This window comes from Kiloniellales bacterium, from assembly GCA_030064845.1.
Taxonomy (GTDB): domain Bacteria; phylum Pseudomonadota; class Alphaproteobacteria; order Kiloniellales; family JAKSDN01; genus JASJEC01.
Window position 1 is genome coordinate 1 of the sequence record JASJEC010000037.1, and the last position, 43,688, is coordinate 43,688.

The following is a 43,688-nucleotide window of genomic DNA, read 5'->3' on the forward strand; positions in this document are numbered from 1 at the left end:
ATTTGCGCCGGGGCGGCGTCGCGGAAGGACTTGTGGGGCCCAACCCCACGGCGCCTCCCGCTCCTGGCCCCGGCGCAAATGCGCTCCCGCCAGGAGCACGCCGTGAGTGTCAACAGGCCCTAGAGCACAACCTTATTCGCTTCTTGCAAGCACAGGCGGCAACACGTCCTTCGCTATCCGCTTGGCCAGGGTGTAGATGCGGCGCATCTGGTCTACGAAAGCCATCTCCAGCCGTACGAGCTCGAGGTAATCGGTGTCTTCCGAATCCAGTCGCGCGGCCTTTCGATCCAACAGGCGCTCGGCCTGATCTCGAATACTGTCCTTCATCAGGAGCACCGATTCGGCCGCCCGTTGGTCCTTGTCCCGGACCGCCCGGACCGCATGCTCCAGGGATTCGAGCGCGGCTGCGTGCAGCGCCGTCAACATCGCACGTGTTTCGTCACTCTGCGCGGACATAACGCGGGCGGCCTTTCGGGCCAGATCGACGACGTCGGTCTCGATCACGTCCGCCAGGCTCTCCAGATTGTCGGTCGCCGTTATCAGTCCCCGGTACTCGAGGCTTTCCTCGTCCGTGAGGGTGCCTTTCTGAACCCTGCCGAGGTACTTCAGGATCTCCTCTTCGAGGACATCGATCTCGTCGTCGCGACGGGCGATGTTTTCGAGCCGTTTCATGTCACGATCCTGAAGAGCCGGGACGACGTCACGCATCATCCCGAGTGCGATCTCGCCAAGACGGCCGAATTCCAGCCGCACCTGCTGGAGCGCCACGGCGGGGACCGAAAGCGCCGCCTCATTCAAGAACTCGGGCTCGATGATGACGCCCTCCTTGGGTGCGCGCTCGCGAACCAGCCACTCGGCGGCGCGGGCGAACAGGCCCGCGAAGCCGATGAACAGCGCCGTATTGATGACATTGAAGAGCGTGTTGGCGTTGGCGATCTGGCGCGGCACCTCGGACGCCGCCCGCGCCGAACCGGTCAGCTCGGGGCTCGACGGCGATGCCCAAACGGCGATCTCCACCAGCAGCCAGATCAAGGGCAGCCATATGAGCACGCCGATGACGTTGAAGAGAACATGAACGACCGACGCCCGCACCGCTTCGGTCGATTTGCTGCTGAGCAATCCCATAAGACCGGTGGTCACCGCCGTGCCGATATTGGCGCCGAGCGCCAGGGCGATGCCCGCTGGCAAGGCTAACAGCCCCTCGCTCGCCATGGCGATGGCGATGCCGACCGTGGCGGCGGAGGACTGCACAATGGCGGTGAACACGGCTCCGGCGACGATGCCGGCGACCGGCCGCTCCAGGCCTTCCAGGATCTCCAAGAAGGGCGCAAAGCTGCGCAGCGGCGTCATCGCGTCGCCCATCAGGCCCATGCCGTAGAACACCAGGCCGATGCCCATGACCATCATGCCGTAGTACTTCACCTTGTCGCGCTTGGCGCTGAACACCATGAAGAAGCCCAGGGCGACCGGACCCAGCGAGTAGGCGGACAGATCGAAGGCCAGCAGCTGGGCCGTGACGGTGCTGCCGATATTGGCGCCCATGATCACACCGACGGATTGGGTGAGGGTCATCAGGCCGCCGCTGATGAAGCCGACCACCAGCAAGGTGGTCACGGTCGACGAGTTGAGAACACCGGTGACGAAAGCCCCGGTTACGGCCCCCGCGAAACGGTTGGTGGTGAGCTTCGCCAGCACCACTCTCATGGTGTCGCCGGCGGCCTTGGTCATTCCCTCCGACAGCATCTGCAGACCGGACAGGAACAGGGCCAATCCGCCGAACAGGCCGAGGCTCAATTGCAGCCAATCCGGCGATTCTGTTGCGACGATGGCGTCCGCGGCGAAGGCAGTGATGGCGACCAACAGCAGGCCCGCAACGAGACCGCTGCGCACCAGATGGAGGAGGATGGGCCGGGATATCTCTCGTCTTAGGGATGGCATTCTCAAACCTCCTCCTTGGTGGATGGCATGTAAAAATTCTTCGGAGACTGAAGCGCCCATGGCTGCCGCAATTCCGCGCTACAGGCGCTTCGCTCGATGGTCTGCTGGACGGATCGGGAAGGCGGTAATCTGGCTTGCATGCAGACTATGGTAACGATTTCAGTAACATGCCCTATTGTCTCGCGAAATCCGCCCACCGGCCGGTTTGCTCGCCAGTGTCTCCGTCCTTCAGTTATTGGTTCCATGGTCGCCTCGTGACCGTCAGGGTTCGCCTTGCGGGCTGCCCGTGGAGGCACGGATCTCGCCGAAGAGTCGCGACAGCACCGCGTTACCGGGATTGAACTTCAGTCCGCGCTTAAGTGTCTGCTCCGCTCCCGCGGCGTCGCCCTGGGCGGCGCGCAGGCGGGCGACCATGAACCAGGCATCGACCATCTGGGGGTCCATCCGCGCGGCCTCGGCGAAGGCCCGCTCGGCCTGCTCGAAGCGGCGGGCTGTCAAGGCGGTGCCGGCCATGACCATCTGCCCCTCGGGGAAGTCCGCCTTGGCCAGGAGGGAGTCCTGGTACTCACGCATCGCGCCCTGCAGCGCCAGGGCAGCCGACGGCGGCAAGGGGGCGTCTGCCAGGTCCAGCGCGTAGCGCGCGGCCTCGATACGCACCGACCTCATCGGGTCCAGCCACAGCGGCGCGATCCGCTTCAGGCGGAGCGCCGGCGGCGCCGCCATCTGCAGCGGCAGCGCCGCGGCCCGGACCAGGGGGTCGTCGTCCGCCAGCAGGGCCTCGGTCCGTTGCGCGATCTCCGGCGAGGCATGGGGGGCGAGGGTCTCGAGCGCGCTCGCTCGGACGATGCCGGACTGGCTGTCCTCCGCGGCGATCTCGATCAGCGCGGCGATCGTCTTGAGTTGCATGCCCGGCTGCTGGGCCGCCGCAAAGGCGGTGGCGAAGTGTGAACCCCTGCGCGCGCTATCGGGAAACCGCGCGGCCACCTCGGCGGCGGCCCAGGCGGCCGTCTGATCGCCATGGCAGTCGGTGCAGGCGTTGGGCGTCCCCAGGGCCGCGGAGAGATCCGGGCGCGGGATGCGGAAACTGTGATCGCGCCGGCCGTCGATCCCCATGTAGACCCGCTCGATCATGTGGCAGCTCGTGCACTGCGCGCCCGGGGTGCCCGGCTCGTGAAAGTGATGCTCTGAAACATCGTAGGTCCTAGGCTTCAGCGAGGGGAAGTCCGGATTGCCGGCCGGGCCGTGGCAGCGCGTGCAGACTTCGTTGCCCGCGGCGCGGAGCGTGGCAGCATGGGGCTCGTGGCAATCGGAACAGCGCACGCCGCCGGCGTACATCCGGGACTGCAGGAACGAGCCGTAGACGTAGACCTCGTCGCGGATCTGGCCGTCGGCGTGGTAGAGGCCGTCGCGCAGCAGCGCCAGGCGGTAGGCGTCGTGGAACGGCGTGCCTGGCGGCGGGCTGGACGACCCCAGGGGCTCGCGCCGGGCATGACACCCGGCGCAGAGCTGGATCTCCGCTTCCGCGTCATCGAAGGACGTGGTCATACCGCGCCCGTCTACGCCCTGCCATGCCGCCGGCGCGAAGGCCGCGGGCGCGCGGGCCCAGGCCACGTGGGCCGCGCCCGGTCCGTGGCAGGCCTCGCAGCCGACCCCGATCTCCGCCTGAGTGCTGGCATAAGTGCGAGTTTCTGGCGCGTAGCGCTTCTCGTAGCCGGTGGCATGGCATTCGGCGCAGCGCCCGTTCCAGTTCTTGTAGGGGCCGCTCCAGTGCAGGCCGTCCTCGTGGCTCAGCGCGAGCTCCGGATAGAGGTGGTACCAACGCTTGCCGACATCGTCCCAGGCGACGTCGAAGGCCTGCAGGCGGCCGGGCTCCGTCTCGACCAGCACCTGTTGCAGGGGCGCGATTCCGGCGGTCCCCACGACCTCGAAGCGCCGCGCGCGGCCGTCCCCGTCGTCGGTTTCCACCACGAAGGAACCCGCGTCACGGGTGAAGCGGGTTGCCGCGCCTCCGTGTTGAAAGAGCGCGTCGTCGAAATCGCCCAGGACCGTCTCGTCGTCCGGCGTCTGCCAAGCCAAGGCGTGATGCGAGGCGCGCCACTGGGCTGCGGCGTCCTGGTGGCACGTGACGCAGGCTTCAGAGGTGACAAAGCGCGGCGGTGCAGCCTCTGCCAGCAGTTCCGCCGCCGTAAACCACGGCAACCACAACAGAACGCCGGCCGCGAGCAGTGCGTGGAGCCTTGTCAAGCTTCCGCCCGCCTTGATCTCGCGCAATTTGCGCTATCCCTTCCAGCGTCTCGTATCGAGAACATGACGGTCCAGTCTCCTCGATCGTTCTCGAGGGTGCCAGTGAACTGAGCAACATATTCAGGGGGAGAAGATGATGACTCGGATTTCAACCCTGGCCAATAAACTCGCGTGCATTGCCTGGTCCGTGCTTAGGAACGGCCAGACCTTCGATGCGAAACAGCTTGCGGCAACGGCGGTCTAAACCGCCCCAGCCTCAACCCAGTTCGCGATCGAGATGACAGCATGTAACGGACCTAGAAACGCACCCGAAGTCTGATGACCCAAATGGTTCCAAGCGAACCGGTCCGCTAATGAGACCAATGGCGCATGCGTATTCCCATCATGGCCACGGCCCGCGAGCCGATCAAACAGGCCGGATATATATCTGCGACTTCCGATATCCTGCAGAAATCTCTCTTGCGAAGCGCAGCCGGTCCATACATCTGGGTCATACTCGTGCGGCCTGATCGCTGCGCACGTCCGGATACGGGGCGGAGCGGCCCTCTCGAGCCCAGAGGTCCGGAACTGGGAGCAAGGCGGACATAGCGGCGCCGAGGCGGCCACGGCAAGGTGTAGCCAGAATGCGACATAGCGTTAGAATTGGCAGCCGATGGGAACTCACATTTGCCAACATTGCAGCTGTAGCATCCGCTCTGTTGATGCGCACGTTGAGTCGGGTGAATATCATTCGGCTTCGTCAATGGGAAAAGCGATGCTCGAGTTAAATCCAGAACCCGGAAGACCTCTCCTCGTCGCCAAAGCATCGGGCCTGGTCCGGGCGGATGACTATCAAGTGTTCATGCCCGAATTCGACAAGCTGACCGCGGAGAATCGCCGGAGAGGTTTACTATTTGATTGGACGGAACTGGAGGGATGGGACGAGGAGGCGGAGTCCGTTCGCTTTTGCGCACGCCTCGCACAGAGCGCCAAACTTGAATGCGTGGCCGTACTCGCCGACATAGCCATGAACTCCGAGGTCCGTCGGCTTCAGGAGGTCATGAATCTCCCCGTCCGCCGTTTCCCGCCTTCGGATCGACAGTCTGCCCTAGCATGGCTGGAATCCAACAGCCTATGACTGAATAGCCCGCATTTCTCACGCTCTCCATGGCCTGCGTCGTGCCCAGGCGGGCGCTCGGCTAGGAGAAGGCCGAAAAGCGTAGCCATCGCTGCGGTTAAGGCCTTCGACGCGGCCGACGCCCGACTTCTACAATCAGCCCTGGGCACGACCCTTTGGGCGTCCCTGTCCGGCCAACAGGGTGCGTCAAGCCGCTTGCCCGATGAGACGGTATCGCGCCGCGCGGCTTTCCTTCCCTGTTGGCCGGACAGGGCCGCGCAGACCGTGGAGAGTGTGAGAAATGCGGGCTAGTTCCGCTTTGCTCATGTCAGGGCTTGTCAAACGCTTTCACACAGCCAACACCCTAATGAGACCTGAGCATAAACCTGAGTGTTTAGTCTTCAGTGTGCTTTCAGTGTCGTCGAAGGCAGCTCTTTGAAGGCGGCTCTGTACTGCTGCGCGAACCTCCCGAGGTTTTCGAAGCCATACTTCAACGCGATTTCAGTCACGGTACAACCCATGGGATCGGCACCGATAAGTTCCCTATGAATCTGTTCAAGGCGAAGCTGGCGAAGATAGGTGATGGGACCGATACCATGACGCTTGTGGAAGGCGCGGGTGAGTGACCGCACCGGGATACCGGTAGCATTTGCGATATCGGAAAGTGAGAGGGGGGCGCCGAGATTGGCTGCGATGAAGTCTTCGGCATGCCGGATCTTGGCGGGGGAGGGCCCATCATCGATTCTCAGAAACGCATCGTTCGACTGCTCGTCTATGGCAACCACCAATAGTGCCAGGAGCATCGCCTCGTATTCCTTTGCTGCAAGCGGTGACCGCATTGCCCCGGAGCCGCGCGACACCTCGCTCCAGAGGAAGCCGAGATAGCGCCACAAGCTCCGACCCGCCGGGGTATGAAACGAGAGGCGATCGGGGAATCGAACTTCTGGCCCCTCGCATTCCCCATTGAGCTTGGCCACGAAACTCTCCAGGAGTTCCGGAAAGAAATTGATGCCGAACAGGCTTCCACGGCGACGTTGCTGGAACTTGAAGCTCCCATCGGCGTGGAGGATATGGGCTTCGCCGGTCCCAAAGGCTTGCAAGCCTCCGCCGGTTGCCACCTCACAGCGTGCGTTCAATGGTACCGTGAAGCCAAGATAACCGGCGGGACGATCGATGCTCGCCCGCATGTTCGCCGTGTCGATTTTGAGGATAGCCGATCGCGGCAGCCGTCGAACTTCCGCACCCGCGTAGAACGTCGCTCCTTCGTGTGCCGAGATGCGCGCACCCGGCGCGGCCTGTTCCACGAAGGCCTGGAACTCGCCCGGGTCTTCTGTCTCGAACATTCCCGATATACGCCCTCCCAGGAAAGATAATGGCTGGTTTGGCCAGCATCGCACAATAGTGGCCTGCATCGGATAGTAGCCGATCCGGAGACTTGGCAGCCTAGTAGGCCAATGGAACTGGGGAGTTGGCCTCGTGCGAGAATCTCGTTCTTCAACGATTGCTGCCTTTGCTCTCGGTCTTGTCGCAGTGACAGCTGCGCTATGCGGAGCCCTCGATCGTTCGAGCGCTTGGGCGCAGGCGATCCAGCACGACTCGGAGCATTACGTCCTCCTGCACCAGTACGCCGACCAGTGGGCCGCGGAGGACAAGGAGATCGACAAGAGGCTCGCGGAGATTCGCGGGCGGAACGGCGGCAAGCCCCCGAACATCGTCTACATCCTGATCGACGACATGGCCTTCGGCGAGTACGGCATGCCGGTCCTCGATAAGGTCCGCGGCGGCCGCACGCCGAACATAGGCGAGATCGCCAAGGAGGGCCTCACCTTTACCCGCATGTACTCTGAGCCGATCTGCACGCCGACCCGTGCGGCTTTCATGACCGGCCGTTTGGCACTTCGTAGCGGAATGCACATCACCAAGGTCACGCCGCCGGAAGGCGTGGGCCTGCCGGGTGACGAGGTCACCATCGCCGAGCTGTTGAGCAACGCCGGATACCAGACCAGGCACATTGGTAAGTGGCACCTGGGGGACATCAAGGCGAGCTACCCAATCAACCAAGGCTTCGATTACGCCTCCTTCCCCATGCACAACCAAGTTGCATTCAGTTTCCTGACCCATGATGCCGAACTCGAAGGACTCACCGTGGCGTTCACGGAGAAGGCCATCGACCCGGACTACGGCCTCGATAAGACTTTCCGGCTCTACAACTATGTTCTCAGCGTCGAGGGCAAGAGGGGCGGAAAGCTGCGTGAGTGGGGTATCAAGCCTGGCGAGGAACTGACCGGCGACTACTACCGCAAAGTCAACGAGCGTTATCAGAAACAAGCGCTGCAGGCGCTGCGCGACATGGCCCAGGGGGAGCAGCCCTTCTATCTGAACTACTGGCCGCAGATCCCAATCGCCGTCCTACGTGAGCGGGATGAGTTCCTGACGCCCAACGGTGGCCGCATGGTTGATTCCATGCACATCCTCGATGGCTACATCGGCGAAATCATGGCCGAGATCAAGAAGTTGGGCATTGCCAAAAATACGCTGGTCGTCGTCATGGGCGACAACGGGTCGTTCAAGCAGGTGATGCCGGAAGGCGGATACACCGACTGGCTCTTCCGGGGTGTCAAAGGCCAGACACTCGAAGGGGGCGTTCGGGTCGGCGCCTTTGCCTGGTGGCCGGGAGTGATCGAGGATGGCTCGATCGTCGGCGACATGATCCACGTGACGGATCTCTATACCACTTTCGCCCGCCTCGCTCGTGCAACCGATGGTATTCCGCGTGACCGGATCATCGACGGCGTCGATCAGCTTCCTCTGCTCTTGAAGGGCGATACCCATGGGCGACGCGACTATGTCCATCTTTACGAGATGGATCAGCTCACGGCGACCGTCAAACAACAGATGAAAATCCATTGGCCTCCGCCAAGCGTCAATCCGGCTTTGGCCCAGGTGTTCAACCTCTACTGGGACCCACGCGAAGAGCATCCGCTGAAATCAGCAGGCGTTTGGACCGGAACTCCTTTCGTCCGCATGCGCGTGCAGCATTTGAGGATGAAAGACAAATGGCCCGACCGACCGGCTGACAGGGGAATGCCATACGAAGACGTGGAGAACTTGCGGCCCGAAACGAAGGAAATGGTCGAGACGTGGCTCAAGATTTACGGCGACGCAAAAGATGTCGTTCTCGGGGTCGAATCCGCCGGGAACTAGTTCCCTGACGCCCGTCGCGCCCCAATGAGGCAGGATACGCCTTACGGATGGTGTCCGGTAATCAATTCAGGAAGAGGAGGAACAAACATGCCACTAGATCCGCTTCGAATCAGCGTTATCGCCAAGGTTTGTATCTTCGTTTCAGCCTTGCTAGTCCCCAGTGTTGCCATGGCCCAAGCGGACTTTCCATCGGGCAGCGCGTTTCGCGCCGGAGTAGGGACCTACGGCACCTTCGATGCGAACGCGCAGGAATCCCACTCGATCGCGAATCTGCAGGAAGGCGACGTCTATCGGGTCTGCCTCGTGGGCGGCTCCGGCAAGCTGATCGTCGACGGCTCGGAGGTCGCCATGGACCGCGGCGATTGCCACGACGCGTTCGGCACGAAGTTCGATTTTCAAGCCGATACCGAATCGAACGGCTTTTACACGCATCCCATCCGTGGCCGGTGATTGGCCACATTTTCTCGGTGGGATTCGCTTCGCCGCGCCGAAGCGAATCCCACCCGGCATCGAGGGCGCGGCCACGAGCCGGGTTGCTTGATACACGTCAAGGACACGCTTCCCTTCGATTAGTATTCAAGGCCTGGGGTGCGAACGAGAAAAGCGGCGACCCGAAGGCTCCCAACCATCTGAGTCGCAAGATATGGTTCTGAAGGGAGGCAAGTATCGATGAAGAGTCACATCAGATGGCGTGGTGACTGCCGTGTCGGGGCGAGATCCGCTTCGTGATTGCGCCGATCATTCCGTAACTGTTCTAGCCGAATGAGACGAGCGCGAACAATGGCACCCCGGCTCTCGGCTTTCTTGCTCGCGGTCTTGCTGCTGGCGGTTGGGCCAGCCCATGGCGACCCCCCGGAGGATGCGGATGATGGCGGGGCCGCCGCGTCAAACCCGACGGCTTCCGTGAACTTCCAGGACCTCAAGCTCCGGTACTTCAATCTCACAGAGGGTAACGAAGAGACTGTTGTGGAAGCCGAGGGCTCCTATGTGTTCCTGCCCGAGTTCAAGCTTACCCACACGCTTACCGGGACGCGCACCAACCGGTCGGGCGACAACGAGATCGGCCTCCGGGAACTCAGCCTCAAGCCCATCTACCTGCATCCGATCATGCCGTTCGGCATCAAGGCGAAGTTCGCGCTCGGAGTCGAATGGCTCAAGGATCTGGGCAAGTCCAGGGAGGGAACCGGAACGGGGAGGGACCAGATTTCAGCGCTGACGGGCATTGGCTGGTTGCCCACCGAGAACGACTTCATCATCACGCTGGTCCAGTACTTTCACTCCTACACCGAAGACGACGGCTTCGACGAAGTCAGAAGTACCGGGCCAAGGCTGATCTATGTTCGCAAGCTTCCCGTCATCAAGGGATGGGCCAAGGCCGACCTGAAGACCAGCATCGACCACGATGACGACAACGACTTTTCCCAGACGCTCGAATTGCAGCTCGGCACGATGGTTGCCGAGCAGATCGGGCTGTATGGCGAGGTTTTCGTGGGCGACAGTGCATTGGATACCGACGCATACGATCTGGGTGGCGGAATCGGAGTCCGATTCCTGTACTAGCGAGGGCGAGGTTGTACCGATAATCGCTTTTCAACCGATGTTCTTGAGGGCAGCTGGAGGGTCTGAAAGGGAAAGGCAGAGCGGAAAAGGTCGCCGTCGCCAGCTTGTCACGAATTTCGCTTTGGCGAATGGTTGTAACCACTTAGGGGAGGGGAACTTCAATGACGGAGCGATCGAGAGGTCTTCGTTCGATATTGGCCGCCATCGCACCGGCGCTGGTGGTCGTGGCCTGGGCCAGCACCGCTTCAACCACGGCTGAAGCCTTCGAGGCCGATGGCCCGCATTTGCAGTTCAAGTCGAACAACGCGGAGGCCTGGGACCGGCAAGATCAGGAGATCGATGCCAAGCTCGCCGCGTTGGAGCAACGCGCGGGCAAGAAGCCCAACATCGTCTACATCCTGACCGACGACATCGGCTGGGGCGAGCTCGGCTGGCAAGGTGGCGGCAAGCATCGCGGCACGCCGACGCCGGCGCTCGACAAGATGGCCTCCGAGGGGATGCGCTTCTGGTCGGCCTATGCCGAGCCATCCTGCACGCCGACCCGCATCGCCATCATGACCGGCCGGCACCCCGTTAGGACCGGCTTGCTGTCGGTGCTCTGGCCGGGGATGGAAGACGGCCTTTCGCCCGACGAGGTGACGATCGCCGAACTTCTCTCCGATGCCGGATACAGCACGGCCATGTGGGGCAAGTGGCATCTCGGCGATCTGCCCGAGCACGCACCGGAGAACCAGGGCTTCGACTACGCCTACTACGGCCTCTTCAACGGTGCGCCCGACTGGTGGCAAGCTTCATTCGAGGACGAGAGCGGGGCTTACCCCTTCGCCGATTTCCCCGGCTACGAGGAGTATTTCGCGCGCACCGGCATTGACCTCTCGGTCGCGGGCTATGTCGGCGAGAAGGGCAAGGGCCGCAAGCCCATCGCGGGCGTTGCGGGTATCCTGGGCCCCGAGCGCCAAGAGGCCTTCGAGAACGAGTCGGTCAGCCAAATCAACGCCTGGATCAAGGATCGGGCGAAGTCCGACAAGCCCTTCTTCGTTTATTGGGCCTCCTACGCATTGCAGATCTCGGCGTCCAAGGAGTTCCTGAAGGCGCCAGGCGTCGATCGGGCCAACCGCCAAGCCTCCTTCATGGTTCTGCACAACAAGCATGTTCAGTCCTTGCTCGATACCCTGAAACAAGAGGGGATCGCCGAGAATACGCTGGTGGTCTGGATCAGCGACAATGGACCGATGTACGCCTTTTGGCCGACAGCGGGCTATTCGCTACTCAGAGGGTCCAAGGGTGATGTCCTGGAGGGCGGCGTGCGTGTGCCGGCTATGGCTTGGTGGCCGGGGATGATCGAACCCGGACAGGATCCGATAGACATGATGCACGTGACCGACCTCTTCACCACGGCGGCTAGGCTGGGCGGCGTGCTGGACAAGATACCGAGCGACCGGATTACCGACGGTGTCGACCAGACCTCGCTCTTTCTGAACGGCGAGGGGCACTCCCGGCGCAACTTCATCTCGTATTACAGCGGCGGGGTCCTCGGCGCGCTGCGCTATCAGGACTTCAAGGTTCACATCAAGGCGGCGCAGGGCGGCCTACCGGGCATGGATTTCTACAATATCAAGCGGGATCCGGGCGAGAAATTCGGGGCGCTCTACGGCGGCCTCTTCGCCGTGGCACCGATCCAGATGACGCTCAGGCAACACATGGGACGGATCGCCAAGTTCCCGCACCGGCCGCCCGAGGTCGCCAAGGACTCCCGGCTGACACCGCACGACTGAGGGCATCTGGTCTGCTATCGTAACCGCAAAGCGTTGCAGGGAGCGTAGAGTAACGATGTTGAGACTCCACGGAATGAGACGGCTTTTGGTCCTGATTCCGCCACTGCTGGCGATGACGCTCAGTGGATGCGAGGAGCAGCGAGAGGCGGCAGAGGTGATCCGGCCCGTCCGCGCCATGAAGGTGCAGGACGTCGAAGCTTTCGTGAAGCGCTACTTCCCGGGGCGCGCGGCGGCGACGCAGGAGATCAATGCCTCGTTCCGAGTCTCGGGTCAGCTGATCGAGCGGCCCATCGACGTCGGGATGGAGGTCGCAAAGGGCGATCTCATCGCCCAGCTCGACACCTCGACCTTCGAGGCCGAGGTCGATCGACGGAAGGCGGAGGTGTCCCAGGCCTTGGCGGTGCGCGAGCGCACCCAGTTGGAGCTGGACCGCCAGTCAGAGCTCTTGGCCAAGGGCTGGGTCACCAAGGCCCGCGTGGACACCGTGCGGGCAACGGCCCTGGCCGCTCGGGCTTCCGTGAACGCGGCGCAGGCGGCCCTTAAGCGCGCCGAACTCGATCTGTCCTACACGACCTTGCTTGCGCCCTTCGACGGCGTGGTCACCGAGAGATTCGTCGAGAACTTCCAGGAAGTGCTGGCCAAGCAGCCTATCGCGCGGATCGTCGACGCATCCCAGATCGAGTTCTGGGTCTCGATCCCCGAATCGCTGATCTCCTTGGCACCCTATGCCCGGGACATCACGGTCGAGTTCGACGCATTTCCCGGCCGGCCCCTGCCGGCCCAGATCAAGGAGATCAAGAGCGAGGCCTCGGAGACGACGCGATCCTTCGATGTCAACCTGATCATGGACCAGCCTGAGGACTTCAAGGTGCTGCCCGGCATGGCCGGGCGGTCGATCGCGAACCGTTTCGAGCTGCCGCCGGAAGATCGGCTCGAGGGCCACGAAGTGCCTCTCTCGGCGATCCACAATCCGGGTGGGGAGAAGGACTACCTCTGGGTGGTCGACGAGGCCGAGATGAGGGTGGTTGCACGTGAGGTTCAGAAGACCGAGACCACCAATCGCGGCGTGCGCGTCCAGGGGGTGCAGCCCGGCGAATGGATCGTGATCGCCGGTGTCGAGTACCTGAGAGAGGGACAGAAGGTGCGCTTCTTCCCATGATCGAACCTTGAGGGCTGGCACAATGTCTCTCCCGGAAATCGCGATCCAGAAGCGCGCCGTCACCTACTTCCTGGCCGTCCTTCTGCTCTGCGGCGGAGTCGGCAGCTTTTTCTCGCTGGGGTGGCTCGAGGACCCGACCTTCACGGTCAAGACCGCGGCCATCGTTACCTCTTATCCGGGCGCCAGCCCGGAGGAGGTCGAGCTGGAGGTCACGGACCGGCTCGAGGTCGCCCTGCAGGAACTGCCCCAGCTCGACGAGCTCTACTCGATCTCCCGGGCCGGTCTCTCGATCATCCGGGTCGACATCAAGTCCGAGTACTTCGCCGATCGCCTGCCGCAGGTCTGGGACGAGATGCGCCGCAAGATCAACGACACGCGTCCCTTTCTGCCGCCCGGCGCGGGGGAGCCACAGATCGCCGACGACTGGGGCTTCGTCTATGGCTTCCTCCTGGCGGTGACGGGCAGCGGCTTCACCTACGCCGAGCAGGAGGAGTTCGCGAAGTTCCTCAAGAAGGAGCTGAGCGTTGTCAAGGACGTAGCGCGTGTCGAGCTCTGGGGTGTGCGCGACCGGGTGGTCTATGTCGACATCTCCCAGCAGCAGCTCTCACAGCTCGGCCTGACGCCGGCAGATGCGGCGCTGACCCTTGGCCAGCAGAACATGGTGGTTGACGCCGGCAGCGTTGATTCCACCGAGCAAAGGTTTCGCGTCTCGCCTACCGGCAGCTTCCGGTCGGCCGAGGAGATCGGCGAGCTGACGATCGCCGCCAATCTGGCGACCACGACCGTTCGCTTGGTTGGAGAAGGGGTGTCCGGCACCACGGCGCCGGAGCGTCCGGAAGGCGGGGCCCAGCGGTTTCAACAACTGATCAAGGTGAAGGACCTCGCCACGATCAATCCCGGCTATCTGGAGCCGCCCAGGACGATCATGCGTCACAACGGCAAGCCGGCGATCGCGATCGCCATGGCCGGGGTCGAGGGCTCGAACATCGTCGATGTCGGCGCCGCGGTCGACAAGCGCCTGGACGAACTGATCCAGGACCTGCCGGTCGGTATCGAGGTGCACCAGATCTCCTGGCAGTCCGATGTGGTCAACAGCTCGATCAAGGGCTTCATGTTCAACCTGCTGCAGGCGGTGATCATCGTGCTGGTCGTGCTGACCATACCCATGGGCTGGCGCATGGGCGTGATCATCGGCTCGGGCCTGATCCTGACCATCGCGGGGACGCTGGTGTTCATGGCGGTGTTCGGCATCGACCTGCACCGCATGTCCCTGGGGGCCCTCGTGATCGCCCTCGGCATGATGGTGGACAACTGCATCGTCATCGCCGACGGCTTCGCGGTCCGCATCGGAAAGGGCATGGACCGGACGAAGGCCGCCATCGAGGCGGCGAACCTGCCGGCCTTTTCGCTGCTCGGCGCCACGGTGATCGCGGTCATGGCCTTCTACCCGATCTTCGCTTCGCTCGACGACGCCGGCGAGTATTGCGCCGATCTCTTCACCGTCGTGGGCATCGCCCTGCTGTTCAGCTGGCTGGTCGCGATGGTCTTCACCCCGGTCCAGTGCCTCGACCTGATCCCGGCCTCTTCGCCCGATCAGCAGGCTGCCGGCGGCGGCCGCTTCTACGGCGCCTTCCGGCGCTTCCTGGGCTTCTCCATCCGGAACCGCTTCCCCTTCTTCGGGCTGATGGTCGGTCTGCTGGTCTTGGCTCTCTTCGCCTTCCAGGGCCTGCCGCAGCAGTTCTTTCCGGACTCGGCACGGCCCCAGTTCCTGGTCGACTATTGGGCGCCCGAGGGGACGCGGACGCAGACTGTCAGCGAGGACCTTAAAGCCATCGAAGCCAGGATTCTGGAGGACGAGCGGGTCGAGAGCGTCAGCGTCTTCATTGGCCAGGGACCGCCGCGCTTCTACCTGCCGGTCGAGTCAGAGTTCCCCTACGAGACCTATGCAAACCTGATCATCAACACCAAGAGCGGCGGCGACGTGCCCGACGTGGTCGCGGACCTCGAGCCCTGGATGAACGATAACGTGGCCCAGGCTCTGACCCGCGTCCGGCTCTATGGCTTGGGACCCAGCGACACCTGGAAATTCGAAGCGCGGTTCAGCGGCCCGGCGGAAGCCGACCCGGCCGTCCTGCGGGAACTCGGCGACAAAGGCAAGTCGATCCTCGAGGGCACACCGCTCGCCAAGGAGATCCGCACCGACATGCGCAACCGGGTGCGGCGGGTCGAGATCGTCTACAACGACGCCCGGGCGCGCTGGGCCGATATCAGCAGGGTGGCGATCGCCGATTCCACCAAGCGGGCCTACGACGGCCTCGACGTCGGTCTCTACCGCGAGGGCGACAGCCTTATCCCCATCAAGCTGCGTCTGGTCGAGAACGAACGGAGCAACATCGGCGCTCTGGACGTCCTCCAGGTGTCCTCGGCGCTCTCGACGGGTACCGTCGCGCTCGCCCAGGTGGCCGACGACGTCGCCTTCCGGTGGGAAGACCCGATCATCATCCGCTATCAGCGGCGGCGCGCGAACACCGTCCAGGCCTCGCCCAACGGCGTCACCTTTCCGACCCTCTATGCGGAGGTCGCCAAGGCCTTCGAGGAGATCGAGCTGCCGCCGGGCTACGAGCTGTTCTGGGACGGTGAGCTCAAGTCCACGGCGGATGCCCAGAAATCCCTGATCCCCGGCATCATCCCGGTGGTCGTCATCATCCTCTTCATCGTCGTCTATCTGTACAATGCCTATCGCCCACCCCTGGTGATCTTGATGGCGATCCCCTTCATCTTCATCGGGATCGCGCCGGCGCTGCTCGCGACCCAGGTACCCTTCGGCTTCGTCGCGTTGCTCGGCGCCATGAGCCTGGCCGGCATGATGATCAAGAACGCCATCGTCCTGCTCGACGAGGTCAACCGCGAACGCGCCGCGGGCAGCATCCCCTACGATGCCGTCGTCAACGCCGCCGTCTCCAGGCTGCGCCCGGTCGTCCTGGCCGCGGCGACCACCGTGCTCGGCGTGATCCCCTTGCTCCAGGACGTCTTTTGGGTCGGCATGTCGATCACGATCATGGCCGGCCTGACCGCGGGCACCGTCATCACGATGGTCCTTGTGCCGGTGCTGTACTCCATATTCTATCGTGTCGAGGTCCCGTCGAAGTCTGCCTAGGAGAGTCCCATGTTTCGCATCGCCCTGACATTGGTTCTTGTCTTGATCGGCGGGGCGGCGGCGGAGCGCGCCCGGGCGGCCGAGCCAGGGCGCGACGCCTGCTATTTCTTCCAGTTGGCGGCGATCGACAGCCTGGGCCGGCTGATTCACGAGCATACGCGCCAGGGCGACGGCGGCCGCCGCGTCATTCAGGCAAGCTCGGCCATGCAGCTCCTCGGGACCGCCAAGTGCGACGTCGAGCCGGCGCTCGAGGGCATGAACTGCCTGATCGAGAAGATACTGCCCTACGAGGGCGACTATACCCTCCCGCAGGCGCAGGACTGCCTGGACGCGGTCCGGAAAGCCAACTAGGACAAGGCCGCCGGCCAGGGTGAGCCGGCCGGCCGCTTGAGGCTTGTCCCTTGCGGCCTCATGCCGCCTGGATTACAAACCGCCGGAAATTGGCGAGGCCCCTTCCGGGGCCCGTCGTCAGGGGAGAGGGCGGGTCCACTCTCCGCGACGGCAGGCCCGGGCGGAGTTCGTAGTCGAGGATACGGTAACGCGGCGGCGCCGGTGAAGCACAGCACCTCCGAAAACCAGCCCTTGCACGGCGAGTCGCTCGGCGGGCCGGCGGTATCCCGCTCGGCCCGGCGCCTGATCGTCTGGAAGACCGCGGGCCAGCGTCCGTACTACGCGAGCCTGCGCTACCGCTGTCTGCTGCAGATCCCCTATCTGAGAGACCTCGGCTGGGAGTCGCTGGTTCTGTTCCGGAACGAGAGCGTGAGGGACTGGTCGAAGGTGGCGGCCCTGATCCTGGTCAAGAGCTGCCGCGACAACGACGTGGCGCTCGCCCGCGAAGCGGCCGGCGCGGGCGTCGCGGTGATCTACGATCTGACCGACAACTTCTTCGCGGAGCGCGACAGCGGGCCGAAGATCGAGCGCCAGCGCCGCAACATCCAGGAGCTCTCCCAGATCTGCCTTGCGTTCACGGTCGCGAGTCCGGCGATGATCGATCTGATCCGGCCGCATCTCAGGCCGGACATCCCGATCCACGTCGTTCCCGACCCGATCGAAACCGAAACCGATACCCGCGCCGCCTACGACATCGAAGATTGGCGCCGCGACATCCAGGGCCTGCGTGTCAGCCCCCCGTGGCAGACCTTCAAACGGATCGCCCACGGCTGGTGGGAGATCCTCTGCGGCAACTTCCGGGGAGTCTGGCACCGCGTCCCGCCCGTGCCGCCGCCGCGGCGCGTGCCGGACCGAAAGCGGATCGTCTGGTTCGGCCAGGCGGGGCGCCAGTCGGAGGCGGGCCTCTCCGCGCTGGCGGACATCCTGCCCGAGCTGGAAAAGGTCAATCGGGAGACGGCCATCGAGCTGCTCGTCGTCAGCAACAGTCGCAAGAGGTTCCGCGAAGAGATCGTCCCGGCCGGCTTCCCGACCTCTTACCGCGCGTGGCACCCGTTCGGCATCTTCGCCTGCATCCAGAGCGCCGACGCTGTCGTCGTTCCGAATCGCGCCAACAGTTTCAGTCTGGCGAAGTCGTCGAACCGCTCGACCCTCGCGCTCTCCCTCGGCGTGCCCGTGGCGGCGACCATGTCGGCGTCTCTGGCGCCGCTCGAGGCCGCGCTCTATGGGGACGAGTGGGCGGCCTCCCTGGCGGCGATCTTCTCCCGGCCGGAGGAAGCCCGGCGCCGGGTTGCGTTGGGCCGGGCCGCGATCGAGAGCGAGTTCAGCGGGCCTTCGGTGGCGTCCCGACGCGAGGATATCCTGAGGTCGGTCCTCGGCGAGCTGAGCGGGGCGGCGGCCCATCGGGACGATGTCCAAAGCTTCGGCACGGGAGCCGGGGCCGGAATCGGGCGCCGGGCGGCGCCTCAGGCATAGGGGATCGGGTCGTGCAGGTTCGCGAAACCAGGATACCGGAGGTCAAGATCCTCGAGCCGAAAAAGTTCGGCGACGAGCGCGGCTTCTTCTCCGAGACCTACAACAGTGCGGCCCTTTCCGCGGCCGGCATCGACGAGACCTTCGTTCAGGACAATCACTCCCTGTCCCGCGAGGTGGGCGTGGTGCGCGGTCTCCACTTCCAGACGCCGCCCTACGCCCAGGCAAAGCTTCTGCGGGTGGTCCGCGGTGCGGTCTTCGACGTGGTGGTCGACCTGCGTCGCGAGTCGCCGACCTACAAGCAGCACGTCTCCTGGGTGATCAGCGCCAAGGATTGGAACCAGATCTTCGTCCCGGTCGGCTTCGCGCACGGCTTCTGCACCTTGGAACCCGATACCGAAGTGCTCTACAAGGTCAGCGCGCTCTACGCGCCGGACCACGAGGGGGGTGTTCAGTGGAACGATCCCGATCTGGGAATCGATTGGCCGGTCGAGCCGGGGAAGGCAGTTCTGTCCGACAAGGACCGGGCCTTACCCCGCCTGCGCGAGATCGCGGCGACCTTGCCGTTCTGAGCCGACCGGCCACCATGACTGAAAGGAAGAGATCCAAGTGAAACGCGTTATCGTCACCGGCGGCGCGGGATTCATCGGCTCGGCGGTGGTCCGCCACCTGCTCTCGCAACCCGGCTTCGAGGTCCTCAATATCGACAAGCTGACCTACGCGGCCAACCTCGACTCGCTGCGCGACGTAGCCGACAACGCGCGCTATCGCTTTCTGCAGGCCGACGTCGCCGACCGTCAGCGCATGAGCCAGGCCTTCGCGGACTTCCGGCCCCACGCCGTCATGCATCTGGCCGCGGAGTCCCACGTCGACCGTTCGATCGACGGTCCCGAGGTCTTCGTCCACTCCAACGTGGTCGGCACCGTCTCCCTGCTGATCGCCGCCCTGGACTACTGGCGCGGTCTCGAAGGGCCCGATGCCGCGGCCTTCCGCTTTCACCACGTCTCGACCGACGAGGTTTTCGGCGACCTGGGCGAGACCGGCGCCTTCACGGAAGACAGCCCCTACCAGCCGAGCTCGCCCTATTCGGCCAGCAAGGCGGCGGCGGACCACTTCGTCCGGGCCTGGGCGCGCACCTACGGCCTGCCGGTAGTGCTCAGCAACTGTTCGAACAACTACGGGCCGTTCCATTTCCCCGAGAAGCTGATCCCGCTGATCATCATGAAGTGCCTGGGGGGCGAGGCCATCCCGGTCTACGGCGATGGGTCCCAGGTGCGCGACTGGCTCTACGTGGAGGACCACGCCCGCGCCCTGCAAGCCGTGATGGAGCGCGGCGAGCCCGGCGACAGCTACAACATCGGCGGCGACGCGGAGCGCACCAACCTCGCCGTGGTCCACACGGTCTGCGATATCCTGGACCGGCACCGGCCACGGCAAGAGGGCCGCCACCGGGACCTCATCACCTTCGTGCCCGACCGCCCCGGCCACGATCGCCGCTATGCGATGGATTTCTCCAAGGCCGAGCAGACGCTCGGGTGGCGGCCCCAGGAGAGCTTCGAAAGCGGGATCGAGAAGACGGTCCAGTGGTACCTCGACAACGGCTGGTGGTGGGAGCCGATCCTGGCGGGACGCTACGCGGGCGAACGCCTCGGGCTCGCGGCGGCCGGCAAGAAGGCCTCGGGGCAAGGTGGCTGACCCTCTGCGCATCCTGGTGACCGGCGCCGGCGGGCAGGTCGGCAGCGAGTTGCTGCGCCTGAGCTGGCCCGGCGACGTCCTGGTCGAGGGCCGGAGCCGGTCGGCACTGGACGTCTGCGACCGTGACGCCGTCCAGGCGACCTTGGCCGAAGGCTACGACGTGGTGATCAACGCGGCTGCCTATACCGCCGTCGACCGGGCGGAGGAGGAGGCGGCGGCCGCGGAACGCGTGAACCGCGAGGCCGTCGGCTACCTGGCCGAGGCCTGCGCGGGTACCGGCGCCGCGATGATCCATATCTCGACCGACTACGTCTTCGACGGCGCCAAGGCGTCGCCCTACCTGGAGACCGATCCGGTGCGGCCGCTCGGCGTCTACGGCCGCAGCAAGGCGGCGGGCGAGGAGGTCCTGCGGGCCGCCCTGCCGCGGCACGTCATCCTGCGCACGGCCTGGGTCTATGGCATCCAGGGCGGGAACTTCGTGAAGACCATGCTCCGCCTGGCGGCAGAACGCGACGAACTGCGGGTCGTGGCGGACCAGCAAGGCTCGCCGACCTCGGCGGCCGACCTGGCGGCGGCGATCGCCACGGTCGCGGCGCAGACCGCGCGTGTGGAGGAGGGTGGGGGCGGGGCATCGCCCTGGGGCACCTATCACTGCACCAATGCCGGCGTGACCACCTGGCACGACTTCGCCGAGGAGATCGTGCGGCTGGCCGCACCGAGCCTCGGCCGGACACCGCGCGTCACTCCGATCACCACGGCCGAGTACCCGACGCCGGCGACGCGCCCGGCCAACTCCACCCTCGCATGCGACAAGCTGGAGTCCCGCTTCGGCGTCACGATGCGCCCCTGGCAGGAGGCCCTGGCGGAAGTGATCCGGGCGTTGTGCGGCACATCCATGGAAGCGACGAACTGAAAGTGCGGTCATGAAGGGAATCATTCTGGCGGGCGGCGCCGGTACGCGGCTCTACCCGATCACGCTCGCGGTCAGCAAGCAGCTGCTGCCGGTCTACGACAAGCCGATGATCTACTATCCCCTGTCCACCCTTATGCTGGCGGGGGTTCGCGAGTGTCTGATCATCACGACGCCCCAGGACCGCGACGCCTTCGAAGGCCTGCTGGGCGACGGGCGGCAGTGGGGCATGGCGCTGAGCTACGCGGTTCAGCCAAAGCCGGAAGGCCTGGCGCAGGCCTTCATCATCGGCCGCGACTTCGTCGGCAAGGACGCCTGCGCGCTGGCGCTGGGCGACAACATCTTCTACGGCCACACCCTGCCGGAACAGCTGCGCCGGGCGGCCGGCCTCGAGCGGGGCGCCACGGTCTTCGCCTATGCCGTGCGCGACCCGGAGCGCTACGGTGTGGTCGAGTTCGACGACGAGGGCACGGCCATCTCGATCGAGGAGAAGCCCAAGAAGCCGAAATCGCACTGGGCGGTCACGGGGCTTTACTTCTACGACAATGACGTGCTCGACATCGCGGCCTCGATCAAGCCTTCGGCACGCGGCGAACTGGAGATCACCGACGTCAACGCGGTCTATCTCGAACGCGGCAGCCTGAAGGTCGAGAAGATGGGGCGCGGCTACGTCTGGCTCGACACAGGCACGGTCGATTCGATCGGCGAGGCCGCCGACTTCGTGCGCGTCGTCGAGCACCGCCAGGTGCAGAAGATCGCCTGTGTCGAGGAGATCGCCTTCCGCATGGGCTACATCTCCCGCGAGCAGCTCATCGCCCTGGCGGAACCGCTGGCCAAGAGCACCTACGGTGCCTACCTGGTGCAAGTAGCCAGCGAAAGGACTTGAGGACGGCCTGAGTTGCTGGCAGTTAAACAATTGCGTCATAATGAGCAGCCGGGGTTCACGGCCGATCTAATGCGTGAACTACCTTTTTTGACCTGAGGTTCAGGGCGGCAACACCCCGGGCGGCACTCCGAGAAAACGGTTCCAGGCTTCTCGTATTCTCCCGCCTTTGACTTCTTTTCTTCTCTGCTTAACGAGAGTCTTGCACTTGAGGATCGCAGATTCTTTGCGTTCCCTCATTTTGATTAGAAGCTCTTGATTATCTCTTTCGCGTTCAAGTTTCTTCAGAATTTCTGCCTCTCGATAGAAATCATTAAAGTGTTCGTGAAAACGCTGCTGGAAGTGTTCAGTGGAATAGGAAAAAGGTCGGACTTCGAAAGGCGGTTCGGTCGAAATAAATTGTGTGAAGAGTCTTTCGAAAATGTAAGGCACCATGGTCGCGTCAGACTTCTTATCCGCTTGAGCCCAAAGAACGGAGCGTTCTTCCTCGGATGCCTTGTTTTCGATGTAGTCGTACACTGGAAGGCAGAACTTCATGTAAGCATTCCAGAACTTCGGTGTGGCGAACCAGAAATTGCAATAACAGGCGACATCACTGCCATGAATTTCTTGAGATAGTTGCGTGTTGTAACCAAGTTTTCGGAAAATTTCTTCAGTAGTCGCTATGAGACCAGGATGGCAATACTCACCCTGAAGCCAGACATTCTGATATTCAATGAGTGCAAACGGGAAGGGGTTTAGGAAGTAGCAATCTGCTCCTCGATTGGCTCTGGCAAAGTCGAGCAATGACTGGCCTTCAATCTGCGCTTTCTGCCGAAACTTCCAGCTAAAAAATCCCGTATAGCTGTGGCGGTCCATGGTTCCTGCGAGCCATTCTTTTCGAAAAATATGAAACTCCCGCCATTCCGGTCGCTCATTCTTGAAGTTTTCGTAGGGAATGAAGGCAGGATCCAAGTATCTGCGGAGTGCAGGCTTGTAATGTATTTGATAGATACCGAAGGGTGAAGATGTATCGCGGTTCACGGAAACAGCCTCTCAAATCCTCTATTCCTGCCTTGATGCTCTCTCGCTTTTCATCGTGTTCATTTGATCTTTGGTTCGCCCAATCGCAATGGCAGCTCAACGGACCCAAGTGATCGGCAGCCTGTTCCATGCACTATTCTTGATGTCCCGCAGAATAGACCCTCCTTGGTGGCGGAGACGCGCTGCTTGGCTAAGCCTTCTCGAGCACAGAGACAGATTGGCCGAAACCTACATCACCTTCCGGGTCGTCACTCTTGTAAATCGTGACAACCTCAAAGCCTGAATGGTGGGCCCAAGCGTGAATCGCGTCGCGGCTGATGAATTGGTTGTGCTGTTTGAGATTGCCCTTAGCGCGGGAACTTACGGACTCCTCGAATACACGCCAAAGTGGCGGGCTGGCAAATTCAAGGAACGACATGACCACGCGTCCGCCCGATCTCAAGACGCGTGACGCTTCGCAGAGATAGCGAAAGCTGTCTTCATGCAATGTGTGCGTAAGTACGGAGAAGAAGCAAACCATGTCCGCCTGCTCGTTTTCGAGGGGGATAACGACACTTTCAACTTGAACAAATCTCCAGTCGGACCGCCGACATGAGGTTCGTGCGTGCTCTAACAATGAAGGAACAACATCGGTACCGAGGAGTGGGCCAGTAAGGTAGTCCCGAAGCGCCAATTCCAGCCGGCCGGAACCGCAGCCTACATTGACGAGGTAGTGGTTGGGTTTCAAACCTGCCTTAATCAGGATCTCCCTCTCCATGAGGCCCATTTCGTCGTAGGCCTCGACGCCGCCAACAGCAATCTTCATGGCGTCGTCATGCCCGTGCCGAAAGAGAAGGTCACCGACCATTCGATTGTAGGCCTTGCCATAGTCGGTGAGATCGACCGGGTTGAGTCTGCGCCTCAACTTCGTGATCTTCTTGCGCAAGTCCATGGCGTCTCCAATACCCTGCAGGTTTGTGCGGTGGGGGCTGAAATCATTCCCCCTAGAGTCTAGTCTAACTCCGGCCTGACGGAACGTTAGGAAAGGGGAATTCCTTGAGGCGCCAGGTTTCTACCATTCAAGATACTCCGAGGTGCCTGTTCCCATTTTTTCCATTCTGGATGGAGTCCGACCGCGTCCGATTTCGGAAAGCGTTGGATGCTAACACGCGCATAAACTTGGTGATGAACCGCATTCTGCCGAAGTTCAGGCCGGACCGTTGCGACTGATAGAAGTGATGCAAGGCTTTGCCATAGAGCTTGGCGTCGAGAGCCCAGCGCGAGATGATGTAGTGAACGTTGGCGTAGGCCTCGCGTTTCAGGTTCTCAGGCGTGTATTTATCGATCACCTGAAGTTTCAGCTGCGAGTGCCTGTCGAAGTTCTTGTAGGAATTCTTTTGGTGTTCGCGGTAGTAGGACACCACGTCGGGGACGTAGGCGTACTCCCCTTTATCCTTCACGTTCTCGAAGATTCGGATGACCAAGGGCCAGTCGTCCGACAACAGTGCCTCGTCGAAACCGCCGATCTCTCTTACGAAAGCAGTCTTCAGAAGCGCCGCCTGGATGAAAAAAGGGCTCTTGTGTGTGTAGAGACCATGTAGGATCCGCTGAGGGTCCTGCGCCAGCACCTCACCCTTGCGCTTCGGCCCGGTAATCTCGGCCAAGGCGTTTTCGCGCAGGGTCTGGCACTCGCCGAACACCGCCTTCAGGGCTAGGTTCTCCCGGAACGCCGCCAATTGGGCACCGAAGCGGTCCGGCGCGAACTTGTCATCGGATCCCAGGGCCGTCACCAGTTCGCCCTTTGCTTTGGACAGGGCCACGTTCAGGGTGCGCGTAACGCCCATGTTCTTGGGGTTCACAATCAAGTGAAACGGCAGAGGTGAGCGGTCGCGCAGGTCTTCGAGCAGACTGACCGAGCCGTCCAAGGACCCGTCGTCAACCACGATGATCTCGACGTTCCGGTGGGGTTGCGCCCAAATGCTCTCAATCCCTTCGCCGATGAAATCCGCGTGGTTGTAAGAGGCGATCAGAACGCTCACCAAGGGGGACTGGTCTGACAAGTCTTTCCTCTGCGCAGTTTGCCGTATCTCGAACCGCGGGGTCGGTCTAACGGCTTTTCAGAGGCCGATCAACCACTACGGCGACCGGGAACGCCCGGTCTTTTGCCGGGCCACCCTAAGTCACCGATTGACCTGACCGGCCTCATCGCGCATCAGAGAGCCGCAGCATTCGACCGTCTTCCAAGGGAGTGTCCCGCGTGTCGTCTTTCATCCTTCAGCCGTCCAACCGTCTGCGCCGGACGCCCTTCTCCCGCAAGGTGGAAGAGGCCGGGGTCAAGGCCTACACGGTCTACAACCACATGCTGCTGGCCCAGTGGTACCGCTCTCCGGCCGAGGACTATGCCCACCTGAAGTCGGCGGTCCAGGTCTGGGACGTGGCCTGCGAGCGGCAGGTCGAGATCACCGGACCGGACGCCCGCAAGCTGGTGCAGATGACGACGCCGCGCGACCTGTCGGGCATGGCGGACGACCAATGCTACTACATCCCCATGGTCGACAGCGCCGGCCTCATGCTCAACGACCCGGTGCTGCTCAAGCTGGCGGAGGAGCGCTACTGGGTCTCGCTCGCCGACAGCGACGCGTTGTTCTATTTCAAGGGCCTGGCCAGCGGGTTCGGACTCGATGTCCAGGTCTTCGAGCCGGACGTGTCGCCGCTCGCGATCCAGGGTCCCAAGGCCGACGAGCTGGTGCGCCGGGTGTTCGGCGAGGAAATCGTGGCGACCCGTTTTTTCCGGCACAAGCCGGTATCGGTGCAGGGCAAGCAGATGGTCATCGCCCGGTCGGGCTGGTCGGTTCAGGGCGGCTTCGAGCTCTATCTCGATGGGACGGAGTACGGCGAGGCCTTGTGGGACCAGCTCTTCGAGGCCGGCGAAGACCTCAACGTCCGGCCCGGCTGTCCGAACGGCATCGAACGGATCGAGGGCGGCCTCCTGTCCTACGGCAGCGACATGACCCGGGAGCACACGCCCTTCGAGGCCGGGCTGGGCAGATTCTGCAAGCTGGAGCGGGCGACGGCCTGCCTCGGTCACGGCGCCTTGTCGCAGCAGACCGAGCCGTCGCGGCAGGTACGCCCGGTGGAGATCGACGGACCGGCAGTGCCGGGGGTCGGCTACTTCTGGCCGGTGAAGGACCGCGACGGGAAGGTGGCCGGCCGCGTCTCCTCCGCCGCCTGGTCACCCGACTTCAAGACCAACGTGGCGATCGCAATGATCGAGCGCGACTACTGGGATGCCGGCAGCGAACTGGTCGTAGAGGCGCCCGACGGCGACCGGAACGTGACCGTCCGGGAAAAGTTCTGGATCTAGCCGCGCACTGCGCTGAGGGCCTCGGCGGCCAGGGCTTGCGGTTTCCGCGTCGCGTCGAGGCGCCGCCAGGCGAGCTCTCCCGGCGCTTGCGCGAGCTGCTTCTCGAGCACTTCGAGGGTTGCGTCCGACGCGTCGCCGCGGGCGCGCTGACGCTCCGCGACGCGCTCTCTGAGCGTTTTCGGCGGCGCGTCGAGCCAGAAGCCGTGGAAGGGCACGGCGCCGCCCCTTTGCGCGCTCGCTGACAATTCTGGGTCCCGGCTGACCGCCTCCACCGCGGCGCGGTCATCGGGCCGGTTGTGCAGGGCGTCGACCACAACGGCATGTCCGGCGGCCAGGGCGGTCCGGGCCCTTCGTCGCAGCTCATCGTAGACTCGTTTCGAGACTTCGGACCGATAGGCCTCCTCGGGGAGCGTGACCTCGTCGGCTACGCCGAACAGCTGCTTGCGCAAGACGTCGCTGCGCAGGATCAAGGCGCCTGGGGCGGCTCCCAGATCGGGTGCGAGCGCCCGCGCGAAGGAAGACTTGCCGCTGCCCGAGAGCCCCCCGACCGCGACCAGGCAGGGGCCTGGAGGCGCCAGGAACGCGGAGGCCTCGTCGAAATAGGCCGCCGCTTCGCTGCGGAAGGCTTCGGGTGGGACGCTGCCTGGGCCGCCCGCCGTCTCGTCCTCTTCTTCAAGCTCGGCCGCGCTGGCATTGACCATGGCGCGCACCAGGGCGCGCGCTGCGAGGAACAGGGGTAGAGCCGTCAGCCCGGAGACCTGGTTGCCGCTGCGCAGATAGCGGTTGAGCACGATGTTGCCCAACGTCCGCCGGCCACGGTGCTCCAGGTCCATCAGAAGGAAAGCCAGATCGTATAGCGTGTCGATGACGCTCAGGTCGTCGTTGAACTCGATGCCGTCGAACAGCCGCGGCGCGCCGTCGATCAGGCATATATTCTTCAGGTGCAGGTCGCCGTGGCAGCGGCGCACGAAACCCGCTTCGCGCCGTTCGTCCAGCAGGACCCCGACGCGGGTCAGCTCGGCCCAAGCCGCCTCGGCCAGGTCCTTCAGCGCTGGCGAGGGGAACAGTGCCGGCTGCTCCGCCAGCCCCGCCAGGGTCTCATCGACCACCCGCGACAGCCCGGCGCGTCCGCCGTGGTCCGCCCGGCCGCCGAACCTGCGGGCAGCCTCGTCCAGGTCGGACCTGTCGGCCGATCCCGGCAGGAACTGTTCGGCTGCGTCGTGGAACGTGACGATTCGATCGGCCACGGCGGTCATCAGGGTAGGCGTCAACTGCCCGGTCCGGCCGAGGTCGTCGAACAGTCGGTCCTGCGGAAATCGCCGCATGACCACGAGCCACTCTAGGGCCGGGCCGTCGCCACCGAGGGCCAAGCCGCCTTCTGGGTTCCGGGTGACCGCCGATACACCCAGATAGAGCTCCGGTGCGGTCCGCCGGTTCAGGCTCACTTCGCGGATGCAACACTGCCGGCGCCGTTCCAGGGTGCTGTAGTCGAGGTAAGGGTAACGGAGCGCGCGCTTGAGCTTGTACGCGCGGTCACCGGCCAGGAAGACCAGGGACGCGTGGGTGTCGATCCGTTCGACCGATCCCACCGCGAACTCGTAGGACGCGGGATCTGAAAGAAAGGCGGCGACCGTCTCCTGATCGACGGGGAGCGTTTCGCCGTTTCGACTAGTGCCTCCGGTTGTCGGGCTCATGGTTCTCGTCGTCGAGAAGCACGCGCTCCGCCGCGCCGTCCAGGTCCTCGAACTGTCCGGACCTGAGGGCCCAGAAGAAGGCGGCGAGACCGAGGCCGCCCAGGAACAGCGCGGCGGGTATGAGGTAGAGAAGGCCGGTCACGGCAACCTGATCCGGCCGCGCGCCAGGCGCAAGGCGTTGCCGGTTACCGCGATGGACGAGGTCGACATGGCGATCGCGGCCAGCAAGGGCGTGACCAGTCCGGCCATGGCCAGGGGTATGGCGATCGCGTTGTACAGGAAGGCGAGAGCGAAGTTCTGATAGACCAGGCGCTCGGCGCGCTTCGCCGTCTCAAGCAACTCCACCGCCGGGGCGAGATCGGTGCCCTGAAAAACCGCGTCGGCCGCGCTCTGGGCGATGTCCAGGCCATCGGCCGGTGAGAGCGAGGCGTGGGCGCCGGCCAAGGAGGGTGCGTCGTTCAAGCCGTCGCCGACCATCAAGACCTTGCGGCCCTGCTCGGCCAGGGTCGCCAGCCGCGCCGCCTTGTCGGCCGGCTTGCATTCGGCGCGCCAGGCTTCGATGCCGAGTTGCCGGGCCAGACCGGCAGCCACGGCCTCGCGGTCGCCCGAGAGCATCTCGACGGCGTAGCCGCGTTGCCTCAGGGCCGCGATCACCCGCCCGGCATCGGCCCGCGGCCGATCGTTGAACAGGAAGCGCTGGGCCGGCCGCCCGGGCCGGGTGAGCCACAGCTCGGGCGCTGGATCGCCCGGTCCCTCGATGCCGCACCACGCCCGGCTGCCGAGCCGCACTTCGCCGTCGTCGCGCGCGACGGAAAGGCCGCGGCCCGCATGTTCGGTCACCCCATCGACCGGCGGCGCGTCCGGACACGCCTGAACCAGTGCGCGGGCCAGGGGGTGATGGCTGCGGGCGGCCATGCCGGCGGCCAGCGCCAGGTTGTCGCGGAACTCGGCCTTGGCCTCACCGGGCTCGGCCAGCGCGAGCCGTCCGAGGGTCAGGGTGCCGGTCTTGTCGAAGACGATGGTATCGACCTGCGCCAGGCGCTCCAGCGCGGTCGCGGACTTGAGCAGGATACCGCGCCGGTAGAGCCGGCCGCTCGCCGCCACCTGGACCGCCGGGACCGCGAGCGCCAGGGCGCAAGGACAGGTCACGATCAGCACGGCGACGGCGACCAGCAGCGCGCCCTGCCAGCCGACCGAAGCGAAGGCGAGCCAACCCAGGAAGGTGACCAGGGCGAGCAGGTGAACGGCCGGCGCGTAGACCGATGCCACCCGGTCGGCGATGACCACGAAGCGTGCCCGCCGCTGCTCGGCCAGTTCGAGCAGGCGGAGCACTTCGGCCATGAGCGTGTCCGCCCCCGCCGCCGAGGCGGTCAACTTCAGCGGTGCATCGAGGTTGAGCGTGCCCGCGTAGACCGTCTCACCGGGGCCGACCGTCCGCGGCAGGCTCTCGCCCGTGATCAGGCTGGTATCGACCGTCGAGCGGCCGTCCGCGACCGTGCCGTCGACCGCGAGGCGCTCCCCGGCGGCGACCAGCACGATGCCGCCGGGCGTGACGCTGTCGGCGGGGACGGCGCAGGTCTTGCCTCGCTCGTCCAAGACCGTCGCGGTCGCGGCGCGCAGGGCCAGCAGCCGTGTGGCGGCGCCGCGCGCCTGGCCCCGGGCGCGGTGGTCGAGGAAGCGGCCGAGCAGCAGGAAGAACAGCAGCGTGACGGCCGAATCGAAGTAGACCACGTCGCCGCCGCGCATGGTCTCGAAGAGGCTCATGCCGCCGGTCAGAAGCACCGCCAGGGAGATCGGCACGTCCATGTTGAGCCGGCCGGCGCCGAGCGCCGCGGCGGCCGAGTGGAAGAAGGGCCGGCCGGCATAGGCGATGGCGGGCAGGGCGATCAGGGCCGAGAACCAGTGCAGGAGGCCGAGCGTTGCCGGGCCCATGGCGCCGTCGGTACCCTCCCAGGTGCCGGACCAGACCGAGACCGACAGCAGCATCACGTTGGCCGCCGCGAAGCCGGCGACCGCGAGCGATCTGAGCAGGAGGCCTTCCGTGCGCTCTCTCTCGGCTTCCGCCTCGGTGACGCGGCTGCTCTCGAAGGGGACGACCTGATAGCCCATGTCCTGCACCGCGGCCGCCAGATCGGCGGCGCGGTTCGCCGGTCCGTCCCAACCCAGCGTCAGGCGGCCTGTCGAGAGATTGAGCCGAGCCTGGCGCACGCCCGGCTGGCGCCGCAGACCGCCCTCGATCTTGGCGAGGCAGGCGCCGCAGCGCGCCCCCTCAACCAGCAGCTCGAGCTCAGCGAAGCCGTCCGCGGTTCGTCTCACTTGGGACGCCAGGGCACTGGCGTTGAAGCTGCGCGGATCGAAGCCGGGCGCCGGCCGGCTGTCGTTCTCCTGCTCTGTGAGGATCACGCTCATGGCGACCAGAAAAGGCGACGTTGGCTGTCCAGCCGGTCCTTGCCCCGGACCACGGTCAAGGTCAGATCCCAGACGCCAGGCAGCGCGAGGCCGACCTCCGCCGTGAAGCGTCCCTCACCCTTGTCGTCGAGCGGGAACGCGAGGTCATGGCCCTCGTGGGTCGGCCGGGTCAGAGTCGCGACCACCGAGTCGGCCCACAAGGGGGCACCGCTCCGGTCCTTGAGAACGGCGGTCAAGGCCGCGTTGCCCGCCGCGCCCGGCTCCAGGGCGACGGCCACATGCCAGCCGAGTGCGGCCTGGCGGGTCCGGGTCTCGAGCGTGCGATTGTAGGCCAGTCCCTTCTGGTAGGCGCCATCGGTCGAGAGTCCGGTCCAGGTGCTGAAGGCGAAGAGAGCCATGATCCCGTTGGCCAGGATGACCACCATGAAGAAGCCGACGAAGGCCCAGGGTATCCAGTTCGACTTCCGCTCGGCGCTCGGCGTCGCTGTCATGGTCCGGGCTCCTTCCGGCCGCTCAACGCTCGGGACCGCGAAACACTGTGTCGTGGCGCGCGGTTTCCCCGCTTTCCAGCTCTTCGAGGGTGAAAGTGAAAGACTGGCCACCATTCGGCGCCGCGTCGGATGGCAAGGTTAGGTAGAGCCGGAAGGTCGCCACGCTGTCGGCTTCCGCTTCGAGGAGGACCTCGCCGTCCACATCATGCCCGACGACATCGAGCTTGGCGCCGGTCAAACCGTCGTAGCCCAGGGTGTAGCGCCGCGCTTCTCTCGTCTTGTTCAGGATCTTGATGGTGTAGCCGTTGCGGATCCCGCCGTCGGACAGTTTCACGAAAAGCGGACTGCGGTCGCGCTGCACCGTGATATCGAGGGTGGCCCGGAACGCCAGCGACCAGAGCATGATGCCCGAGACGGTGAGGAATAGCAGGGCATAGAGCATGGTTCGGGGCCGGACCAGACGGTAGGCGAGAGGGCGGCCGGCCGCACGGTTGTCCTGGTTCCGCTGGGTGTCGAGGGTGATCAGGCCGAGCGGTTTGTTGACCTTGGTCATGACGGAGTTGCAGGCGTCGATACAGAGCGCACAGCCGATGCACTCCATCTGCTGGCCGTCACGGATGTCGATGCCGGTGGGGCAGACGGCGACGCAGAGGTTGCAGTCGACGCAGTCTCCGAGGGGCTGCTCCACCTGGCCCTTGCGGTGGCGGCCGCGCGGCTCGCCGCGCCAGCCCTGATAGGTGACGATGAGCGAGTCCTCGTCGAGCATCGCGGCCTGGATGCGCGGCCAGGGGCACATGTAGGTGCAGACCTGTTCCCTGGCCCAGCCGGCGAGAAGATAGGTGGTCGTCGTGAAGAGGCCGATGAAGAAGTAGACGCCGAGGCCGGCCTGGCCGGTCACGATCTGGCCGAACACCGTGGGCGCGTCGTTGAAATAAAAGATCCAGGCGCCGCCCGTGAGCAGCGCGATTACCAGCCAGATGCCGTGCTTGGCGACCTTGCGCAGGACCTTGCCGGCGGAGAGCGCCGCCTTGTCGAGCCTTATGCGCGCGTTGCGGTCGCCCTCGATCTGCCGTTCGATCCACATGAAGAGGTCGGTCCAGACCGTCTGCGGGCAGGCATAGCCGCACCACACCCGGCCGGCAAGGCTGGAGACCAGGAACAAGCCAACCGCGGCGAGGATCAGCAGCCCCGTCAGGTAGTAGACTTCCTGGGGCCAGATCTGGATCCAGAAGAAGTAGAGCCGGCCGTTCACGATGTCGACCAGGACGGCCTGGTCGGCCGCGTCAGGACCGCGATCCCAGCGGATCCAGGGGACGACGTAGTAGATCGCCAGAAGAACGATCAGGACAGTCCACTTGAGGCGGCGAAACTGGCCCCAGATCGCCTTGGGATAGACTCGGACCCGGTCGGCATAGAGCGACTGCTCTTTCTGAACCTTGGTCGAGACCGCGTCTTCGACCGTGACCGAATCGTTCATGACTTGCCCTCCTCATGCGGCCGCTTCGACCGCCGCTGTTACTCCCCGCCCCCCAGTGAATGCACGTAGACCGTCAGCATCTTGATCGTGTCTTCGTCGAGACGGCCCAGCCAGTGCGGCATGACGCCGAGCTTGGGCCAGCTGATCTGTGCCGCGATCTGCTCGACCTCGCCGCCATAGAGCCAGATGTTATCGTTGAGCCGCGGTCCGCCGAGTTCCCGGACGCCTTCGCCCGCCTCGCCGTGGCAGGCCGCGCATTGCTCGGCGAAGATCTCGGCGGATTCGGAGCCGGCGTCGGCCGTGCCGTTCGACATCCCTTTCACGTATTCCGCCATGGCGAGAATCTGCTCGCGCTCGAGGATTTCGCCGAAGGCCGGCATCTCCGATTCCCGCGTGTCCTCGTGGTTGGCGCGAATGCCGTAGAACAGGGTCGTCTGGATGTCGTCCAGGGTGCCGCCCCAGATCCAGTCGTCGTCGGCCAGGATCGGATAGCCGCCGGGCCGGCCGGCGCCGCCCGCCGCGTGGCAGGCCGCGCAGTTGTCGGCAAAGGCGGCGTTGCCGCCGGCCAGCGCAAAACTGAGCAAATTGTCATCGCTGCGAATCTCTTCGGGTGTCCGTTCCGCGATGGCGGCGCGGAACTCGCCCTGGCGCTCGCGCGCCTGAATGATTTCTCCCTCCAGCTGAGCTCGCCGCGACCAGTCGAGCACGCCCTTGGTATAGCTCGAGATTCCGGGGATTGCCGGATAGAGCACCACGTAGACTGCGGAAAAGAGCACCGTAGCGTAGAAGGTGTAGAGCCACCACTTGGGCAGGGGCGTGTTGAGTTCCTTGATGCCGTCCCACTCGTGACCGGTGGTATCCGTACCCGTGATCGCATCCTTTTCGACTTTTGTCGGCATCAGCGCTCTCCCTGAGGTTTACGGTCGCCGCCATCAGATGGTTCGGCGCGTAAAGGAATCTGGCCATAGGCCTCCATCTCGGCCTTGCGGCTCGGCCAGAAGGCCCGTGCCACCAGGGCGCAGAACAGGAGCATCAGCCAGAGCACCCAGGCCGAACGCAAGAACTCGTAGATCTCTTGAAGGAAGCTCAACATCGCGCTTCGCCCTCCGCGTTACTGCTGCAAGGCTTCGGCTTCCAGATCGCTGAAATCGACCATGCGGCCGAGGATCTGCAGATAGGCCACGATGGCGTCCATCTCGGTCAGCCGGCCGGGTTGGCCGTCCAGATCGCCGACCTCGGCCTTGGGGTAGCGCGCCAGAAGCTCTTCGTGGTCCGCTTCGGGATCGGCCTGGTCCGCAAGGTCCCGCGCCGCCGCCTCGATCATGGCCTCGTCATAGGGCACGCCAACCGCCACGTTGGCGCGCAGATGATCGGCGATGTCTCCGCCGTCCAGGGACCGCTCCGCCATGAAGGAATAACCCGGCATGATCGATTCCGGCACGACCTGACGCGGGTTTATCAGATGCGCCACGTGCCAGTCGTTGGAGTACTTGCCGCCGACCCGCGCCAGATCCGGTCCGGTCCGCTTCGACCCCCATTGGAAGGGGTGGTCGTACATCGACTCCGCCGCCAGGCTGTAGTGCCCGTAGCGCTCGACCTCGTCACGAAACGACCGAATTTGCTGGGAGTGGCAGGTGTAGCAACCCTCGCGAATGTAGATGTTGCGGCCGGCCAGCTCCAGGGGGCTATAGGGACGAACGCCCTCGACTTTCTCGACCGTCGATTCAATCGTGTAGAGTGGAATGATTTCCACCAGCCCGCCGATCGAGACCGTGATCAGGGTCAGCACGGCGAGGAGGATGACGTTCTTTTCGATCCGGCTATGCCATTCCATGACGCCTGCCTCCCTATTCCGCCGGTTGGTACGCCGGGCGCGGCGAGCCTTCTTCGACCGGCTCGTCGCCGCGCGCGGTGCGCCAGAGGTTGTAGAGCATGATCAGCGCACCGGTCAGGAAGAGCACGCCGCCGAGCGCTCGGATCACGTAGAAGGGATGCATGGCCTCGACCGTCTCGACGAAGGCGTACTGCAGGAAGCCGAGGTGGTCGTAGCTTCGCCACATCAAGCCTTGAAGAATGCCCGAGACCCACATCGCGGTGATGTAGAAGACGATGCCGATGGTCGCGATCCAGAAGTGAATGCCGACGAGGCGCAGCGAGTAGAGGCGCGCCCGGCCCCAGAGCCTGGGAACCAGGAAGTACATCGCCCCAAAGGACACGAAGGCGACCCAGCCGAGCGCGCCCGAATGCACGTGGCCGACGGTCCAGTCGGTGTAGTGCGACAGCGCGTTGACCGGCTTGATCGACATCATCGGGCCCTCGAAGGTGCTCATGCCGTAGAAGGCGACAGAGGTCACCAAGAAGCGCAGCACCGGGTCGGTGCGCAGCTTGTCCCAGGCGCCCGAAAGGGTCATGAGCCCGTTGATCATGCCGCCCCAGGAAGGCATCCAGAGCATGATCGAGAAGACCATGCCCAGATTCTGCGACCAGTCGGGCAGGGAGGTGTAGTGCAGGTGGTGGGGTCCGGCCCAGATATAGAGAAAGATCAGCGACCAGAAGTGCACGATGGAGAGGCGATAGGAATAGATCGGCCGCTCCGCCTGCTTGGGGACGAAGTAGTACATGATGCCGAGGAAGCCGGCGGTGAGGAAGAAGCCGACCGCGTTGTGGCCATACCACCACTGTGTGAGCGCGTCCTGCACGCCGGAGAAGAGCGAGTAGCTCTTGGCGCCGAACCAGGAGACCGGCACCGCCAAATTGTTGACGATGTGCAGCATAGCCACGGTGATGATGAAGGCGAGGTAGAACCAGTTGGCCACGTAGATGTGCGGCTCTTGGCGCTTCATGATCGTGCCGACGAAGACCACGAGGTAGACCACCCAGACGAGCGTCAGCCAGAGATCGACGAACCACTCCGGCTCGGCATATTCGCGGCTCTGGGTGACTCCGGTGACGTAGCCGATCGCCGCCAGCACGATGAAGAGTTGGTAGCCGAGGAAGATGAAGAGCGCCAGGTCCTCGCCGCCGAACAGGCCGGTTCGGCAGGTCCGCTGGACGACGTAGAGGGACGTTGCCAACAAGGCGTTGCCGCCGAACGCGAAGATCGCGGCGGAGGTGTGCAGCGGCCGCAGCCGGCCGAAGGTGGTCCACTCGAGATCCAGGTTGAGGGCTGGGTAGGCCAGTTGAAGGGCGATGTAGACGCCCGCGGTGAAGGCGACCGCGCCCCAGAACAGGGTCGCGATGCAGAAGAGCCGGATAACCGCGTCGTCGTAGACCGGCGCCGCGGCCGTGGCCGCACCGCCCGCAACGCCGCTCACTGTCGCCTGACTATTGCTCATGGCCTCGCCCTCTCATTCCTAAACTCCCCTCAAGTCCAAACAGAGGTTAGCGTGCCGCCGCCGCCATTCCAAGCACCGGAGCAGGCAAAGCGAGACCCGGTTCAGGCCCCCCCGAACGCCCGAGATTCGCTGCGCGCGATAGGGCCTCGAAGGCCGGCTCCACGCCTTGATCTATGTCAATGCCGCCCCCGCGGACGGCCGCTAAGCGTCACGTTTGGTTGGTCTTTTCGGATAGGCTCAATAAGCGTGTTCGCGCCGGCAGTGACGCGCTATCATGGGACGCCTCCGGAAGGGAGGCCCCCCGAGGGAGATGCTAAGGAGGCGTAGGTGACCGAAACCATTCCCGTCTTCGCGACGCCGTCACCAAAGGTCCGCAAGGTCGGTCTGGAGCGGCCCTGGATGTGGCTCGCCTCGGGCTGGCACGACCTCTGCTCGGCGCCGGCAATCAGTCTGACCTACGGCCTGCTCTTCGCCGTCGTCGGGATGGGGCTGATGGCGGCCGTGTGGTTCGCCGACCTGCTCTATGTCGGCCTGCCGCTCGCCGCCGGTTTCCTCCTGGTCGGCCCGATCCTTGCGGTCGGCCTCTACGAGGTCAGCCGCAAGCTCCACTCAGAGGAGAAGCCGTCGGCCAAGGACGCGTTCTTCGCCTGGCGGCGCAACAGCAGCCAGGTGGGCCTTATGGGCCTGCTGCTGCTGCTCTTCTTTCTTGCCTGGGTCAGGCTGGCGACCCTGATCTTCGCGCTCTTCTTCAGCCAGAACGCGCCGGACCCGCTCGACACCGGCGCCTTCATCGAGAAGGTCTTCTTCCTGGCCGAGAGCGTCCCGTTCCTCGCCTTCGGCGTCACCGTCGGCGCGATTCTCGCGACCATCGTCTTCTCGCTCTCGGTGGTCTCGATCCCCATGTTGATCGACGATCCGCAGGACCCAGAGCATCCGGTCAACATCATCACGGCGGTCGCGACCTCGGTTGCGGTGGTGCGTCACAACACCGTGACAATGGCGCTCTGGGCCGCGCTGATCGTGCTCTTCATCACCGCCGGCCTGGTAACCTTCGCCTTCGGCCTGATCGTCGCCCTGCCGCTCATCGCCCACGCGACCTGGCACGCCTACAAAGACGTCATCGAGCCGGGCTAGTCTCTATCCTTGCGGGCGCCTCTGCCGGCGTCGGACCGGTCCGGAATCGCCGCGGGGCCGGCAGACCCCTTTGGAGGATAGTCAAGAACATCCTCCTTCTCGGCGACGGTCTTCTCGTCGAACTCGGGGAACGGCAGCTGGCCTTCGGAACGCCAGGTTTGCACCTGGGTTTCCGCTGCCCGCGCGCGCTCGCTGTCGAGCCCGGCGTCGCGACCGAAGTAGCTAGTCTGGGAAGGAAAGGCGAAGCCGGTGCCCGCCTCCTTGACGATATACAGGATCCTCAGGTTGAGGTCCTCGCGGATCGCCCGGTAGGTGAGCCAGTCGCGGGTCCGAATGTAGGCGAAGCCGATGATGTCGAGGGAGTAGGCGCCGAAGCCCTTGAAGCGTCCGTGGAGCGATTCCGAGGATACCTTAGGGTGCCCGATCATCATCTCCCGCAGCTTCGCCAGGACGTAGCGCAGCTGTTCCGGGGTCGTCTCGTAACGCAGGCCGAGAGTTGTCTCATAGAGCCAGGCGCGCCGCATCGAGAAGTTCGTCAATTCCCACTGCGAAAAGTCGGCGTTGGGCAGGCTGACGAGGCTGTCGTCGAGCTTGCGCAGCCGTGTCGACCGCAGGCCGACTTCCTCCACGGTTCCGTAGTCGTCTCCGAAGCGGCAGAAGTCGCCGACCCGCACGGGCTTGTCCGCGAAGAGGGTCAGGCTGCTGATGACGTTCTCCAGCGCCGGCCGAACGGCGAGAGCGAGGGCGAAGCCTCCGACGCCGAGGCCGGCGACCAGGCTGTAGACGGGCGCCCCGATCCGGTTGAGGACATAGAGAATGATCGCCCCGTCGGCCACGATGGCAACGGTCCGGGCGACAAGGCGCAGAAGGGCCGCATTGAGGCTCTTGTCGGGGATTCTCGGCGAGGCGATCACGGTCTCCGCGACCGCGAAGCAGACCACCCAGGTGATCCAGGCGAGCGCCAGGAGCCTGATGCTCTCGGCCGCCAGGAGCACCCACCCGGATATCCAGCCCGTCAAGGTCAGCCTCTCGTTCGCCTTATCAAGCAGTTGCGGCGTCAGCAGAAGGGCGAGGGGGTGGACAGGCGGTGCCAGTACTCCCCTCCGGAGTACCTGGTAGGGGCGAGTAGCGCGAGGCTCCGTATGAGCAGGATCCCCGCAACGGTGAGGCCGATCAGGAGAAGGAGCGCGATCCATTTCCACACGGCTTGATCGTAGACGCTGAGTTTCAGCCAAGCGGGAAACCCTTCGATGGTGCGCGGCGAGATGAACCAGCTCTTCAAGCTCAGGTATGGCCGCATCTCGGCGTAGTTCTTCAAGGGTACATCGCGCCGGTACGGCAGCTCGCGTGTCTTCTCGTAGAACTCCCTGGCGCGGGCCAGCGTCGAGCTATCGAAAACGAACGAACCGGCTCTCTGTCCCTCGGCGACGCGCACGATCGTGATCTCGGTGTGGGGGATCGTCCAGCTGACGGTCTTCCTGCCGGCCTTGTCGTCGCCGACCGCGATATCAGCGTAGGCTGAAGCATCCGGGATCTCCGCCAGGGGCGGAAGCTCGATGCGGGACAACACCTCGTAGAGATAGGTCAGTCCGTCACGGACCCACTCGGGACGAGCCGCCGGGACTACCTCGGTCAGGTCGAACATCCGCCCGATCGAGACGTTTCGTTCTTCTATGGCGGCAACATGCTCGCGGCTCGGGGTGCCCCAGTAATCGACCCGCAAGAGTTCATAAATCTCGTCCCCTTGCTCCAGGAAGGTCTGCAAGGTTGCCCTCGGACTGGACAGGTCTAGGGGCTCTAACGGATGGCTGGATTGGCCCGCTTGCGCGAACAGTGGCCAAAGCGCGACCAGAAACGCGCAGACCCATGTCCGTCTCGCGATGGGATCGAGCATGAGCTTCTCCGACGCAGTCTCAAAAGAGCACAGTCAAGCCTAGAGACTTCGCCGCCCATTTGTAACAAGCTCGGACGAAACGGTCGGGTGGGAGGGCCGAGGTTGCGCCGAGGCGAGTGCCAGTGGGCAAATGTCCTTTTGTTTGCAAGAAAGGTCGAGTATAGGAACGCCCGAGGTGTATACCACCAGTTGACCTGAGGCCCGAAATTGGGCCTGAAGTTCGATCCACCCGCGCACGACATAGTTTGGCAACGAGGGGGTTGTCTTGTCCAAAGTAGCACTGGTCACCGGCGTCAGCGGCCAAGACGGCGCCTATCTGGCAAAGCTCTTGCTTTCGAAGGGCTACAAAGTATACGGAGCGGTGCGCCGCAACTCTTCGATCAATATTGGAAGACTAAAAGAATTAGGAATCGAAAATGATGTCGAGTTAGTGCAATTTGAATTGGCGGAGTTTTCGAATGTATTCCGTGTAATAAGAGACTTGCAGCCGGACGAATTCTATAATCTTGCTGCACAAAGCTTTGTCGCAACCTCTTTTGACCAACCGATCCACACCGCCGAGATAGATGCCGTCGCAGTAACGCGCATACTCGAGGCGATCAGGACCGTAAGTCCCAAGACCCGCTTCTATCAGGCGTCAAGTTCCGAGATGTACGGCAAGGTGCGGGCCACACCGCAGAACGAGGAAACACCGTTTCATCCGCGCAGCCCCTACGGCGTGGCGAAGGTCTACGGTCACTGGATCACGGTCAACTACCGCGAGTCCTATGGGCTCCATGCCACCTCGGGCATTCTCTTCAATCACGAGTCACCGCTTCGTGGGCACGAGTTCGTTACACGCAAGATCACACTCGCCTTCGCCCGCATCAAGCACGGGCAACAGGAGGTTCTCGAACTCGGCAACCTCGATGCGAAGCGGGACTGGGGTTTCGCTGGCGACTATGTCGAAGGCATGTGGCTCATGCTGCAACAGGATAAGCCGGACGACTATGTCCTGGCGTCCGGAGAGACGCACACGATCCGGGAGTTCGTCGAGGAAGCCGGTCGGGTCTTCGACTTCGACATAGTCTGGGACGGGGAGGGAGAGAGTACCGTCGGGGTAGAGAGAAAGTCCGGTGCCGTGCGCGTTCGGGTGAATCCGGAGTTTTACAGACCTGCCGAAGTGGACCTTCTCTTGGGTGAGCCAGCCAAGGCCAAGAAACAATTAGGATGGCGCCCCAAAGTCGGGTTCAGCGAACTCGTCGACATGATGGCGCGCGCTGACGACCGGCGAGTGGCCGATCGCCAGCTCATGTTCTAGTTGTCGGTCGTTTCTGCCTAAGGTCGACGCGGACGTGGGATGAGCGTGAGGGCACCGTCGCTTTTCCTCTTACCGAATACCTACGTCCCGCTGTCTCTCTCCTGCAGCCATCCTCGATTGACCATATCCCCGGCGAGCACCACGGGAGGGATCGTGTGAAGGTCGAAAGCTTCGACTACAGAGCCAAATCCTGGTTGCCCGTGCCACCGGAAGTCCGCTGGTACACGAGCAGAAGGTCACTCAAGCGGTTGCTGCGCGGCCAAAAGCCGAAACCCATGCCGGTGTCGATCAGCCCGGTCGCGCCACCCTTCGAGACACCGCTCATCGTCGCGGGACTGTTCCGCTCGGTCACCGGAATCGGCCAAAGCGCTCGTTTATGTGTGCGCACCTTGCAGGAACTCGGTTGCCCAGTCAGCTACTGCGACCTGAGCAGTTCTTTCAACCAAGGCCACTTCCAGATAGAGTTCGACGCGCCGAAGGCGCGTCCCGGAGACCCCGGTTCGATTCTGCTCCACCTGAACCCGCCGGAAGTGCCGCGTGCTCTTGCCATGATGGGCCGTAGGCTGGTTTCGGATCGGCGAGTCATTGGCTATTGGCATTGGGAGCTGCCGCGGGCACCGGTCAGCTGGATGCCGGTATTGGAGAAAGTCCACGAGATCTGGGTGCCGACGCGTTTTGTCGCTGATGCCTTTCGGCCCGATACGAACCTGCCGATCAAGATCGTGCCGCATATCGTTCCCATGCCGTCGCCGTCTTCTCGCACGCGGGCGGAGTTCGGCATCAGCGACGAGGCCTTTGTGGTCGTTGCCGCTTTCAACCTGGATTCGAGCATTGGCAGGAAGAATCCCTTGGCGTCGATAGCGGCGTTTCGCCAGGCCTTCGGCGACGACCCGAAGTTTCAGATGGTACTCAAGGTGTCGTCCGTCAAACGCCACGCAGAGGCCTCAGATGCGCTGGATCGGGCGATTGACGGGGTGGCGAACATTCAAATCTTGCACGAAACGCTCAGCAGGCCCGACATGTCCGCCCTGCTCAACTGCTGTGACGTTGTGATATCCCTGCACAGGTCTGAAGGATTCGCGTTGGTGCCGGCGGAGGCGATGCTTCTCGGCAAGCCCGTGATTGCGACGGGCTGGTCGGGCAACGTCGACTTCATGACCGATGAAAACTCGGCTTTGGTGAAGTACCGCCTTGTTCCCGTAAGGGACCAATTCAGCCGAATCTACAGCGAATCCGAGAACCCCAATCAGAATTGGGCGGACCCCAACATCGACGATGCGGCCCATTGGCTGCGTCGTTTTGCGGACGATCCGGATCTACGAGGGCGAATCGGCGCAAGAGCAGCGCTGGACGCAAGGCAGATTTTCAGTGTATCGAACTACGCCCGATCCGCAGGGCTTGGGGCGCGCACTGAAGGATGCGCCGCCTAAACGGACCGATGAGCAGAGGCACCTTCGTCGTTGCGAGGTTGGCACGCAGTGAGGATCGGATCATTCCTGTAGTGTGAACGGCCGTCAGAACAGGAGCGTTCTGGCGGTGTCAGAAATGGGACAATCATAAATGGCAGATACCGAACCTTTTCTCTATCCGCTCGCTTGCGATAGCTGGGACCAGGAGGAAGTAGCCGTTCTCAAGCAGATCGCCGAGAGCGGCTTTCAAACCATGGGCGGGCATGTCAGGGCCTTCGAACAGGCCTTCGCCGATTACATGGGCCGGAAACACGCCGTCATGGTCAATTCCGGTTCTTCCGCGAACCTCCTGGCGATTTCGGCGCTGCGATACAGAGAAACGGCGCCGATGGAGCCCGGTGACGAGGTCATCGTCCCGACCGTTTCCTGGAGCACCACCTATTATCCGATCCTCCAGAACAATCTGAAAGCGGTCTTTGTCGATATTGCGCCTGATACCCTGAACATCGACGTCGAGCTCGTTCGCAAGGCGATCACGCCGCGGACGCGCGCCATCTTCTGCGTCAGCTTGCTCGGGAATCCGCCGGACCTGGCCGCCTTGACAGACCTCTGCAAGCAACACGACCTCTACCTCGTCCAGGACAATGCGGAATCTCTTGGCGCGAAGATCGACGGCACCGAGATCGGCGGCATGGGACATGCTTGCACCTACAGTTTCTACTTTTCCCATCACATGTCGACCGTCGAGGGCGGCATGGTGGTAACAGATGACGATGAAACCTATCACACGCTGCTCTCGCTTCGGTCCCATGGTTGGGTGCGTGACCAGCCTGAAGACAGCCACCTCTATTTCCAGGACGACGACCCGCTCTACCAACTGTTTCGCTTCACCCTGCCTGGTTACAACTTGAGGCCCACAGAGTTCTCCGGCGGTCTGGGCAATGTGCAGCTCAAGAAGCTCGACGGCTTTGTTGCGGCACGGCGCAGGAACGCATCCATTTTCAGAGAGACCTTTGAGAGCCATCCGAACCTTCGAATCCAACGCGAATTCGGAGAATCCTCTTGGTTCGGCTTTTCATTGATCTTGAGTGGTGCTTGGAAGGGGCGGCGAAAGGAAATCGCTAAGCACCTGATGAGCAAGCGGGTCCAGGTCCGCCCTATCGTGGCTGGTAACTTTCTTCGGAATCCGGTGATCAAGTACTTTGATCAGGTCGCGCCCTTTGGCAGCAAGATCGCTGACGAGATCGACACGAATGGCTTCTTCGTGGGCAACAATCACGAGGATCTGGGCGAGAAGATTGCCTATCTGCATCAGGTCTTGTCGGAGACCGATGCGTGATCATTTTCGATGTTACGGTCCTTTACCACCATCGTGGCCGTGTCACCGGCATCCCGAGAGTGGTGCAAAAGTACGCCGCTTCCTTTTCTCGGTTTTCAAGCGTTCGCTTTGTCTACTTTGACAGACCAGCGAATGGATTCGTGGACTTGCCCGAGGCGGAAGCCCATTCACTTATTCACACTGAAGAGGGAAAGGGCGCACCGGATCGTGCTTCATACAAGAAGAAAAAGGGACCTTTCCGTAAGATCCGCAGGCGTTTCGGACAAGGCGAGAAGGTACCTGAAAATCAGCTTGTAGATTTGAGACCTGGAGTCCCATTCCTGGTGTTTTTCGTCACCTCCGAGCGGCACCGGAATGCGATTAAAAGTGCCGCGGATAAGGGAGCGCGCATCTTTGCTTTTATCTACGATCTAATCCCCATCAGGGTGCCGCAGTTTTGTGCCCCAGAAGTCACTGCTTTGTTTCCGGATTCGATGGACTTTCTTCTCAGCACCGCCGAAGAACTGTTCTGCATTTCGAAGGCCTGTGAAGAGGACCTAAAGGCCTATGCCGATGAACGTGGCAGAAGGATGCCACGCACGGACGTCATATACCTTGGAGACGAACCACTCGAAGGTGCCCAAGACACTGAAAACGAGCTTGGGGCTCCTGAAGGGGCGTTTCTCTGCGTCGCGACGATAGAGCCTCGAAAGAACCACGAAATGCTGGTGAATCTTTGGGACAGGTTTGCGAAAGAGGCTCGTGTTGACATCCCGCCACTTGTGCTTGTCGGGCAAAAGGGGTGGCTGGTTGATGATTTTATGACCAAGCTGGGCAACAATCCGAGATTGACAGGGCGAGTGTTTGTTTATCATGGAGTCTCGGATCAGGTATTGGTGAGACTGTATCAGAGTTGTCGAATGACACTTTTCCCGTCCCACTACGAGACCTGGAGTTTGCCGATCCGAGAATCCCTCGCCGCGGGCAAGTTCGTACTTGCCGGCGACAGCCCGGGCTTGCGCGAGGCGGGCGAGGGGTTGACGGAGCATATCGATCCTCTGGATTTTCGCCGATGGTATAATCGTGTGGTGTATTTCGCCAAAGACGACCAGGCTTTGACAGAAAGAGAGGCAGCAATCCGGGATAGTTTCAAGCTGCGCACCTGGGAGTCTTCCGCGCTGCGCGCGAAGGAACTGGTTGAGGGTCGTGAAGAAGACTGTCATGGGGTGGTCCTGGTCACCGGTCAGAGCGCATAGCGCAGCTATTTGGCAAAATTAGTATCGGCGGGATTCGGTAATATTGCGTCATGCAATTGCGAACACTCTTCTCTCCGCGAATTTCGCTGCTCGTTGTTGTTACGGGCGTCTATGGCGGTTTCGT

35 protein-coding genes are annotated in these 43,688 nt (G+C 63.3%); 18 read left to right on the forward strand and 17 right to left on the reverse strand.

Features of this window, described 5'->3' with window-relative positions; translation table 11 throughout:
• Positions 1-132 precede the first annotated feature (132 nt).
• The 3 genes from QNJ67_13860 to QNJ67_13870 form a co-directional block, all read right to left on the reverse strand.
• On the reverse strand, positions 133-1,938 hold the full coding sequence (locus QNJ67_13860; GenBank protein MDJ0610056.1) for a Na/Pi cotransporter family protein: 1,806 nt from the start codon (positions 1,936-1,938) through the stop codon (positions 133-135).
• A 261-nt stretch (positions 1,939-2,199) separates the two neighbouring features.
• Positions 2,200-4,182, reverse strand: a complete 1,983-nt coding sequence (locus QNJ67_13865) for a multiheme c-type cytochrome (protein ID MDJ0610057.1) — start codon at positions 4,180-4,182, stop codon at positions 2,200-2,202.
• A gap of 1,497 nt (positions 4,183-5,679) precedes the next feature.
• Positions 5,680-6,621 carry an AraC family transcriptional regulator gene (locus QNJ67_13870; GenBank protein ID MDJ0610058.1) on the reverse strand — a complete coding sequence of 314 codons (942 nt, stop codon included), beginning with the start codon at positions 6,619-6,621 and terminating at the stop codon, positions 5,680-5,682.
• 133 nt (positions 6,622-6,754) lie between these two features.
• Between QNJ67_13870 and QNJ67_13875 the strand changes: the two genes are divergently transcribed.
• The 12 genes from QNJ67_13875 to rfbA all read left to right on the forward strand — a co-directional run bounded on the left by QNJ67_13875 (position 6,755) and on the right by rfbA (position 21,484).
• A complete protein-coding gene (locus QNJ67_13875) occupies positions 6,755-8,482 on the forward strand; it encodes a sulfatase-like hydrolase/transferase (GenBank protein MDJ0610059.1) in 1,728 nt (575 codons plus the stop codon).
• 87 nt (positions 8,483-8,569) lie between these two features.
• Positions 8,570-8,932, forward strand: a complete 363-nt coding sequence (locus tag QNJ67_13880; protein ID MDJ0610060.1) for a hypothetical protein — start codon at positions 8,570-8,572, stop codon at positions 8,930-8,932.
• Positions 8,933-9,262: 330 nt separating this feature from the next.
• A complete protein-coding gene (locus QNJ67_13885; GenBank protein MDJ0610061.1) occupies positions 9,263-10,042 on the forward strand; it encodes a hypothetical protein in 780 nt (259 codons plus the stop codon).
• Between the two features lie 161 nt (positions 10,043-10,203).
• A complete protein-coding gene (locus QNJ67_13890; protein ID MDJ0610062.1) occupies positions 10,204-11,817 on the forward strand; it encodes a sulfatase-like hydrolase/transferase in 1,614 nt (537 codons plus the stop codon).
• 73 nt (positions 11,818-11,890) lie between these two features.
• Positions 11,891-12,976: an efflux RND transporter periplasmic adaptor subunit gene (locus QNJ67_13895; protein MDJ0610063.1), complete on the forward strand. Its 1,086-nt coding sequence runs from the start codon at positions 11,891-11,893 to the stop codon at positions 12,974-12,976.
• 22 nt (positions 12,977-12,998) lie between these two features.
• Positions 12,999-16,133, forward strand: a complete 3,135-nt coding sequence (locus QNJ67_13900) for an efflux RND transporter permease subunit (GenBank protein MDJ0610064.1) — start codon at positions 12,999-13,001, stop codon at positions 16,131-16,133.
• Positions 16,134-16,142: 9 nt separating this feature from the next.
• Positions 16,143-16,484 (forward strand): hypothetical protein, encoded by a 342-nt coding sequence (locus tag QNJ67_13905; GenBank protein MDJ0610065.1) that lies wholly within the window; start codon positions 16,143-16,145, stop codon positions 16,482-16,484.
• Between the two features lie 201 nt (positions 16,485-16,685).
• Positions 16,686-17,996, forward strand: a complete 1,311-nt coding sequence (locus QNJ67_13910; GenBank protein ID MDJ0610066.1) for a hypothetical protein — start codon at positions 16,686-16,688, stop codon at positions 17,994-17,996.
• Positions 17,997-18,007: 11 nt separating this feature from the next.
• On the forward strand, positions 18,008-18,565 hold the full coding sequence (rfbC, locus tag QNJ67_13915) for a dTDP-4-dehydrorhamnose 3,5-epimerase (protein MDJ0610067.1): 558 nt from the start codon (positions 18,008-18,010) through the stop codon (positions 18,563-18,565).
• 37 nt (positions 18,566-18,602) lie between these two features.
• Positions 18,603-19,688 (forward strand): dTDP-glucose 4,6-dehydratase, encoded by a 1,086-nt coding sequence (gene rfbB / locus QNJ67_13920; protein ID MDJ0610068.1) that lies wholly within the window; start codon positions 18,603-18,605, stop codon positions 19,686-19,688.
• Positions 19,681-20,601: a dTDP-4-dehydrorhamnose reductase gene (gene rfbD, locus QNJ67_13925; protein ID MDJ0610069.1), complete on the forward strand. Its 921-nt coding sequence runs from the start codon at positions 19,681-19,683 to the stop codon at positions 20,599-20,601. Before rfbB ends, rfbD begins: the two co-directional genes overlap by 8 nt.
• A gap of 10 nt (positions 20,602-20,611) precedes the next feature.
• A complete protein-coding gene (gene rfbA, locus QNJ67_13930) occupies positions 20,612-21,484 on the forward strand; it encodes a glucose-1-phosphate thymidylyltransferase RfbA (protein MDJ0610070.1) in 873 nt (290 codons plus the stop codon).
• 99 nt (positions 21,485-21,583) lie between these two features.
• On the opposite strand, the gene QNJ67_13935 is transcribed toward rfbA, so the two are convergent.
• From QNJ67_13935 to QNJ67_13945, 3 genes are all read right to left on the reverse strand, one after another.
• Entirely contained in the window at positions 21,584-22,504 is a 921-nt protein-coding gene (locus QNJ67_13935) for a hypothetical protein (protein MDJ0610071.1), read from the reverse strand.
• 190 nt (positions 22,505-22,694) lie between these two features.
• A complete protein-coding gene (locus QNJ67_13940; protein ID MDJ0610072.1) occupies positions 22,695-23,435 on the reverse strand; it encodes a class I SAM-dependent methyltransferase in 741 nt (246 codons plus the stop codon).
• 127 nt (positions 23,436-23,562) lie between these two features.
• Positions 23,563-24,522 carry a glycosyltransferase gene (locus QNJ67_13945; protein ID MDJ0610073.1) on the reverse strand — a complete coding sequence of 320 codons (960 nt, stop codon included), beginning with the start codon at positions 24,520-24,522 and terminating at the stop codon, positions 23,563-23,565.
• A gap of 218 nt (positions 24,523-24,740) precedes the next feature.
• On the opposite strand from QNJ67_13945, the gene QNJ67_13950 reads away from it, so the two are divergent.
• Positions 24,741-25,847 (forward strand): dimethylsulfoniopropionate demethylase, encoded by a 1,107-nt coding sequence (locus QNJ67_13950; GenBank protein MDJ0610074.1) that lies wholly within the window; start codon positions 24,741-24,743, stop codon positions 25,845-25,847.
• Here QNJ67_13950 and QNJ67_13955 read toward each other — a convergent pair.
• Genes QNJ67_13955 through ccoN form a run of 9 tightly spaced genes read right to left on the reverse strand, consistent with a single transcriptional unit; the run spans position 25,844 to position 35,253 of the window.
• On the reverse strand, positions 25,844-27,541 hold the full coding sequence (locus QNJ67_13955; GenBank protein MDJ0610075.1) for an AAA family ATPase: 1,698 nt from the start codon (positions 27,539-27,541) through the stop codon (positions 25,844-25,846). The two genes, QNJ67_13950 and QNJ67_13955, sit on opposite strands and share 4 nt — an antisense overlap.
• Positions 27,516-27,683: a cbb3-type cytochrome oxidase assembly protein CcoS gene (gene ccoS / locus QNJ67_13960; GenBank protein ID MDJ0610076.1), complete on the reverse strand. Its 168-nt coding sequence runs from the start codon at positions 27,681-27,683 to the stop codon at positions 27,516-27,518. The genes QNJ67_13955 and ccoS overlap by 26 nt, the downstream gene beginning before the upstream one ends.
• The gene (locus QNJ67_13965; GenBank protein ID MDJ0610077.1) at positions 27,680-29,950 is read right to left on the reverse strand and encodes a heavy metal translocating P-type ATPase; all 2,271 of its coding nucleotides are present in this window, start codon (positions 29,948-29,950) and stop codon (positions 27,680-27,682) included. The genes ccoS and QNJ67_13965 overlap by 4 nt, the downstream gene beginning before the upstream one ends.
• Complete coding sequence (locus tag QNJ67_13970) at positions 29,947-30,441, reverse strand: FixH family protein (protein MDJ0610078.1); 495 nt, start codon at positions 30,439-30,441, stop codon at positions 29,947-29,949. The genes QNJ67_13965 and QNJ67_13970 overlap by 4 nt, the downstream gene beginning before the upstream one ends.
• 22 nt (positions 30,442-30,463) lie before the next feature.
• Positions 30,464-31,918 carry a cytochrome c oxidase accessory protein CcoG gene (gene ccoG, locus QNJ67_13975; protein ID MDJ0610079.1) on the reverse strand — a complete coding sequence of 485 codons (1,455 nt, stop codon included), beginning with the start codon at positions 31,916-31,918 and terminating at the stop codon, positions 30,464-30,466.
• Between the two features lie 38 nt (positions 31,919-31,956).
• A complete protein-coding gene (ccoP, locus tag QNJ67_13980; protein MDJ0610080.1) occupies positions 31,957-32,817 on the reverse strand; it encodes a cytochrome-c oxidase, cbb3-type subunit III in 861 nt (286 codons plus the stop codon).
• Complete coding sequence (locus tag QNJ67_13985) at positions 32,817-33,011, reverse strand: cbb3-type cytochrome c oxidase subunit 3 (protein MDJ0610081.1); 195 nt, start codon at positions 33,009-33,011, stop codon at positions 32,817-32,819. The genes ccoP and QNJ67_13985 overlap by 1 nt, the downstream gene beginning before the upstream one ends.
• 18 nt (positions 33,012-33,029) lie before the next feature.
• The gene (ccoO, locus tag QNJ67_13990) at positions 33,030-33,752 is read right to left on the reverse strand and encodes a cytochrome-c oxidase, cbb3-type subunit II (protein ID MDJ0610082.1); all 723 of its coding nucleotides are present in this window, start codon (positions 33,750-33,752) and stop codon (positions 33,030-33,032) included.
• Between the two features lie 13 nt (positions 33,753-33,765).
• Positions 33,766-35,253 carry a cytochrome-c oxidase, cbb3-type subunit I gene (ccoN, locus tag QNJ67_13995; protein ID MDJ0610083.1) on the reverse strand — a complete coding sequence of 496 codons (1,488 nt, stop codon included), beginning with the start codon at positions 35,251-35,253 and terminating at the stop codon, positions 33,766-33,768.
• A gap of 327 nt (positions 35,254-35,580) precedes the next feature.
• On the opposite strand from ccoN, the gene QNJ67_14000 reads away from it, so the two are divergent.
• A complete protein-coding gene (locus QNJ67_14000; GenBank protein MDJ0610084.1) occupies positions 35,581-36,387 on the forward strand; it encodes a DUF2189 domain-containing protein in 807 nt (268 codons plus the stop codon).
• Here the strand turns inward: QNJ67_14000 and QNJ67_14005 are convergent.
• Both QNJ67_14005 and QNJ67_14010 read right to left on the reverse strand, forming a co-directional pair.
• A complete protein-coding gene (locus tag QNJ67_14005; GenBank protein ID MDJ0610085.1) occupies positions 36,384-37,406 on the reverse strand; it encodes a mechanosensitive ion channel family protein in 1,023 nt (340 codons plus the stop codon). The two genes, QNJ67_14000 and QNJ67_14005, sit on opposite strands and share 4 nt — an antisense overlap.
• Positions 37,407-37,444: 38 nt before the next feature.
• Positions 37,445-38,281, reverse strand: coding sequence for a hypothetical protein (locus QNJ67_14010; protein ID MDJ0610086.1), 837 nt, complete (start codon positions 38,279-38,281; stop codon positions 37,445-37,447).
• A 265-nt stretch (positions 38,282-38,546) separates the two neighbouring features.
• On the opposite strand from QNJ67_14010, the gene gmd reads away from it, so the two are divergent.
• The 4 genes from gmd (at position 38,547) to QNJ67_14030 (ending at position 43,564) form a co-directional block, all read left to right on the forward strand.
• On the forward strand, positions 38,547-39,581 hold the full coding sequence (gmd, locus tag QNJ67_14015; protein ID MDJ0610087.1) for a GDP-mannose 4,6-dehydratase: 1,035 nt from the start codon (positions 38,547-38,549) through the stop codon (positions 39,579-39,581).
• Positions 39,582-39,736: 155 nt separating this feature from the next.
• Positions 39,737-41,011 (forward strand): glycosyltransferase family 4 protein, encoded by a 1,275-nt coding sequence (locus tag QNJ67_14020; GenBank protein ID MDJ0610088.1) that lies wholly within the window; start codon positions 39,737-39,739, stop codon positions 41,009-41,011.
• 130 nt (positions 41,012-41,141) lie between these two features.
• Positions 41,142-42,329 carry a DegT/DnrJ/EryC1/StrS family aminotransferase gene (locus tag QNJ67_14025; GenBank protein ID MDJ0610089.1) on the forward strand — a complete coding sequence of 396 codons (1,188 nt, stop codon included), beginning with the start codon at positions 41,142-41,144 and terminating at the stop codon, positions 42,327-42,329.
• Positions 42,326-43,564 carry a glycosyltransferase gene (locus QNJ67_14030; GenBank protein MDJ0610090.1) on the forward strand — a complete coding sequence of 413 codons (1,239 nt, stop codon included), beginning with the start codon at positions 42,326-42,328 and terminating at the stop codon, positions 43,562-43,564. The genes QNJ67_14025 and QNJ67_14030 overlap by 4 nt, the downstream gene beginning before the upstream one ends.
• Positions 43,565-43,688 lie beyond the last annotated feature (124 nt).

Bases quoted from the DNA above. Each gene is read 5' to 3' on its own strand.
- QNJ67_13860 (MDJ0610056.1), bottom strand. From the start codon at position 1,938: ATGCCATCCCTAAGACGAGAGATATCCCGGCCCATCCTCCTCCATCTG.
- QNJ67_13870 (MDJ0610058.1), bottom strand. From the start codon at position 6,621: ATGTTCGAGACAGAAGACCCGGGCGAGTTCCAGGCCTTCGTGGAACAG.
- QNJ67_13880 (MDJ0610060.1), top strand. From the start codon at position 8,570: ATGCCACTAGATCCGCTTCGAATCAGCGTTATCGCCAAGGTTTGTATC.
- QNJ67_13885 (MDJ0610061.1), top strand. From the start codon at position 9,263: ATGGCACCCCGGCTCTCGGCTTTCTTGCTCGCGGTCTTGCTGCTGGCG.
- QNJ67_13890 (MDJ0610062.1), top strand. From the start codon at position 10,204: ATGACGGAGCGATCGAGAGGTCTTCGTTCGATATTGGCCGCCATCGCA.
- QNJ67_13895 (MDJ0610063.1), top strand. From the start codon at position 11,891: ATGAGACGGCTTTTGGTCCTGATTCCGCCACTGCTGGCGATGACGCTC.
- QNJ67_13900 (MDJ0610064.1), top strand. From the start codon at position 12,999: ATGTCTCTCCCGGAAATCGCGATCCAGAAGCGCGCCGTCACCTACTTC.
- QNJ67_13905 (MDJ0610065.1), top strand. From the start codon at position 16,143: ATGTTTCGCATCGCCCTGACATTGGTTCTTGTCTTGATCGGCGGGGCG.
- rfbA (MDJ0610070.1), top strand. From the start codon at position 20,612: ATGAAGGGAATCATTCTGGCGGGCGGCGCCGGTACGCGGCTCTACCCG.
- QNJ67_13940 (MDJ0610072.1), bottom strand. From the start codon at position 23,435: ATGGACTTGCGCAAGAAGATCACGAAGTTGAGGCGCAGACTCAACCCG.
- QNJ67_13955 (MDJ0610075.1), bottom strand. From the start codon at position 27,541: ATGAGCCCGACAACCGGAGGCACTAGTCGAAACGGCGAAACGCTCCCC.
- QNJ67_13965 (MDJ0610077.1), bottom strand. From the start codon at position 29,950: ATGAGCGTGATCCTCACAGAGCAGGAGAACGACAGCCGGCCGGCGCCC.
- QNJ67_13970 (MDJ0610078.1), bottom strand. From the start codon at position 30,441: ATGACAGCGACGCCGAGCGCCGAGCGGAAGTCGAACTGGATACCCTGG.
- ccoG (MDJ0610079.1), bottom strand. From the start codon at position 31,918: ATGAACGATTCGGTCACGGTCGAAGACGCGGTCTCGACCAAGGTTCAG.
- ccoP (MDJ0610080.1), bottom strand. From the start codon at position 32,817: ATGCCGACAAAAGTCGAAAAGGATGCGATCACGGGTACGGATACCACC.
- QNJ67_13985 (MDJ0610081.1), bottom strand. From the start codon at position 33,011: ATGTTGAGCTTCCTTCAAGAGATCTACGAGTTCTTGCGTTCGGCCTGG.
- ccoO (MDJ0610082.1), bottom strand. From the start codon at position 33,752: ATGGAATGGCATAGCCGGATCGAAAAGAACGTCATCCTCCTCGCCGTG.
- ccoN (MDJ0610083.1), bottom strand. From the start codon at position 35,253: ATGAGCAATAGTCAGGCGACAGTGAGCGGCGTTGCGGGCGGTGCGGCC.
- QNJ67_14010 (MDJ0610086.1), bottom strand. From the start codon at position 38,281: ATGCTCGATCCCATCGCGAGACGGACATGGGTCTGCGCGTTTCTGGTC.
- QNJ67_14025 (MDJ0610089.1), top strand. From the start codon at position 41,142: ATGGCAGATACCGAACCTTTTCTCTATCCGCTCGCTTGCGATAGCTGG.